We start from the raw sequence: 55,089 nt of genomic DNA, 5'->3' as shown, positions 1-55,089 counted from the left end.
GACGCGCTCGCCGTCCCCTCCGGCCGGCGCGCCTCGGTCCGGGTCTCCGACCTGGCCGTGCCGCCGCTGCTGGTGCCCGCGATGCTCCCGGCCGAACGGCTGCTCGACCAGCTGCGCCGCCTCCAGCCGATGGCCATCGTGGTGGACGAGTACGGCGGCACCGCCGGCGTGGTCACCGTCGAGGACATCGTCGAGGAGATCGTCGGCGAGGTGCAGGACGAGCACGACCCGGCCGACACCCCCGAGCTGCTGCCGCTGCCGCCGGTCGACGGACAGCCCGTCTGGGCCGCCGACGGCCGCGCCCGGCTCGACCAGCTGGAGGCCATCGGCCTGTACGCCCCGGACGGTCCGTACGAGACCCTGGCCGGCCTGGTCACCGACCTGCTCGGCAAGCTGCCCGCCCCGGGCGAGCAGACCGAGCTGCCCGGCTGGCGGTTCACCGTCGAGGCCGTGGACCGCCACCGGACCAGCCGGGTCCGGGTGGAACGCACCGCCGAGCACCACCACTTCTTCGGCGACGACGAGGACGGGACCCGATGACCGCGCTCCAACTGGCCGTCGCCGTCCTGCTGCTCCTCGGCAACGCCTTCTTCGTCGGCGCGGAGTTCGCCGTCGTCTCGGTCCGGCGCAGCCAGATCGAGCCGCTCGCCGAGGCCGGCAACAAGCGTGCCCGCACCGTGCTGCACGCGCTCTCCAACGTCTCCGCGATGCTCGCCGCCGCCCAGCTCGGCATCACCGTCTGCTCGCTGGGCCTCGGTGCCCTCGCCGAGCCGACCATCGCCCACCTGCTGGAGGGGCCGTTCCACGCGATCGGCATCCCGTCCGGCCTGATGCACCCGCTCTCGTACGGCATCGCCCTGGCCGTCGTGGTCTACCTGCACATGGTGCTGGGCGAGATGGTGCCCAAGAACATCGCGCTGGCCGGCCCGGAGAAGGCCGCGCTCTGGCTCGGCCCGCCGCTGGACCGCCTGGCCCGCTGGCTCACCCCGGTGATCTCGTTCCTGAACGCCTTCGCCAACGGCGTGCTGAAGCTGTTCAAGGTCGAGGTCAAGGACGAGGTGGAGTCGGTCTTCACCACCGAGCAGCTGATGTACCTGCTCGTCGACTCCCGGGACGCCGGCCTGCTCGACGAGGGCCGCCAGGAACGTCTGGAGGACGCCCTGGAGCTGGGCCGCCGCCCGGTCACCGAGGTCCTGCTCACCCCTGAGCAGCTGGTCACCGTGGACACCAAGGTGACCGCCGCACAGATCGAGGAGCTGGCGCTGCGCACCGGGTTCTCGCGCTTCCCGGTCGCCGACGGCGACCCGGCCGGCCACGGCTACCTGGGGTACCTGCACCTCAAGGACATCCTGGACGTCGAGGACCCGACCGCGCCGGTCCCGGCCCGCCTCTGGCGGCCGATCACGGTGGTGCGCGGCACGCTCCCGCTGGACGACGCGCTCGGCGCCATGCGCCGGGCCGCCTGCCACCTGGCGGCCGTCCTCGACGCCGACGGGCGGACGCTCGGCGTGGTGATGCTGGAGGACGTCCTGGAGGAGCTGGTCGGCGAGGTCCACGACCCGGACCACCGCTCCGCGGCGTAGCCGGCCCCGGCCTTCGGCCCGGCCCTTTCGCTCAGGGCGATTCCGCTCTGAGCGTGCGACTGTTCCCATGCCGCCCACCCTCTGTGCAGGGTGGGCGGCATGAAGCTTCTACTGCTGGGTGGGACGGAGTTCGTCGGTCGGGCCGTGGCCGAGGACGCGGTGGCGAGAGGGTGGGAGGTGACGGTCTTCCACCGGGGGACGCACGCTCCGCCGGAGGGGGTGGCCGAGGTCCGGCACGGGGACCGGACGGCCGGGGGCGGGCTCGCGGCGCTCGCCGAGGGGGAGTGGGACGCCGTGGTGGACACCTGGTCCGGCGCCCCGTCGGCGGTGCGCGAGAGCGCCCGCCTGCTGGCCGGCCGGGTCGGCCGGTACGCGTACGTGTCCAGCCGCTCGGTGTACGCCTACCCGGCCCCGGCCGGCGCGGACGAGACCGCGCCGGTGGTCGACGGTTCGCCCGACGACGGCGGTGACGTGGCGTACCCGCAGGCCAAGCGGGGCGGCGAGCTGGCGGTGCTGGACGCGTTCGGCGACCGGGCCCTGCTGGTGCGGGCCGGACTGATCCTCGGCCCGTACGAGAACATCGGCCGGCTGCCCTGGTGGCTCGGCCGGATCGCCCGCGGCGGCCCGGTGCTGGCCCCCGGGCCGCGCGACCTCGCCGTGCAGTACATCGACGCCCGCGACCTCGCGGCCTGGACGCTGGACGCCCTGGCGGCCGGCCTCGGCGGTCCGTACGACCTGGTCGGCCCCAGGGGGCACGCGACCATGGGCGAGCTGCTGGAGGCCTGTGTGGCGGCCACCGGCGCGGACGCCGAGCTGCGCTGGACGGAGCCCGCGCCGATCCTGGCGGCCGGCGTCGAGCCGTGGAGCCACCTGCCGGTCTGGATCCCGCCGGGCGAGCTGTACGACACCATGCACGGCTCCGACGTCGCCAAGGCGGTCGCGGCCGGGCTGCGCTGCCGCCCGGTGGCGGAGACCGTCGCCGACACCTGGGCCTGGCTGACCGCGATCGGCGGCACCGCGCCGCAGCGCCCGGACCGGCCGAAGGTGGGGCTGGACCCGGAGCTGGAGGCGAAGGTGCTGGCGGGCTGAGCGGGCCGCCGGTGACCGGACCGGGCGGGGCGGCTCGCCCGGCCGGTCGCCCCGGCCCGGTGCCTGCCCGCAGCCTGCCCGGTACCGGTTCAGCTCCGGCCGTCGATCAGCTCCCCGTACGCCTGGACCAGGTCGGGCAGCCGGAGGGTGGCCAGGTCCTCGCGGCCGGGCGGTTCGCGCAGCATGGTGAGCCGCAGGTCCCGGTAGGCGCAGGACTTCTCGTACAGGGTGCGGATGAACCGGCCGTTGCCCAGCTCGTCAATCCAGCCCTCGCGGACCACGTGGGTGCAGATCGAGGCCAGCTCCTCGGTGGCGTCCTCGTCCCAGCCGTCCCCGTCCCGCCCGGCGAGCGCCGAGCCGATCGCGGTCAGCTCGCCGGGGCGGTAGCTGGGGAAGTCGACCCGGGTGGTGAAGCGGGAGTTGAGGCCGGGGTTGGTGGCGAGCAGCCGGTTCATGCCCTCGGGGTAGCCGGCCAGGATCACCACCAGCCGGTCACGGTTGTCCTCGGCGCGCTTGAGCAGGACCTGGAGCGCCTCGTCGCCGTACGCGTCGCCCTTGCTGTAGCCGGAGTTGGAGAGGCTGTACGCCTCGTCGATGAAGAGCACGCCGTCCAGCGCGGAGTCGATCAGCTCGTTCGCCTTGACCGCGGTCTGTCCGAGGAACTCGCCGACCAGGTCGGCCCGTTGGGCCTCGACCAGGTGGTCGCCGGAGAGCAGCCCGAGGGCGTGGAAGACCCGGCCGAGGATCCGGGCCACGGTGGTCTTGCCGGTGCCGGAGGGGCCGGAGAAGACGAAGTGGCGCTTGGGCGGCTGGACCGGCAGGCCCTGCTCGGCGCGGAGCCGGGCCATCCGCAGCTGTGCGGAGAGCGCCCGGACCTGCCGCTTGACCGGCTCCAGACCGACCATCTGCGACAGTTCGGCCAGGGCCGCGTCCAAGTCGCCCCGGTCGTCCTCGCGTTCGACCGTGGTGAAGGCGTTCGCGGTGCGGGGGAGCGCCTCGCCCCGGGCCGGGGCGGGGGCGGCCGGCGCGGCCGGGGCCGGCTGCGGAGCGGCCGAAGAACCGGAGCGCCCGCCGCCCGCCGTGGAACCGGGCCCGCTGCCGGGTCTGTTGTCGGTGCCGGTCCCCGCGGTGGCGGGCGCGGCCGGCGCCGCGGGGTAGGGCTCGGCGTCCGGGCCGGGAACATCCGCAACCGAACCGCCAGGGCCGTCGGGACCGGTGAGGGCCGGCCCCGGCCCCTCCGCGCCGACACCCGCCGGGTTCGGACTCCCGCCGGCGAGGCCGTCGCCGCCGAGCCCCTCGACGCCGGGACCGCCCGGGCCGGGAGCCTCCGCGCCGACCGGGTCCGGCCCGAAGGCCCCGTAGCCGACGGGGTCGAGCCCCGTCGGGTCCAGCGCGTCCAGCGCCTCCACGGAGCCCGGCGAACCCGGGGGATCCAGGGGATCCAGCCCGTCCTCCGGGCCGCCCGCGCGGCCCGTCTCGCGGCCGAGCCCGCCCGCTGCGCCGGATTCCAGCAGCGCGTCGGCGACGCCGTCCTCCGCCGAGATCGCGGTGAGCCGGGCCGCGGTGTCCATGAACGCGGGATCGGCCCGGTGGACGGCCCGGTAGAGCGGTAACGCGGCCGCGCTGCGCCCGGCGCCCTCGTACGAGCGGGCCAGCCAGTACCGCAGCTCCTTGCGCTGCGGCTGCTCGGAGCGGCAGCGGGCGAGCGAGGCGGCGAGCGGCCCCTGGGCCTGCGCGCACATGTCCAGCCGGACCCGCGCCATGCCGGCGAAGAGTCCGGCCTCGATGCCGAGCAGCGGGTCGTCCAGCAGCCGGTCGGTGTCCCTGATCAGCTGCTCCCAGTCCTTCAGGAGGTAGGACCGGCAGGCGTGCAGGAACCGGGCGCACGGGTCGTCGTCGGGGGCCGGGCACTGTTCCAGGGCCTGGTCCAGCTCGGTGAGGTGACGCCCGTCGAGCCAGTGGGAGGCGTGGGCGAGCGCCAGGTCCCGGGTGTTCTCCAGGACCGGCTGCACCCACCAGCCGAGCCAGTACCAGGAGCTGAGCGGCCGGCCGTGCCGGCGGCGTTGTTCACCGAACCGCTTCTGGTAACGGTACATGGCGAGCAGCGCGCCGGAGGTGTCGCTGCGCAGCGCGTGCAGGCCGAGCCAGGCGTCGGCCATGCCGGGGTCCAGTCGCACGGCGGCGCGGAACTCCTCCTCGGCCCGGGAGTACGCGCCGGCCGTGTAGGCGTCCATGGCACGGAGCCAGGCACGGTCGGCGAGCCGGTCCGGCGCCGTGCCGCCCGCGTTGTTGCTGTCGGAACTCTCCACCGTCGTCACTCACGCCCCCCGCGGTGTGGCTCGGGGCTCGGCCGGCGGGGCGATGTGCGGAGCCGGCCGGTGGTCGTCAACCCCCGGGGCGCCTATGCGCCTGCCAGGAATCGTACCGGCGCGGCGCTGATCCGGAAGGGTGCCGCACGATGTCAAATGCGATCGGGGGTGCGGCCGTTGGACGGTGGCCGGGACCGGGGGAGGAATGACGGACGGCACCCCCGGCTCACGGGGGAACAAGCCGGGGATGCCGGGTCCGAGGTTGCGGATTCAACGAACCCGGCAACGTGGGAGAACCTAATTCCTGGAGATACCGCAGGTCAAGCGCTTGTTGAAGGTTCACCGAACGTGCTCGGCGCGATCCGTCCGGTCACTCCGTCGACCAGGTTTCCGGCGAACGGCCGGCTCGGGTCGTCGGCGAAATGTGCGGTTTCGGCCGATGCCCAGCCCTCCCAGAACTCGGCCAGTCCGGGCCCGTCCCGTTCCTCGCCGCGCCGCCGGGCCGCCGCGGCGTCCAGCTCCATCCAGATCAGCCGGCTCAGCCACGGCCGCACCGCGCGCCGCCCGGCGCCGACCCCCTCGATCAGGACCACCGGCGCGAGCGGCACCGCGGCGGTGCGGGCGAACCGGCGCAGCGTCCAGTCGTAGACCTCGTACGCGGCGTCCCGCCCGGCCGCCAGCGGCTCCAGCACCTGCGTGCGCAGGCGCCCGGTCCAGCCGAACGGTTCGGCGTGGGTGGCCAGGTCGTCCAGGTGGACCACCGGCGCCCCGCCCAGCGCCGCCGCCAGCCGGTCCGTGAACGTGGTCTTGCCCGAACCCGCGTGGCCGTCCACCGAGACCAGCCGCACGGGCCCGCAGGAGGGCGGCAGCGCCCGCAGCCCGGCGGCCAGGCCGGCCAGGTCCGGAGCGGGCGTGCGGGGCCCCTCTACAGGGGGAGCGGGGGTCTCGGAACAAGCCACAACGTCAACCCTACGGGGGGCCGTGCGCCGGTACGGACAGTGAGGGAAGGCAGGTCGTGACGGCAGCGCCGTGATCGGGCATACTCACTTCGCCACGTATGTGAACGGCCGTTCACCGCAATCCGGTGCCGGTCGGGCCGACCTGCCACACCCCGCGCGGGGCCCACCACTCCCGGGGCCCGGTGCCAGATCGAGGAGGCGACCAGCCGCTATGACCCCCTCCCCTGCGAAAGCCGTGGACCGCCAGCTGCCGAGCGAGGAGGCCCGTGAGCTCCTGAGCCTGACCCGGGACCTCGTCCAGCGCGAGCTGCAGCCGCGCGCCGCCGAGGACGAGGCCGTCGGCCGCTTCCCGCGCGAGGTCTTCCGCACGCTCGGCGAGGCCGGCCTGCTCTCGCTCCCGTACGACGAGAGGCACGGCGGCGGCGAGCAGCCCTACGAGGTCTACCTCCAGGTGCTGGAGGAGCTGGCGGCCGGCTGGCTGGCCGTCGGCCTCGGCGTCAGCGTCCACACGCTCTCCTGCCACGCGCTCGCCACCTTCGGCAGTGACGAACAGCGCGACCGCTGGCTCCCGGGCATGCTCTCCGGCGAGCAGCTCGGCGCCTACTGCCTCTCCGAGCCGCAGTCCGGCTCCGACGCCGCCGCCCTGCGCACCCGCGCCGACCTGGACGGTGACGCGTACGTGGTCAGCGGCACCAAGGCGTGGATCACCCACGGCGGCCACGCCGACTTCTACAGCTCGCTGGTCCGGACCGGCGAGGAGGGCGCGCGCGGGATCAGCTGCCTGCTGGTGCCCGGTACCCAGCCCGGGCTGTCGGCGGCCCCGCCGGAGCACAAGATGGGCATGAAGTCCTCGCCGACCGCCCAACTGCACTTCGACGGCGCCCGGGTCCCCCGGGAGCGGCTGATCGGCAGTGAGGGCCAGGGCTTCCAGATCGCGCTCGCCGCGCTCGACTCCGGCCGCCTCGGCATCGCGGCCTGCGCGGTCGGCGTCGCCCAGGCCGCGCTCGACCAGGCCGTCGACTACGCGCGCACCCGCCGCCAGTTCGGCCGCCCGATCGCGGACTTCCAGGGCCTGTCGTTCCTGCTCGCCGACATGGCCACCCAGATCGAGGCCGGCCGGGCGCTCTACCTGGCCGCCGCCCGCAAGCGCGACGCCGGGCTGCCGTTCTCCAAGGAGGCGGCGATGGCCAAGCTGTTCTGCACCGACGCGGCGATGAAGGTGACCACGGACGCCGTGCAGGTGCTCGGCGGCTACGGCTACACGCAGGACTTCCCCACCGAGCGGTACATGCGCGAGGCCAAGGTGCTGCAGATCGTCGAGGGCACCAACCAGATCCAGCGCCTGGTGATCGGCCGCCACCTCACCAAGGGCTGAGCGGGGGCGGCCCGTGAACGGCCTCCGGGCGTCGCTCCAGGGTGCGGAGCGACGCCCGGAGGTGTCTCTTCCTCTGAGGTCCCGTCAACGACGTTCGGACAAGCCGCCGTTCAGGATGCGGTGGTTCGGCGTACGGCCGCCCGGGGCGCGGTCGTTCAGCGCCGGGTCAGTCGGCTGCGCTGTTCGGGGATGGCCGGGGCGGGCTCCACCCGGACCGGGCGGTGCACCATCGCGTGGGAGAACGGCTGGGTGCGCCAGTCGAGTTCGGAGGGCAGGGCGAGCAGCGCCTCCAGACCGGTCGGCTCCGCGTCCTCGGCGGCGTCCACCTCGGCCAGGTCGTCCGACGGCACGCCCGAACCCGGGCAGAGCGCGGGGGAGAAGGGGTGCCAGGCGGTCGGCAGGACGGCGTGCTGCGGGAGCCGCTCCTCGTCGCCCACCAGGGCGATCGGACGCCGGCACTCCGGGCAGTGCACCCGGAAGATCTCCCAGGTGTCGGCCTCGCCCGGGTCCACCCCGGGCGCGGCGTCGTAGGGGACCGCGAGGTCCTCGCGGTCGCTCGTATCGTGGGAGTCGTCCGCGCCCGTCGGGCGGTGGTCGGCTACGCGCATGGTGATCCCCCTCGGATCGGGCCCGGCGTGGTCGCCCGGGGCCACAACCAGCACTTCCCGCCGACGCGGACTCATAATCCTGCGGCCGGGCGCACTGTGATGCACCGGGTGTGTCGTCCGCCACATTCGCCCGGCATGTGCCTGTATGACACCCCGTGGCGCCCCGGGTGACTCCGCGTGCGCCCGCCCCGGCACCGCGTGCGCCCCCGAGGGGGTAGGTTTGCGCCTTGTGGAGGATCTCGACCAACGCATCGTCCAGCTGCTCCTCCAGGACGGCCGGATGAGCTACACGGACCTGGGCAAGGCGACCGGCCTGTCCACCTCGGCGGTGCACCAGCGCGTGCGCCGGCTGGAGCAGCGCGGCGTCATCCGCGGCTACACCGTCATCGTCGACCCGGACGCCGTCGACCTGGCCCTGACCGCGTTCATCTCGGTCAAACCGTTCGACCCCAGCTCCCCGGACGACACGCCCGAACGGCTGGCCGGCCTGCCCGAGATCGAGGCCTGTCACAGCGTCGCCGGCGAGGAGAACTACATCCTCAAGGTCCGGGTCGGCGCCCCCGGTGACCTGGAGGACCTGCTGGCCCGCATCCGCAGCGCCGCCGGCGTCTCCACCCGTACCACCGTCGTGCTCTCGACCCCCTACGAGGCGCGCCCCCCGAAGCTCTGAGCGGGCTCCGGGGAGGTGCAGACTAGGCCGCATGACCGAACGCACCCTCCCTCCTGGCCCGCCCGCGGGCAGGAGGGGCCCACGAACCGTCCTGCTGCGCGGCGGCGCCGTCTACAGCCCCGCCGACCCCTTCGCCACCGCCATGCTCGTCGAGGGCGGGCACGTCGCCTGGGTCGGCAGCGACGGAGCCGCCGAGGCCTACGCGCAGACCGCCGACGAGATCGTCGAGCTGGACGGCGCCCTGGTCACCCCCGCCTTCGTCGACGCCCACGTGCACGCCACGTCCACCGGGCTGGCGCTCACCGGGCTCGACCTCACCGGCAGTGCCTCGCTGGCCGCGGCCCTCGACTCCCTCACCGCCTTCGTGGACGCCCAGGACGTGCCCGGCGGCGTGCTCATCGGCCACGGCTGGGACGAGACCCGCTGGCCCGAGGGCCGCCCGCCCACGCTCGCCGAGCTGGACGCCGCCGCCCGGGGCGCGGCCGTCTACCTCTCCCGCACCGACGTGCACTCCGCCCTCGCCACCAGCGCGCTGCGCGAGCTCACCGAGGACCTCGCCGGCCGCCCCGGCCACCACGCCGACGGCCCGCTGACCCGCGACGCCCACCACGCCGTCCGGCAGACCGCGTTGGCCCGCCTCACCCCCGAGCAGCGCGCCCGTGCCCAGCGCGCCGCCCTGGCCCGCGCGGCCGAACTCGGCATCGGCGCGCTTCACGAGTGCGCCGGTCCGGAGATCTCCTCCGAGGAGGACCTCGCCGCCCTGCTCGCGCTGGCCGCCGGGGGCGAGGGCCCCGAGGTCTTCGGCTACTGGGGGGAGTTGGGGGAGCGCGGCGTGGAGACCGCCCGCCGGCTCGGCGCGGTCGGCGCTGGCGGCGACCTGTTCGTCGACGGCGCGATCGGCTCGCACACCGCCTGCCTGCACGCCAGTTACGCCGACGCCGACCACACCGGGACGGCGTACCTGACCGCCGAGCAGGTCGCCGACCACGTCGCGGCCTGCACCGCGGCCGGGCTCCAGGCCGGCTTCCACGCCATCGGCGACGCCGCGGTCGCCGCCGTGGTCGAGGGCGTCCGGACGGCCGGGGAACGGGTCGGCGCCGGGCGGGTCCGGGCGCTGCGCCACCGGGTCGAGCACGCCGAGGCGCTGGACGACAAGACCGTCGCGGCCTTCGCCGAGCTGGGTCTCACCGCCTCCGTCCAGCCGGCCTTCGACGCCGCCTGGGGCGGCCCGGAGGGCATGTACGTCCAGCGGCTCGGCGCCGAGCGCGCCGCCGCGCTCAACCCCTTCGCGGCCCTGCTGCGGGTCGGCGTGCCGCTCGCCTTCGGCTCGGACGCCCCGGTCACCCCGCTCGACCCCTGGGGGGCGGTCCGGGCCGCCGCCTTCCACCGGACCCCGGAGCACCGGATCTCGGTCCGGGCCGCCTTCACCGCCCACACCCGGGGCGGCTGGCGCGCGATCGGCCGGGACCACGACGGCGTGCTCGTCCCCGGCGCCGTCGCCAGCTACGCGATCTGGGCCGCCGACGACCTGGTCGTCCAGGCGCCGGACTCCCGGGTGGCGGGCTGGTCCACCGACCCGCGCTCCGGCACCCCCGGTCTGCCCGACCTCACCCCGGGCCGTCCGCTGCCGGTCTGCCTGCGCACCGTGGTCCTCGGCCGCACGGTCTACCGCGCCGCCGAGTGAAAAGCGGATGATCGTGGCGCGGTGTGGCCCGTAGCGTGACCGGCATGACCGATCACACCACCGCACCCGCGTTCGTCCCCGCCGGCTTCGCCGTGCCGCGCGAGCTGCGCGCCGAGGGGTTCCGCCTGGAGCCCCTCGGCGAGCAGCACAACGAGGCCGACCACGCCGCCTGGAGCGGCAGCATCGAACACATCCGCGCCACCCCCGGCTTCGGCCACGGCCACTGGCCCCCGGTCGAGGGCATGCCCCTCGACCGCAACCTCGCCGACCTGCGCCGGCACGCCGCCGACTTCGCCGCCCGCAGGGGCTTCACCTACACCGTCCGCGAGGTCCCCGGCGACGCCGTGATCGGCTGCGTCTACGTCTACCCGGACCGCGAGGAGCCGGCCGTGACCAAGGTCAGCTCCTGGGTCCGCGCCGACCGCGCCGAGCTGGACGCCCCGCTGTACCGCGCCGTGTCCGCCTGGCTCGACGCCGACTGGCCGCTGCGCGAGGTCCGCTACGGCCCGCGCTGAAGCGGTACGAAGCGACCCTCACCTCACGGTTCGGTGTCCTGACGGGGTACCTTCTTCGGACAGCGTCCGAACAGCCGTCCGTGCACCTCCGCGGCGGCACCGAGAGAGATGGTGCGACGGTGGCCATGCCCGTCCCCCCGGAGCGGTCCGGGACCGCATCCGAGACCCCAGACGGGACCCCTCGCGAAGGCCGGGCCGTCCGCGGGCTCGCCAAGGTCCGGGCCGGTCTGCCCCGCACCGCACTGGCCGTGCTCGCCGGGCTCCTGCTCGCCCTGGCCTTCCCGCCGTACGACCTCTGGCCGCTCTCGCTGCTCGGCGTCGCCGCGCTCTCCCTGCTCACCCGGGGCCGCACCGTGCGGCAGGGTGCCTGGACCGGCTTCGCCTTCGGACTGCCGTTCTTCCTGATGCTGCTCAGCTGGCTGCGGGTGATCGGCTGGGACGCCACCGTCGGCCTCTCGGTCGTCGAGGCGCTGTTCCTGGCCGCCCTCGGTGCCGGTCTCGCGGTCACCTCCCGGCTGCCCGTCTGGCCGCTCTGGGGCGCCTGCCTCTGGATCACCCAGGAGTGGGCCCGTGACCGGCTGCCGCTCGGCGGCTTCCCCTGGGGCCGGCTCGCCTTCGCCAACACCGCCACGCCCTTCACCCCGCTGGCGGCGCTCGGCGGCGCCCCGCTGGTGACCTTCGCGGTCGCCCTCTCCGGCACCCTGCTCGCCTGGGCCGTCCTGCGGCTGCCCGGCCGGGGCCGCGCCGGGCACCCGCGCCCGGCCGCCGCCGGGCTCCTCGGCGCCGTCGCCGTGATGCTCGCCGGCTTCCTCGTGCCCGTGCCGACCGCGCCCGCCGAGACCGTCAAGGTCGCCGTCATCCAGGGCAACGTGCCCAACCCCGGCATGGACTTCCTCGGCCGCCCGATGATGGTCCTCAACAACCACGCCGCCGCCACCGAGAAGCTCGCCGCCGACATCGCGGCCGGCCGCGCCGAGAAGCCCGACCTCGTGATCTGGCCGGAGAACTCCTCCGACCTCGACCCCTTCAGCGACCCGCTCGCCTACCGGCGGATCGACGAGGCGGTGAAGGCCATCGGCGTGCCCACCCTGGTCGGCACCCTGGTCGACGGCCCGGACGAGCAGCACGTCCAGAACGAGGGCATCGTCTGGGACCCGAGGACCGGCCCCGGCGCCTCCTACACCAAGCAGCACCCGGTGCCGTTCGGCGAGTACGTGCCGTTCCGCGACCAGCTGTCCAAGGTGATCACCCGGCTCCAGCGGGTCGCCCGCGACTTCTACCCCGGTGACCACAACGGCGTGATGCAGCTCGGCCCGGCCCGGATCGGCGACGTCATCTGCTTCGAGGTGGCCTACGACGAGATCGTCCGCGACACCGTCGACCAGGGCGCCCGGGTGCTCGTCGTCCAGACCAACAACGCCACCTACGCGAGGACCGGCCAGCCCGAACAGCAGCTGGCGATGAGCCGACTGCGCGCGGTGGAGCACGGCCGGGCCGTGCTGATCGCCGCCACCAGCGGCATCAGCGCGGTGATCGCCCCGGACGGCACGGTCGTCCAGCGGACCGAGGAGCTGACCGCCGCCGAGCTGTCCGCCACCGTCCCGCTGCGCGACGGCACGACCGTCGCCAACCGCTTGGGCGCCGCGCCCGAGTGGACGCTCGCCCTGGCCGGCCTGCTGGCCTGCGGCGGGGCGGTACTGGTCACCCGTCGCCGGCGTCCGGAGGCCGGCGCGCGGACCGACGGAACACCGGCCGACGGGCGATCGTTGGAGCAGTTGGTGCCGTAGCCGGTCCGGACCTCCCGTGCGGCGCGCAGAGCACCGCTAGGAGTGGATTCGTACCGTGACCCAGCAAGCTACCCCCGCCCGTCCGGCGCCGCGCTCGAAGCTCCGGCGGGTGCTGCCGCTGGTGGTCACCGCCTGGCTGGTCCTGGAGATCTGGCTGCTGGTCCAGGTGGGATCCTGGCTGGGCGGCCTGACCGTCGTCCTGCTGCTGATCGCCGGGGCGGTGATCGGCGGTTCGCTGATCAAGCGGGCCGGACTCAAGGCCCTGTCGGCGGCGATCGAGCAGAGCCGCGACCCGCAGTCGCAGCAGGCGCAGACCGGCACGAGCCTCACGGTGCTGGCGGGCCTGCTGCTCATCGTGCCGGGCTTCCTCTCGGACGCCCTGGCGCTCACCCTGCTGTTCCCGCCGACCCGGGTGCTCTGGCGGGCGGCCGGCCGCCGGCTCGCGGACAAGGCGCTGCGTTCGACCTCCTCGGTCGGCGCCGACCCGTTCGCGGACGCGATGCGGCTCCAGGAGCAGCTGCGCATCCACCGCCCGGACGGCAAGGTGATCCAGGGCGAGGTCGTGGAGCCGGGCAGCGGCCCGCGCGACGCGCAGGGCCCGGACACCGCCTACCGCCCGCCGATCAACGGCTGACCGGCTCGGCCTCGGCCGCACGGCCGCCGGAGGGCTCGCACGCCCCCGGCGGCCGTGGCCCCACCCCGGGGGGCTTCCCGGGGAGCTCCGAGGCGATTCCGGGCAGGATGCGGGCAACGCGAAAGGGACCCTGGAGGCCAGGGTCCCTTTTCGCGTGCTCCCGCCGGGCCGCGGGAGCGGGGTCAGGCGCTCTTGCGGGTGTCCCGCGGGTGCACCGCGAGGTTCATCCCGCCGGAGCGGAGCACGGCCAGCCGCTCGGCCAGCACCTCCTCCAGCTCCTCGCGCGTCCGGCGCTCCATCAGCATGTCCCAATGGGTACGCGTCGGCTTGGTCTTCTTCTCCTCAGGCTCGTCACCGTCGAGGAGTACCGCCTCCTGGCCGCAGAAGCGGCATTCCCACGCCGAGGGGATCTCCGCCTCGACCGAGAAAGGAACCTCGAATCGGTGTCCGTTCTGACATGCATACTCGACGGTCTGGCGCGGAGCCAGATCGATACCGCGGTCGGTCTCGTAGCTAGTGGCCCCGAGTCGCGTGCCGCGGAGAGCTCGCTCGCTCATGAATCGTGCCTCCCGGGCTTATGGCCCACAGGACTAGTGGTCGTTGTTCTTCGTCGTTCGGTCAACGCTCGGCTTCCGACGAAGATTCCCGTCCCGGGACATGCGTCGTCTGTCGTGCCGCCCCTGTTTGTACCCACCGGCGCCCGATTTGTCACATCTGGCCGGTGATATCACCCCAGGTGTCACCTATTTCACATCTGGTGATCGGTCGGCCTTTCCCGGACGAGCGTACCGGGGCGGGAACCGGCGGCATGCGCCGCCCCTCCCGAAGCCCTCACGTTCCGCCCGCCCGGCCGAGTGGGCCGGACCCGCCGGAGGGGCCCGGCGGCCCGGACCGAGCGGGTCAGGCGAGCGGGCGGAAGCGTAGCGCGGACGGCCCCTTGGCGAGGTCCACCCCGGCGCGCGGGTCCGCGTCGAGCTCCACCGGCACGGTCGGCGGACCGTCCGGGCGCGGCGGCGCCTCGACCGGGGCGGCGGCCTCGGTGCGGGTGTCGCGGTGCGGCAGCAGGGCGATCACCGCGTCCCGCAGCTGGGCGGGCGCGTCCTCGTCCAGCGGGTCGACGGTGGCCGGCACCTGGAGGCGGACCGGGGTGCCGGTGCCGATCCGGGCGTAGCCGCGCCCGGCGGGGGCGTGTGCGGCGGGCGCGATGTCCAGCGGGGTGCCGAGCGCGGCGTGGCCCTCGGCGGGGCCGGTCGGGCCGAGCACCACGCGGGCCCGGGTGGTGGCCCGGACGCTCGGGGTGATCCGGTCCCGGGCCTCGACGTCGTCGGCGACGACGACGGTGACCCGGGCGGCCCGGCCGTGCCGCAGCGGCAGTTCCAGCAGGTCCTGCGGGTCGGGGCGGCCCTCGGCGTGGGCCAGCTCGCTCAGCTCGGTCGGGTGGTCGAGCAGCAGCCAGAGCGGGCGGACGACGTCCTCGGGCGGGGCGACGCCGGCGTGCCGGGCCGCGTTCAGGGCGCCGAGCCTGCGCTCGGTCTCCTGGGCCGTCCACTGCAGCGCGGCCAGCGCGCCGTGCAGGCTGGTCTCCACCGTGTGCACGCCGGGGCGGTTGACCAGGCAGGCGTGCTCGCCGGTGCCGGCGCCGTCGATCACCACCAGGTCGGCGTAGGGCAGCGCCTGCAGGGCGACCGAGCGGATCAGGCTGGAGGTGCCGTAGCCGCTCACGCCGAGGGCGAGCAGGTGGGGCTCGGCGGAGCGCGGCCCGGTGCGCCAGATCACCGGCGGCTGCTGGGTGACGGCGCCGCCCTGGTGGACCGGGATGGTCCGGGCGCTGCCGTCCCCGTCGGTGAAGCCGAGCACGATCTCGCCGGGCGCGGTCACGAACCGCTGGGCGGCGATGTCGGTGGGCAGCGGCGCCAGCGCGGCGATCCGCAGCTTGTTGGACTCCTCGTCCCAGTCGAAGCGGTACTCCCGGGCGCGGCCGGCCTTGCCCTGGACGACCTGCTCGACCCGGGCCCGGGCGGCCGGTTCGGTGTCGGTGAAGTAGGCGGGGTAGACCAGTTCCAGCCGGGAGAGCCGGCCCTCGCCGTCGAACTCCCAGCCGCCGAAGGCGTCCTGGTAGCCGCCCTCGTGACGGTAGAGCGGGTTGAGGTCGTCCGGCCCCGACAGGTACGGGGTGAGGGCGGCGTAGAGCGCGCCGAGCTTGACGTCGGCGACGTCCGGCTCGGGCGGGCCGGGGGGCGTCCGGGGGCCCCGGCCGGCCCAGGCGGCGCTGGCCATCAGGGCCACCAGGGCGAACAGCAGGCCGTGCGGCAGTAGGTAGATCCCGAGCAGCATGGCGGCGACCAGGAACGCGGTGGGCCCGCGGCGTTCCTTGGGGGTGGCCTGCCAGCGGGCCTTGGCCCAGGCGACGTGGTGGCGCATGCCACGGCCGATGACGGTGAGCGGCGCGAACATGTCGGAGGCGTGGTCGCCGGCCGTGCGGACGAGGTCGCGGCCCTTGCTGAGCGGTAGGCGGTTGAGCGGCATTCCGGGCTCCCCGGGCGAATGGGACGGTCGGGCGGAACTGGGCTTGATCCAACGACGGGGCCCGGGGGCGGTGGGATCCGCGCCCGGGCCCGTACGGGGGAGTGGCGGGGTCGGACAAGCGCTAGAACTTGAGGCCGCCGAGCAGGCTGGCGAGGCTGGCGCCGCCTGCGGTGATGCTCGGTGCGATCGAGGAGCCGGCGATGTAGAAGCCGAGAAGGGCGCAGACGATGGCGTGGGAGACCTTTAGTCCGTCCCTGCGGAAGAAGAGAAAGGCGATGGTGCCGAACAGGACGATGCCGGAAATCGAGAGGATCACGTTCTGCTCCTCGGGGAGGGGGGACAGGGGCAGTGTTACCGAAAGTGCCTTAATCGTGACAAAAAGTAATAGATGATGGAACGGTGCAAATGGGTGGTTTTCCCTGATTACTCCGATTCGTGACCCGGGTGGCGGTAGGCGGACCGGGCTCCGGGGAGCCGCGGGCCGCGCCGTTCCGGGCGCCGACACATTCCCGTCCGCGGGTCGGGAAGTTTCCGGGGGTCCCCGGAAGTTCGCTCGAACGGGCGCGCAACCTTCCGGCCCGCGTGCGGTACGCGCGGGAGCGGCGGCATCCGGGATCCGGAAGGGTGCTGGATCGCGTACGGGTCCGGCCGCTACGGTGCGACGGGCGCGACCACCGAACCGCAGGACGAGACGAGACCCCGAAAGAGGCCCCAGAGATGACCGACACCCCCGACGCCGACGTGATCGCGCTGGCCGGCAAGCTGTTCGACGCGGCCCGGGCCGGCGACACCGCGACCCTCGCGGCCTACGTCGACGCCGGAGCCCCGGCGGACCTCACCAACGACCGCGGTGACACGCTGCTGATGCTCGCCGCCTACCACGGCCACGCCACCGCCGTCACCGCCCTGCTGGAGCGCGGCGCCGACCCGAACCGGGCCAACGACCGGGGCCAGACCCCGCTCGCCGGCGCCGTCTTCAAGGGGGCCGACGACGTCCTCGCCGTGCTGCTCGGCGGCGGCGCCGACCCCTCCGCCGGCACCCCCTCGGCCGTCGACACCGCCCGGATGTTCGGCAAGGAGGAGCTGGTCGCCCGGTTCGAGGGTCGCTGAGCCGGGGCCGTAGGCTTGTCGACCATGGAGAGCACCACCGGCAGCAGCGCCCTGCGGGACGCCAAGGACGACAGCATCGAGATCCGCGTCACCGGCTACGGCCACCCCGACGCCCAGCGCCTCTCGGCGGAGGTGCAGGAGGAGTACGTCCGCCGCTACGGCGAGGGCGACCTCACCGAGCTGCACCCCGACCACTTCGAGGCGCCGGACGGCCTCTTCCTGATCGCCTACCTCGACGGCGAGCCGGTCGCCTGCGGTGGCTGGCGCGCCAAGGAGGCCGGTCCGCACGGGCTGCGGGCGGGCGACGCCGAGCTGAAGCGGATGTTCGTCCGCCCCGGGGCGCGCGGCCGCGGCCTGGCCCGCACGGTGCTGCGCCGGCTGGAGCTGACCGCGGCCGAGGCCGGGCGGACCAGGTTCGTCCTGGAGACCGGGACCGAGCAGCCCGAGGCCATCGCCCTGTACGCCTCCGAGGGGTACGCGGCGATCCAGAAGTTCGGCATCTACCGCGAGCACCCGCAGTCGGTCTGCATGGGCAAGGAGTTCGGTGCGGCAACGGTCTGACCGGTGCCCGCGCGGGTAGGCTCCCCCCGGGGGAGTCGGCAGACGGGGGCGGCAGTTGATGAGCGGACCGGAAGCACTGCCCGAACTCGCGGCACCCGCAGGTGTGGTGGACCGGCTGGTGACGGCCGGACTGGCCGGCGTCGGGACCGGTGGCGTCTGGTCGGTCGGTGACGCCGGCGGCGTCCGCGGCCGGGGGCGGTCCGGGGTACTGGGCCAGGGCCCCTACGGCGCGCGGGAGATGGACCACGACACGCTCTTCGACGTGGCCAGCATCACCAAGATCGTCGCGCTCTGGCCGTGCGCCGGGGTGCTCCGGCAGTCCGGGCGGCTCCCGCTCGACCGGCCCCTCGGCCACTTCTGGCCGGAGGTCGCCGGCCGGACCGCCGGTGAGGTGACCGTCCGTCAGCTGCTCACCCACACCGCCGGGATGCCCCTGCGCACCCGGTTCGTCGAGCTCTACGGGCGGGACCCGGCGGTGATCCTGGCCGGCGTGCTCGACGCCCCGCTGTACCGCGCGCCCGGGACGGCCGTCGAGTACACCGACCGGGCCGCCGTCCTCCTCGGCCACCTGGTCGGCTCGCTGGCCGGATCGCCGCTCGACGAGCTCGCCGCCCGCCAGGTCTGGCGCCCGCTCGGGATGTCCGACACCCGCTACGGCCCGCTCGGCCCGGAACTCGCCGCCCGCACCGCGCCCACCGAGTACGAGGAGCTGGCCGGCACCGAGCTCTGCGGGGTCGTGCACGACCCCTCGGCCCGGCTGCTCGGGGGCGTCTCCGGCAACGCCGGCGCCTTCTCCACCGCCCGTGACCTGGAACGCTTCCTCACCGCGCTGCTCGACCCGCCGCCCGGCCTGCCCTGGGGCGAGGAGTGGATCACCGAGTCGCTGCGCGAGCAGACCGGCGGCCTGGAGCCCGCGAGGGGCCTCTCCTGGCTCTGCGCCGCCGGCACCGATCCGGCGGAGGGCACCTTCGTCCACTACGGCTTCACCGGCACCGGGATCTGGATCTCCCGACGGCTCGGCCGCTGGGCGCTGCTGCTCACCAACAAGGTCCATTACGACCGGGAGTTCCAGCCGCTCACCGATCTGCGCAACGCCTTCCGGCGGGCCGTCTTCGGCTGACGCCCGAGGGCCCGGCCGCGCGTGTGCGGCCGGGCCCCGGGCCGGCGCGGTCAGACGGACGCCGCCGCCAACGGGCGCTTCGAGATCTGGAGCAGCGGCTTCGGCTCCGGCTCCGACTGGCGCGTGAAGGCCGCGTACGGGCAGGCGTTGAGCTCCGGGTCGCGCGCGGCCCAGCCCTGGAGCCACGGGCGCAGCCGCGGATTGTCGATCTCCACCGAGCCGTCCGGCCGCAGCCGGCCGATGTCGTTGGCCGGGTCGGACAGCGCCACCGTGCACTTGCCCAGCCGGCCGTCCGCGCGCACCAGCAGCGAGTTGGCGCGCGCGGCGTAGCAGACCTCCTCCGGTGCGAACAGCCGCTCCTCGCCGCCGCCCTCGGTCAGCAGCGCCCGCAGCCCGGCGATCTTCCCGTCGTCGGAGTCGAGCACGTCCATGGTGTCGTCGTTGGGGCCGCCCAGACGGACCACGCGCTTCAGGAAGACGGAGAACCGCGGGTCGTCGAGGAAGGTGTCCCGGATCCGGGCGAGGAACTCCGGCATCACCGGCAGGTTCTCCGGGGTGAGGTGGACGCGTAGCAGCATCCGTACGTCGGCGGAGCCGGCCCGGACCTCCTCCAGGTTGCGCCAGACCTGCTCGAACGTCCCCCGGCCGTCGGCCCGCACCCGGGTCAGGTCGTGGAACGCGGCGGGGCCGTCCAGCGACACCTGGTAGGCCCGGACGCCGAGGCCCGCCAGGTGTTCGGCCGTCCGGCCGTCGACCAGGTAGCCGTTGGTGGTCATGTCGCTCTCGTAGCCGAGGCCGGGGTGGCGCCGCTGCGCCGCCCGGGCGTGCGCGGTCACCTCCTCGATGACCGGGCGGGCCAGCATCGGCTCCCCGCCGAACCACGACACCTGGAGGTGCCGCAGTCCGGCGGCGCGCCGGTCGATGAGGTTCTTCACCCCGGCGACCACCTCGGGGGCCATCCGGCCGATCGCGAAGTCCTCGTAGCAGTACGTGCAGCGGAAGTTGCACTGCTCGGTGGGCAGCAGGATCAGCTGGAGCCGGTCGCTGCGCACGGATTCGGCGAACTCCCGGTCGAAGGGCGAGGGTTCGCCGGTGGAGCCGGTCACCTCTCCACCGACTTGCCGCAGCCCTTGGCGCAGTTGCCGCCGTGACAGTTGTTGGTGGTCGCGCGGGCCGACGCGTTCGGCGACGAGGCCATGGCGGCCACGACCGACTCGGCGAGCTCCGGGTTCTGGATGTGCACCCGCCCCTCGTCGTCGAGGGTGAGGTCCGCGGTGCTGATGGCGAAGGTGGGTCCCTGACTGGCCATGGTCTTCTCTCCTCGGGAGGCTTGGGACGGCCGGGGCCACCGGAGCGTCGGGGATCGGCGCCCGGCCGACGGCCGAACGACCCCGCCTCGGGAGAACGACGACTCGGGCGAGGGGTCGCTCTCCATCGTCCGGGCCGGTCCGGCGGGCCGCGCGGGATGTTCGCCCGTGCAGGTGATGGCCGGACCGGGTGCGACCCGGGCGGAGCAGCCGCGCGCGGGAGGCCGGTCGAACCGCTCCGCCGGGGCGGAGACCCTGCCGCCCCGGCGGAGGAGTTGACGCCGCGTCAGCTCGCGGAGGTCCCCGTCAGAGGAGGGTCGACCAGTAGTACCAGAAGCGGTTGAGGATCAGCAGGCCGATCACCGCGGCCCAGAGCACCGGTACCGCCCAGTGGTAGCGGGCGGCCTCCCGCACGACCACCCGGAACCTCGGTCCGACCGGTATCACCCCGGAGCGCAGGTTGTGCAGCGTCGTGTACCAGAACAGCGCCACCACCGCCGCCCAGACCACCATGCAGTACGGGCAGAGCGCGCCGATGTCGTACAGCGCCTGGTCGATCAGCCAGTGCACGAAGCCCAGTCCGAACAGCGTGCCGGCCTGCAGCCCGAGCCAGAACCAGCGCCGGTACGCCGCCCCGGCGAGCAGCCCGGCGCCGATCGCCGCCAGGGCGCCGAACGCGGCCAGCCCGAGCAGCGGGTTCGGGAAGCCGAAGACCTCGGCCTGCTCGGTGCGCATCACCGACCCGCAGCTGATCACCGGGTTGATGTTGCAGCTGGGGATGTAGGAGGGGTCCTCCAGGATGCGGAGCTTGTCGAAGGTCAGGACGGCCGAGGCGGCCAGCCCGATCAGTCCGCCGAGGAGGACGAGCAGTGAGAACGCGCGGCCCGCGCCGATCGGGGCCGGGCCCGGAGGAGCGGGGTCGGCGGGGTCGGCGGGGGCGGGACGGGAGGAGCGGGGCACGGCGGTCGGGGCGGTCATGGCAGAGCACTCCGGGGGTGGGAAGGGGCCGGCCCGGCCGCGAGTCGGCCGGGCCGGTGGTGCTCACGACAAACCCGCGGCCTGCTTCACCTGGGCGGTGAACTGCTCCGGCGTCACCGCGCGGTTCCCGCTGAACAGCGTGAGCGGCTTGCCGTCCACCTTCACCGTCGGCGTGCCCGTCACCCCGCTGTCGTTGAAGGCGTCCGCGACCTTCTTCGCCCACGGCGCGTACGTCCGGTCGGTGACCGCCTTGACGAACGCGTCCGTCTTCAGGCCCGGTACTTTGTCGGCGAGTTCGAGCAGGTGGTTGACGTCGCCGAAGGCGTCGTCGCGCTCCTCCGGCTGGTTGGCGTACAGCACGTCGTGGTAGGCCTTGAACTTGTCGACGCCCTCGTTCGCCGCGGCGCCGATGGCGGCCAGCGCGGTGCGCGAGCCCTTGCCGCCGAGGTTCTTGTCGAGGAACGCGGCCAGGTGGTACTCGACCTTGACGGTGCCGTCGTCCGCCAGCTTCTTGACGGCCTCGCCGTTGGCGGCCTCGAAGCCCTTGCAGACCGGGCAGCGGAAGTCCTCGAACACCTGGAGGGTGTGCGCGGCGTCCGCCTTGCCGTAGGTGATCACCGTTCCGTCCGGGCCGGAGGTGTTGGCCGGGACGACCAGCGCGGTGGGTTCCGCGGCGGCCGTGTCCGCGGAGGACTTGTCGTCGCCGGCCGCGCTGATCGCGAGCGCGGTGCCCCCGGCCAGGGCGAGCACGACGACGATCGACACCCCGACGACGATCCGCTGACGGCGCTGGGCGGACTGCTTCTCCTGGCGCTGGGCCTCCTGGATCCGCTCGCGGGCGCTGATCTTCTGGGACTGCTTGCGGGACGGCTGCTTGGTGCCGGGCTTCTGGTCGGACTGTGCCATGACGGGTCAACTCCGTTGTGGGACGCACCGGGAGGTGCGGAAGGGGCCGCCTCGGCGCGGCGCGGGCGCGGGGCGCCGGCGGGCCGGGAGGGGCGGGGTCGGTGGAACGGCGGAGTCGCGCGCTGCCTGTGCGGAGCTCGCCCGGGGGCCATCGGAGCCCGCGCCGTGGGGCGTCGGGGCGGCCGGGACCGGGCCCTGCGGGGTCGGAGCCGGCGGGCTCGGAACGCGGGGCTAGGGGAGCCGGGGGATCGGGACTTCGGGCTCGGGGCCGTCAGCAGGCAGGCGCGAGGACCGGCGGCCCGCGGCGCGGTGCCGGGCTCAGCACCACGTCCTCGCGGCGCGGTCGGCGGCGGTCCGGGACCGGCAGCGGAACCCGCAGCACCGGCCGGGCCGGCACCGGGGCCAGCAGCAGGAACAGCGCCCGCAGCGGGGCCGCGAGCGACTGGCGCAGCACGCGCAGGGCGCGGGCGAGACCCGACAGGGCGGCGTCGCCCAGCCGCAGCCAGGCGGAGGCGGCCAGCGCGACCAGCAGGTGCACCAGCAGGAGCAGCAGCTGGGTGGCGGCGGGCGCCAGCGGCCCGGAGTGCCCCAACGGCCCGGAGAACAGCGAGCCGTCCACCGAACCGCCGCCGCAGACCAGGAGGTTCATGCCGCGGGCGGGGAGGTGGTCGGGGGCGAGGGCCGGGCCGCAGCCGGCCTGGCCCAGGTTGAAGGTGGTGTTGAGCAGCAGCTCGACCGGAACCATCACGGCCGCGATGTGCAGCAACCGCCGTTCGCCGCCGGCCAGGGCGGCCGCCAGCACGAAGACGACGACCGTCGCGGCCACCACCAGGACGATCGGCAGTGGACGACCGGTGATGACCACCTGGCCCAGTGCGGACAACGGCACGGCGAGCGCGGTGAACACCGCGGCCCGCAGGGCCCTCGTCGCACCGGTGGAAGTCGTCACGTCCCGGAGTATGCCACGACGCTTACACCGGGCACGAGGGTGCGTCGGGGGCGGGGCGGGAATCGGCGCACAGATTGTCCCGCATCGGTCGTTCGTTCGCGGTGCGGGGGCCGCGAGTTCACCGGGGGGATGGGTTTGGCGGCTGTACGGGTGGGTGACGGGCCGTCAGGGGCTGACGTGGGAGCCGGGGCGGTCCGACAATCGGGCGATGGACTCTGCCAGCGGCCCGGAGGCCGCGGTTCCCGTGGGGCCACCGGTTCCCGCGGGGCCCCCGCTGCCGGTGCCGCCGGTGCCACCCCGGTGGCCGTCGTGGCCGCATCCGTCGTGGCCGGCGCACCCGACCTTCCCCGCGACGCACTGCCCTTCGCCGTCGCCGCCCGCTCCTTCTCCGCCCCCTCCTTCGCCGTCGCCGACCGCAGTGCCGTCGCCCACCGCCACGCCGACTCAGACCGCTGCGCCGACGTGGACCCCGACGTCGGTGCCGCCGCCGACCGCTGTGCCGACGCCGGTCACGGTGCCGGCGGTGCCGGCGGTGGTGCCGGCCGCTCCGGTCACGGTCGCGGCGTCGCCGTCGGCCCCGCCGTCACCCTCCCCGGTCCGGAGTGCGGCGCCCGTGGCCTCGCCCGCGCCGACGGGTCCACCCCGCCCGGACCGGCCGCCGGCCGCCCCGGCGGCGGCACCCGCCCGGCCGGTGCTTCCGCCGCCGCCCGCCCCGCCCCCCGCACCCGGCCCGCCCCCCGCACCCGGCCCGCCGTCCGCACCCGGCCCGGCGGTGACCGCCGCGGTCGCCGCAGCGCCACCGCCGCCCGACGCCCCGGCGCCGGGTCTGGACCCGGTCGTGTGGACCGCCGTCCTGGTGCTCACCGTGCTCCTCCCGGCCGCGCTCGCCGCAGCCCTCGGCCATCACGTCACCGTCTCCCGGAGCCGCCGATGAACCCCGTCCCGATGCTCAGCGCCGCCGCGGCCGTGACCCTCGCCGTCACCGCGCTGGCCGTCGCCCACCGGCTGCGTCCGGCCGTCCCCGAGGGCGAGGACCCGCCCGAGCCCCATCCCGTCCTCTACAGCATCGGCTCCGGCCTGCTGTCCGGTTTCCTCCTGATCACCGGCTTCCTGGTCGCCACCGGCTGGGCGGCCCACAGCACCGGCGTGCTGCCGCCGCGGGGCCTCTACGTCGCGGACGCGGCCGCGGGCATCGCCGTGCTCCTCTTCCCGGCGCTGGCCGGTCTCCCCTTCACCGTCCGCTACACCACCGCGGTCTGCTTCTTCGCCGCCCTGGTCGGCTACACGGCGTCGCTGGCGATCCAGCTCCGCCCGTAGCGGGCGGCGGCTCGGTCCGGTGCCCGTCTCCGGTCCGGTGCGCGGCCTCCTGCCGCCCGGAGGTGGCGCGAACGCGTCCTGCCGGGGACGCGAGGGCGGGCTAGCCTGGAAGGCGTTCGGGGCCCCGACGGCGGGACCGGGCGTCGACCCGCCCGACGGGAGCCGTCAGACACGCCCCAGGAGGGGGTGAGGCGGATGGCCGATGCCACCGCGGGAGACGTCGTGCTCGGGCGGATCGGGGCGCAGGCCGCGGTACTGGCCGGGTTGGACGAGGCGGTGCGGGCGGACGAGCCGGACGCGGTGCACCGGATGCGGGTCGCCTGCCGACGGCTCCGCAGTGCGTTCCGGACGTACCGGCGGCTGCTGGCGCCGGGCGCCACCGACGAGCTGGTGGCCGAGTTGCGGTGGCTGGCGGCGGCCCTGGGGCAGGCCCGGGACCGCGAGGTGCTGGGCCTGCGGTTGGCCGAACGGGCCCGCACGCTGCCGCCCGAGTGCGGGCCGGAGCGCGTCGCGGCGGAGCTGGAGCGGTGGGGGCAGGCCGAGTACCGGCGGGTCCGGCCGGAGGTCGTCGCCGCCCTGGACAGCCCGCGTCGGAAGGCCCTGGCGCGCGGGCTGGCGGAGCTGCTCGCCGATCCGCCGCTGCGCCCGCGGGCGGACCGGGCGGCCGGACCGGAGCTGGCCCGGGTGGCCGCGCGGGAGCAGCGCCGGACGGCGGAGCGGGTGCGGTCGGCGCTGGCCGGCGGCGGCCCGGACACGGCGGAGTCCCGGGCCCGGGCGTTGCACGAGGCGCGGAAGGCGGCGAAGCGGGCCCGGTACGCGGGTGAGACGGCGGTCCCGCTGGTCGGGAGGCCGGCGGAGCGGTACGTCGAGCGGATGAAGGTCGTCCAGGAGGTGCTGGGGGAGCACCAGGACGCGGTGGTGGCGGCGACCGCGCTGCGGAGCAGGGCCGGCGAGACGGGCGAGCCGTTCGCCTACGGCGTGCTGTACGGGCAGCAGCTGGCGGCGGCGGAGCGCGCGCGGCGGGCGCTGCCGGAGGTGTGGGCGCGGGCGGCGCGGCCGAAGCTGGCCCGCTTCGGCTGACGGGCGGACGGGCTCACGGGCTCACGGGTCGGTGGGCGGACGAGCGCACGGCGCCGGGAGTGCGGGTGCGGCGCGGGGTCACTCCTCGGCGGGGGCGAGCCCGGCCGTGCGGGCGGCGGTGCGGAGCAGGTCGCGGAGCATGGGCACGGTCAGCCGGCCGGTGTTCGTGTTGCGCGGGCTGACGTGGTAGCACCCGTACAGCTCCAGCGGAGCTCCGCCGTCCCGGGCCGCCAGGGTCACGTGGGCGCCGTGGCCGAAGACCGGCCGGGGGCGCGGGACGCTCCAGCCGGCGGCGGTGAGCGCGGGCAGCAGGGCCTGCCAGGCGAAGCCGCCGAGGGCGACGACGGTGCGCACGGTGGGCCGGAGCAGCTCCAGCTCGCGGGTGATCCAGGGGCGGCAGGTGTCGCGTTCGGCGGTGGTGGGCTTGTTGTCGGGCGGGGCGCAGCGGACCGGGTCGGTGATCCGGACGCCGTTCAGCCGCAGGCCGTCGCCGTGGCGGACGGACTCGGCGCGGTCGGCCAGACCGAGGCGGTGGAGGGCGGCGTACAGCAGGTCGCCGGAGGGGTCGCCGGTGAAGATGCGGCCGGTGCGGTTGGCGCCGTGCGCGGCGGGCGCGAGACCGACCAGCAGGAGCGGGGCGTCGGGCGGGCCGAAGCCGGGGATCGGACGGGCCCAGTAGTCCCAGTCGAGGTAGGCGCGGCGCTTGGTGCGGGCGGTCTCCTCGCGCCACTCGACCAGGCGGGGGCAGGCGCGGCAGCCGGTGACGACGCGGTCGAGGGCGGTGAGCCCGTCGGCGCGGGCGGCGGCCTCGGCGGGATGGCGCGGGTGGTCCGGGTCGGTGGCCGGGTCGTTGCCGGTGGCGGGGCCGGGGACGCTGCCGGGGGACTGGGGCATGGGAACGATCGTAGGCGCGTTCCGGCGGGCGTCCGGCAGGCGTAGCGTGGAGACGAGCCGCTCCGGCGGTGTGTCCCGGCCCGGCCGGGGTCGGCGACCGCCGGAGAGCGCAGGTGCGCGCGAGGAGGCCGCGATGCTGGTTCTCGATGCGGTGTTGGCGGTCGTCCTCCTGCTGGGGCTCTGGGCGGGCCTGAGCGTCCGGGTCGTGCAGCAGTACCAGCGGGGTGTGGTGTTCCGCTTCGGCCGGGTGCGCGCGGAGGTGCGGGAGCCGGGTCTGGTGGTCCTGATGCCGGTGGCGGACCGGCTGCGGAAGGTGAACGTGCAGATCGTGACCCTGCCGATCCCGGCGCAGGAGGGCATCACGCGGGACAACGTCACCGTCCGGGTGGACGCGGTCGTCTACTTCCGGGTGGAGGATCCGGCGAAGGCGATCGTGAACGTGCAGGACTACAACTTCGCGATCTCCCAGGTGGCACAGACCTCGCTCCGGTCGATCATCGGCAAGAGCGAGCTGGACGATCTGCTGGCCAACCGCGAACCGATCAACCAGGGACTGGAGTTGATGATCGACAGCCCGGCGCTCGGCTGGGGGATCGAGATCGACCGGGTGGAGATCAAGGACGTCGCCCTGCCCGAGTCGATGAAGCGCTCGATGTCCCGGCAGGCGGAGGCCGAGCGGGAGCGGCGGGCGAGGATCATCACGGCGGACGGCGAGTTCCAGGCGTCGGCGCGGCTCTCGGAGGCCGCGGCGGTGATGAGCGCGACCCCGGCGGCGCTGCAACTCCGGCTGTTGCAGACGGTGGTGGAGGTGGCGGCGGAGAAGAACTCGACGCTGGTCCTGCCGTTCCCGGTGGAGCTGCTGCGGTTCCTGGACAGTGCGACCGAGACCCGGCACGCGGCCCGGGGCGGGCAGCCGGGGCGGGAACGGCCGGAGGGCGGTGCGGCTCCGACGGCGCAGGTCGACGGCGCGGAGCAGCTCGAACTGCCGCCGCTGGACGAACTCCTGGAGCGCACGCCGCTGGAACCGCCGCCGGAACCGCCGCCGGACCCGGTGCCGGATCCGCCGGCGATCCGGGACGGCGCGGCCGGGGAGGCGTGGCGAGGACCGGGGCGGTCCCGGTGAGGAGCCCGGTGGCGGGGGCACCGAGGCCGGACCACGATGGAGTGGTGGGAGTGCCAGGCACGTCAGGAGGCCGATCATGACCAGCGCGGGCGACATCATGCACCAGGGGGCCGAGTGCGTGCGCGAGCACGAGACGCTCGCCACGGCGGCCCGGATCATGAAGGAACGCGGCGTCGGGGCGTTGCCCATCTGCGGGGAGCGGCAGAAGCTGCTGGGCATCGTGACCGACCGGGACATCGTGCTCAAGTGCGTCGCCGAGGGGCTCGACCCGGCGGCGGTGACGGCGGGCGAGCTGGCCCAGGGGCGGCCCCTGACCGTGGAGGCGGACGAGGACGCCGAACAGGTGCTGCGGGTGATGGAGCAGTACCGGGTCCGCCGGCTGCCGGTGATCAACCACCCGGAGCACGAGCTGGTCGGCATGATCAGCGAGGCGGACATCGCGCGCAGCCTGCCGCAGGCGCGGCTGGCCGAGTTCGTGGCGGCGGTCTGCGCCGAGGAGCCGGCGCGCTCGAAGGAGGTACTGGAGACGCCGCAGGGCGCCTGAGGAGGAGCGTTTTCGGGAAATCTCCGCGACGGGCGGTCCGGAACCCCCTGCCCGGGGCGTGGTGATCGATCGGGTGGCACTCGGCGTACGGGTGCCGCCCGGTTTCACCGTCCGTACCCGTGGCCCGAGGGCCGTGCGGTACCCGTGGAGAGGACCCTCCCGCATGCAGCACTCCGGACTCGCCCGGCGCGCGTTCCTGGGCTCGGCCGCCGTGGCCGGCGCCGGCCTGGTCACGGCGGCCACCACCGGTCCCGCCGCAGCCGCGACCACCACAGCCACGAACACACCAGCCACGAACACACCAGCCACGACCGTCGCCGACGACCGGCCCGTCCCGGAGTCCGCGGCGTCCCCCTCCGCCACAGCCACAGCCACAGCCACAGCCACCGACACCGTGTACCGGTGGCTCGGCACGGCCGGCTGGCGGATCGACCACGGCCGCCGCACCGTCCTCTTCGACCCGTACCTGACGCGCTTCCACACCGGCCTGTACGACGGGACGTTCAGCGAGGCGACCGCGCTGACGGTGAACACCCGGCTGGTCGACGAGCACGCCGGGCGCCCGGAGCTGGTGCTGGTCAGCCACAGCCACTGGGACCACATCAACGACGTCCCGCACATCGCCCTCACCACGGGGGCGACGGTGGTCGGCACCGAGACCACCTACCACCTGCTGCGCGCCTGGGGTGTGCCGGCCGGGCAGCTGGTGGTGGTCCGGGGCGGCGAGGTCCTGGACTTCGGCGACGGCCTGGTCGTGGAGGCGGTCTCCGCCCGGCACAGCCGCAACGGCCGCCGGCAGTACTTCGCTCCGGGCACCCTGCACTCGGCGCCGGCGCAGCCGCCCGCGACCGTCGGCGATCTGCCGGAGGGCGACACGTTGGCCTTCCAACTCTCCTTCGCCGGTGGGCCGTCGGCCTTCCTGACGGGGGCCAGTGACTTCGCCGAGCGGGAGCTGGCCGGCTTGCGGCCGGACATCGCGATGGTGGCGGTGCCGAGCAGTGCCTCGACCCACCGGTACGTGCCCCGGCTGCTGGAGGCGCTGGGACGGCCGCGCACGGTGGTGCCGGTGCACTGGGACAGGTTCGAGACCGAGCTGGTCAACCCCGTCCGGCCGGACGCGGACCTGGGCGCGTTCGTCGCCCAGGTCCGGCAGGCCTCGCCGCGCAGCCGGGTGGTGGTGCCGGACTACCTGACACCGCGCACCTTCCGGTAGCCGCGGGGCCGGGTCGTCGTGGTCAGCCCAGCGCGTACACGGCGGTGGCGTGCGCGGCGGGCTCCTCCTCGCCCTCGGCGGTCAGGGTGACGTCGAGGAACGCGATCCGGCGGCCCAGCTTGGTGATCCGGGCGTGCACCAGGACGTCCCGCCCGGTCACCGCGCGCTGGAAGCCGGTGGACTGCTGGACGGTCGTCGCCGGTCCGAAGCCGCCGCGGGCCGCCGACAGGGCGATCACGCCCGCGGTGTCGGCGGCGGCCATCAGCGCCTGGCCGGAGAGCGCGCCGCCCTCCCGGGCCAGCCGGTCGGACCAGGGCAGCCGGAGGACGGCGTGGCGCTCGCCGGTGTCGGTCACCGAGAGGCCGAGCTCCTGCACCCAGGGGGCGAAGTTGTCGGCGAGGATCCGGTCCGCCTCGGCGGTGGTGATCGTCATCCCGCCATTGTCGGCGGCGGGGGCCGCGCTGTCAGCGCTCCGCGCGCGGTGCCGGGCCGCTCCGGCCGGGGTCAGCCCTGTGCGCGCAGGGCCCGCTGCATCAGCTCCGCCAGGTGCACGGCCTGCCGCCCCTGGGCGAGTTGGGCGATCTGGGTGCGGCAGCTGAAGCCGTCGGCCAGTACCACCGTCTCCGGCGAGGCCGCCCGTACCTCCGGCAGCAGCACCCGTTCGGCGATCGCCACCGACACCTCGTAGTGGCCGCGCTCGAAGCCGAAGTTGCCCGCCAGCCCGCAGCAGCCGGAGTCCAGCACCCGGTTGTCGACGCCCATCCGCGCCTCGATCCGGCGGTCCGCGGCGGTGCCGAGCACCGCGTGCTGGTGGCAGTGGGTCTGGGTGACGGCCTCCACCGGCAGCTGCGGCAGAGGTGCGTCCGGGGCGAACTCGTCGACGAACTCGGCGAAGGTGCGGGTCCGTTCGGCCACCTGGCGGCCGTCGGCGCCGAGCAGGCGGGGCAGGTCCTCGCGCAGCGTCGCGGTGCAGCTCGGATCCATCCCGATCACCGGGGTGTCGGCGGGCAGGCCGGTGGCGGCGAGTGCGGCCAGGCTGCGCCGCATCACCCGCCGGGCGCCGGGGAGTTGGCCGGTGGAGTACCGGGTCAGGCCGCAGCAGACCGGGCCGGCCGGCAGCCGCGCGTCGAAGCCCAGGTGCTCCAGCACCTCGACGGCGGCGCGCAGCACGTCGGGCTGGAGGTGGTTGGAGAAGGTGTCCGGCCAGAGCAGCACCGGCCGCGAGCCCGGCGGGGCGGGGTGCTCGGCCCGGTGCCGCCGGTACCAGCGGGTGAAGGTCTCCGGGGGCAGGACGGGCAGCACCCGACGCCGGTCCACGCCGCCGAGCCGCTTCAGCGGGCCGGCGGCGGGCGAGCGCGCGACCAGGTTGGCCAGGCCGGGGGCCAGCGCGGCGGCCCGCAGCCAGAGCGGCAGCCGCCCCATCGCGTAGTGCGAGGCGGGCCGCAGCCGGTGCCGGTAGTGCTGGTACAGGAACTCGGTCCGGTAGGTCGCCATGTCGACGTGGACCGGGCAGTCGCTCGCACAGCCCTTGCAGCCCAGGCAGAGGTCCAGCGCCTCGCGCACCTCCGCCGACCGCCAGCCGTCCGGGACGGCTTCGCCGCGCAGCATCTCGGCGAGCAGCCGGGCCCGGCCGCGGGTCGAGTGCCGTTCCTCGCCGGTGGCCATGTAGCTCGGGCACATCACCCCGGTGGTCGGGTCCACGCACTTGGCGACGCCGACGCACCGGTGCACCGCCTTGGCCAGGCTGCCGCCGTCCTGCTCGAACGGGAGGGCGAGCGGCAGGGTGCGCAGCGGACCGTCGAACCGCAGGTCGGCGTCGAGCGGGCGCGGGTCGACCAGGGCGCCCGGGTTGAGCAGGTTCTCGGGGTCCCAGATCCGCTTGAACTCGCCGAACAGGGCGATGATCCCGGGCGGGTACATGCGCGGCAGCAGTTCGGCGCGGGCCTGTCCGTCGCCGTGCTCGCCGGAGAGCGAACCGCCGTACGAGACCACCAGGTCGGCCGCCTGCTCCATGAACTCCCGGAAGACCGGCAACCGCCGGGGCTCGGTGAGCGGGAAGTCGATCCGCAGGTGGACGCAGCCCTCGCCGAAGTGCCCGTACGGGATGCCGCGCAGGCCGTGCCGGCGCAGCAGCGCGCGCAGGTCGCGCAGGTAGTCGCCGAGCCGCTCCGGCGGGACGGCCGAGTCCTCCCAGCCGGGCCAGGCCTCGCTCCCCCCGCGCTGCCCGCCCTGCCCGCCGCCGGCACCGTCGGCTGCTTCGCGCGGGAGCCGGGTGACGATCCCGGCGCCGGCCTCGCGCACCCCCCAGAGCTGCTTCCGCTCGGCCGGGTCGGTGACCACGGAGACGGTCGCGGTCCGTTCGCGCCGCACCGCGTCGGCGAGCCCGCGCGCGGCGTCCAGGGCCTCGGCGGGCGTCGTGCCGCCGGCCTCCAGGAAGAGCCAGCAGGCGCCGTCCGGCAGCCGGTCGAGGGCGGGCGGGCGCGGGCCGGCGGCGAGCAGTGCGGCGACCAGGTCGGCGGCCATGCCCTCGACGGTGAGCGGGCGCAGCGGCAGCAGGGCGGGGACGGCGTCGGCGGCGGCGGTCTCGTCCGGGTACCCGGCGACCACCAGCACACGGGCGGGCGGTTCCTCGACCAGCCGGACGGTGGCACCGAGCAGCAGGGCGCAGGTGCCCTCGGTGCCGGTCAGCGCGCGGGCCAGCCGGTGGCCGCGCTCGGGCAGGAGGGCGTCCAGCGGGTAGCCGGAGGTGCGGCGCGGCAGGTCGGGCATGCCCTGGCGGATGGCGGCCAGGTTCCGTTCGGTGAACTCCTGGAGCCGGGTGTGGAGCCGGCCGACCGGGCCGGGCAGGGCACGGAGGGCGGTGCGATCCGCCGTGCCGAGGGCGCCGCCGACGGTGAGTTCGGTGCCGTCGGCGAGCAGCAGGTCCAGCGACTCGACGTTGTCGGCCGTCCGGCCCCAGGTCACCGAGTGCGCGCCGCAGGAGTCGTTGCCGATCATGCCGCCGAGCGTGCACCGGCTGTGGGTGGAGGGGTCCGGGCCGAACCGCAGCCCGTACGGGCGGGCGGCCCGCTGGAGGTCGTCCAGCACCGTGCCCGGTTCGACCCGGGCGGTCCGGCGCTCCGGGTCCACGGCGTGGACGGCGCCGAGGTGGCGGCGGAAGTCGACGACCACGGCGCCCGGGCCGATCGCCTGCCCGCCGACGCCCGTCCCGGCCCCGCGCGGCACCACCGGCACCCCGTGGGCGCGGCAGAGCGCGAGCGCGGTGCGCACGTCGTCCAGGTCGGCGGGCTTGACCACGCCGAGCGGCAGGTGGCGGTAGTTGGAGGCGTCGTGGCTGTAGACGGTCCGTTCGGCCGCACCGAACCGGACCTCGCCGCGCAGGACGGCGGCCAGTTCGCGGGCCAGGTCGGCACCGGGGGTGGGGGACGGGCGGCTCACGGGCGGTCCTCCCGGGCGGAGGTCGGGGGGCGGGGCGGCGGTCCCGCCGATCATCGCAGCCGGGCCCGGCCGTGCGGTACCGCCCACTCCGGTGGACCGCCGCCCCGGCCGCCGACGGCGGCCGGGGCGCACGTCCGGCCCGCGCGCGCCTGGCCCGCGCACGTCCGGGGACGGGACCCGGAGGGCCTGGAGCTTGTCTGACCATTCCCGCCGGGCGCTCGACGCGGGTTGCCAGAAGAGCTCTAGCGCCGGCCGGTGAGGGTGCCGCGGGCGATGTGCGACAGCTTGGCGACCTCGAAGGCCGGGTAGGCTCCGCCGGCCAGCAGCGAGAACTTGACGCCCTCCCGGCCGGCGGGCCGCCGGTGGCCGGGCGGCTGGAACCGGCGGTGGTGCTCGGCCGCCCGGTGGAAGAACTGCGGCCGCTCGGCCCGGGAGACGCAGCCGGCGAGGTCGAAGACGAACAGGTAGTGCCGGATCATCCGGGTGAACAGGGCGTCCCGGACGGCGTCCGGCCCGGGACCGCCGCTCCCCGCGGGCGCGTCAGGACCCTCCTCCAGCAGCTCGTCCAGCAGGGCGAAGGAGCGCTCGTACTGGTCGAAGAGGTCGAACCGGCTGCTGCCCGGCGAGCCGGTCGGGTGGACGGTCTCCCGGCGGCGCAGCTGCACGCAGTCCTGCGGGAGCACGGCGATCCGCGCGGCCGTCAGCATCGCCCGGTGGACCAGCGGGATCTCCTCGTACATGCCGTCGGGGAAGGCCAGGCCCCGCTCCTGCCAGTGCGCGCGGCGCAGCAGCCGGTCCCAGGCCAGGGCGGGCGCGCCCAGCAGTTCCGGGCGGTCCAGCGGGCCGAGGACGTCGGGGCCGGCCGCGGCCAGCTGCGCCTCGGCGCCGCCGGGCCAGTCCCGGCCCGCGTGCCGCCGGGTGTGTCCGAACAGCAGAAGGTCGACCGGGCCGGTCCGGTCGAGGCGGTCGGCGAGGGCCCGGAGGGCGTCCGGGGGGACGTGGTGGTCGGCGTCCAGGAAGAGCAGGTACGCGCCCCGGGCGCGGGCCGCGCCGGCGTTACGGGCGGTCCCGACCCCGACCGCCGCGTCGAGGCGGAGCACGGAGACCTGCGGGTGCCGGGCCGCGTAGGTGTCGGCGAGGACGGTCGCGGACTCGGGGGAGCGGTCCGCGACGACGAGGACCTCGAAGTCGCGGAACGACTGGGCGAGCAGCGAGTCCAGGCAGTCCGCCAACTGTTTCTGCTGGTCGTGGGCGGGGAGCACGACGCTGATCAGGGGTGAGGGCATGGGGCCGGAGCGTAGGAGCGTCTGCGAACGGTGGCAAAGCCCTGACGGCGCATCATTCTGATCAATACCCGTCAAATCGTACGGGCGTGCGCCATATCTTCACCGGCTCCTCCGGGCGCGTCCACGTCAGGACGCGCCCCGGGCCGACTCCCGGGCCGACCCCCGGGCCGACCCCAGGGCCGGGCACCGACCCGCTCGCCAGGTCGCGGAGGTACCAGTCCAGCCGGTGACCGTCCCTCCCGGTCACCGGTGCCTCCCCGGCGCGGCGGAAACCCGCCCGCCGGGCGACGGCGGCCGAGGCGCCGTTCTCCGGGTCGACCCGGATCACGCCCTGCGCGGCCCCCTCGCCCGCCGCGTAGCCGCAGACCAGGTGGACGGCGCGGGTCGCCAGCCCGCGACCGCGCCACTGCGGGTAGAGGCCGTAGGCGATGTTGACCTGGTCCGGACCGAGGTCGGGCAGGGCGAACCGCAGGTCGATCGTGCCGGCGAGGGTCGGCCCGGGCCCGGTGCGGATCCCGAAGGCGCGCGCGGGCCCTCCGGACGCCCACTGCGCGGTGCAGCGCCGTACGTACGCCTCGGTGGCGGCCCTGGTGCTCGGTGCGCCGTTGAGCCAGCGCACCAGCTGCTCGTCCTCCCCGGCCAGATGCGCGTCGATGTCCTCCACGCGGAAGGGCGTGAGGGTGACGACACCGTCCGAGAGCGTCACACGGTCCACACCGTCACTCTTCCGGGCGCCGACCGGGTGCGGCCAGCGAATTTCGGGCGAAAGGGGGCCGGAACCGGTCAGGATGCCGTGCCGGCCCGCTGCCGGCGCGGCAGCAGCGCCACCGCGACCGCGGCCGGCGCGACCACGCCCGCCCCGGTCGGCAGGTGACCCGCATGGCCTCGACGAACGCCGTCCGCGCCTGGTCGGCGACCGGACCACCGAGCCGGGAGGCGGCGGCCAGCGAGGAGCGGGCCGCGTCCGCGAGCTGCGGGGGCAGGGCGGTGACGTCCACCCGGCTCCGGTGGACGGCGCCGAGCACGCTGCCGAGGACGCGGCCGAGCCCGCAGGCGGGACGCCTGCGGGCTCGGGGTGTGCCGGTGTTGCCGGGCCGGCTCAGTACCAGTGGTGCGACTGCCAGAAGGACCAGGCGCCGCACGGGCTGCCGTAGCGGGAGTTCATGTAGTCCAGGCCCCACTTGATCTGGGTGGCCGGGTTGGTGCGCCAGTCGGAGCCGGCCGAGGCCATCTTGGAGGCGGGCAGCGCCTGGACCAGGCCGTAGGCGCCGGAGGACGCGTTGGTGGCGGTGACGTTCCAGCTGCTCTCGCGGGCCACGATGTTGCTGAAGCACTGGAGCTGGCCGGCCGGGACGATCCGGGCGGCGATCTCGCGCGGGCTTCCGGAGGGGACAGGCTTGCTGTTCAGCGCGGCGCGCTCCTGCGAGCGGGAGGCGGCGGCCTCGGCGTCGGCCTTGGCCTTGGCGTCCGCCTGGGCCTGCGCCTGCGCCTGGGCGTCCGCCTGGGCCTGGGCCTCGGCCTGCGCCTGTGCGGCGGCGGCAGCAGCGGCGTCGGACTCGGCCTGTGCCTGTGCCTGTGCGTCCGCTGCGGCCCGGGCCTCGGCGTCGGCCTGCGCCTGGTCGGCGACCGGCTGTCCGTCCACCGAGACGGCGGCCACCGGGGCGGCGGCCTCCGCGACGGCGGTGCCGGTCTGCGGGATGGCGAGGGCGGCGGTGGCCGCACCCGCCACCACGAGGGTGGCGACACCGGTGATCAGCGAGTTGCGGCGGGCATGGCTGAGCTGCAAAGCGAACAATCCTTTTCCGTCGGGGGGCCGTCAGGGCCGTCGGTGGCCGTCGGGTGTGCCGGGCGCCGTTCGGGCGGTGGCACGGGCGCCGGGCGCCGTACGGGCCGGCTCGGGTGAGCGGGGTCCGCGGTGGCGTACCGGACGGCCTGATGCCCCGGCGGAGTGCGGGGCGGGCGGGGTGCGCGGCGGTGGGACCGGTCCGCGCTGCCTGGCGACGGACCATTCTTGGCAGAGCCCGGGACGGGCGGCAATGCCGCGGGCTACTACGCCCGGTCGTGGATGTGCGGGGTGGAAACGCCGAAGCGCCCGACCGGGGGCGGGCGCTTCGTGGCGATTTGTCCGTTTTCGTGAATTCCTGGGCGGGGCTACTGGGTCGCCGACGAACGAACGGCTCCGATCCGGTCACCGCCTGCGTTCTTCCCCCCGGGGGTGGGCGGCCCCGCCCCGCCGGTCCGCCGGAAACGGCGGGTCCGGGGCCCGTCGGACGCGGTCGACCGGGCGGTGTCCACTATCGGCGGCAGTAGACCGGCGAACCCGTGTGGGCGGCCTCACAGCCGGACCGGGCGGCGGTCGACGCAGGGTGACGCCGCGGTCACCGGTCCGGCCCGCCGCCGGGTCTCCCGGGCGGGCGGGTGCGCCCCGCCGGGCCGGACGGCACCGCCCACCGGGCCTTCCCGTCCGGTCAGGTGCTCCGGTAGGGGTTCGGCTCGGGCGGCAGCGGCGGAGCGCTCGCGTACGGGTTGCCGGGCACGGGACCCTGCGCGTCGTACCCCGGCAGGTCGGGGACGTCGGCGGAGGCGTCCTCCTCGCCGTCCTCGTTCGCCGGCTCCTCCTGCTCCTCGACCGGCACCAGGTCACGGGCCAGGAGGGTGGCACCGGCCACCGCCCCCGGCATGGCGATCACCGTCACCAGCGGCACCAGGAACGCCAGGACCAGCGGCACGCCGAAGCCGAAGGCGAGTCCGAGCCGGGCGCGCAGCAGCCGGATCCGCTCGCGCTGCGGCACCCCGCGCCGCTGGAGGCCGACCGAGGTCAGCTCGACCGCGAGGAAGAACCCGGAGACCAGGAAGCCCAGGACGGGGACCACCGTCTGCCCGATCACCGGGATGAACCCGCAGGCGAACAGCACCACGCCGAAGCCGGCCGCCCGGACCAGCACGTAGAGGCTGTCCCGGGCCGAGATCACCAGCTCGCGCCAGAGCGGCGTGTCGGGCGCGGCCGGAGCGCCGCCCTCGGTCTCGTCGACCTTCTCGCAGAGCGCCTCGTAGAAGGGCTGGCCGACCAGCAGTGTGACTGCGGTGAAGGTGAGGACGGAGAGCATCAGGCCGCCGACGAAGACGATCGCGGCGAGCGCGGTGCGCAGCATGCCCTGCCAGGGCGAGCCCCAGTCGTCGGCGAACGGGGTGGCCCAGTCGGCGATGTCGCCGGCCCAGCCGCCGAGGAAGAACAGCGCCACGACGTAACCGACCAGGGTGATCAGCGCCGGGATCATCCCGAACGCCCACCAGCGGCCGTGTCGGCCCACCCACTTCTGGCCCTTGGCCAGGTACCCCATCCCCGCTGCAAGATCTCGCATGAGGGGAAGGGTAGGTGCTGGTACGTCAGCGGGTCATATCCGTCCCGTCACGGAACGGAACGGAGCGCGGGGCCCGGCCGGGGAGCCCGCCCGGGGCCGGCCCGCCGGACGGGGCGGACGGCGAGGGCAGCGGTCCGGCCGGGCGGACCGGCGGGAACGCGACACCGGGCCCGGGAACCTCCGCAACGGCTCCCGGGCCCGGTGGTTCGCGGGCGGCGTGCTCGGCTCAGGAGGCCGAGGTCACCGCCGCGGCCCGCCGCCGGCGGCCCACCACGGCCGACGCCGTCAGCACGATGGCCGCGGCGACCAGCGACAGGTACATCTGCTTCCGGCCGTCGGAATCGGTGAACATGTACGCCATCACGAAGCCGATCATGCCGATCGCGGTCCAGGTGAGGTACGGGTACAGCCACATCCGGACGGTCAGCCGCTCGGGCATCTCGCGCTCGATGATCCGGCGCATCCGCAGCTGGGAGAAGCAGATCACCAGCCAGACGAAGAGCGCCACCGCACCCGAGGAGTTGAGCAGGAAGGAGAAGACGGTGTCGGGGGAGGTGTAGTTGAAGAAGACGGCGACGAAGCCGAACACCACCGAGGACAGGATCGCCACCTGCGGCACGCCGCGCTTGGTCACCGAGGCGAAGGCCTTCGGCGCGTCGCCGCGCTGCCCGAGCGAGAAGGCCATCCGGGAGGCGGTGTACATGCCCGAGTTCAGGCAGGAGAGCACGGCGGTCAGCACGATCACGTCCATCACCCGACCGGCGCCCGGGATGCCGATGTGCTCCAGCACCGCCACGTACGGGCTGCCCTTGACCGAGGCGGAGTCCCACGGCAGCAGGGTCACCACGAGCAGGATCGAGCCCAGGTAGAACACGCCGATGCGCCAGATCACGCTGTTGGTGGCCTTGCTGACCGCCTTCTCCGGGTCCTCGGACTCGCCGGCGGCCAGGGTGACGATCTCGCTGCCCATGAAGGCGAAGACGACGGTGAGCATGCCGGTGAAGACCGCACCCACACCGTGTGGCAGGAAGCCTCCGTGGCCGACCAGGTTCTCGGTGCCGACGGCCCGGGTGCCGGGCAGCAGGCCGAACACCGCCAGCGTGCCGACGACCAGGAAGGCGGCGATCGCCACCACCTTGATCCCGGCGAACCAGAACTCGAACTCGCCGTAGGAGGCGACCGAGGCGAGGTTGGTCGCGGTGAGGACGGCCATGACGATCAGCGCGAACGCCCACTGGGGGACGCCGGGCATCCAGCTGTTGAGGATCTTCGCGCCGGCGGTGGCCTCGACGGCCAGCACCACGACCCAGAAGAACCAGTACAGCCAGCCGATCGAGAACCCGGCCCAGCGGCCGAGCGCCCGGTCCGCGTACGCCGAGAAGGAGCCGCTCTGCGGGTCGGCCGCGGCCATCTCGCCGAGCATCCGCATGACCAGCACGACCAGGACTCCGGCCAGCGCGTAGGAGAGCAGGATGCCGGGGCCGGTGGCGGCGATGCCCGCGCCCGAGCCGACGAAGAGGCCGGCGCCGATGACGCCGCCGATGGCGATCATCGACAGGTGGCGGTTCTTGAGTCCGGCCTTCAGGTGGCCGTCGCCACCGTGACCGGGCTGCTGCTGCGGGGTGGTGCCGTTCGCGGAGGCGTCGACCGGGGGCGATTCGGTCGAGGTGGTGGTTTCCGCACTCATCTGAGGGTGCCCTGTGCCTTTCCAGCGCGGCCTGACCCTCGACTCGTACGCCGGAGGGTGGGGGACGGATCCGCGCATTGCGGTGCAACCTAACTTCTACCTCCGAGTATCGGAACAAGGCCCCGGAAAATGTTCGCTCAGCGGACGTGAAACAGCAGGTCAGAGGGGGTGAAGAGGGGGCGGTGAAAGCTCAAATCTGACACAGTGCCAGGTCGCCGGGGGTGGGGCGGGACTGCCGGCGGCCCGCCTGCGGGGTCCGTCGGGCGGCCGTTCATACTGGCCGCGTGATGATCGTCCTCGTGGTGTTCGGCATCCTCCTCCTGCTGGCCGTCCTGGCCCTCGCGCACTGGTACCTCTGGCGCCGCCTGGTGCGCGACGTCTCCGTGCCGGGCGGGCGGTGGCGCCGGGCCGGCACGGTGCTCGCCGTCGTCCTGCCGCTGCTCGCCCTGGGGGCGGTGATCGGCGGGCGGGCGCTCCCGATGGCCGTGGAGCGGTGGCTGGCCTGGCCCGGGTACCTCTGGCTGGCGGTGCTGCTGTACCTGCTGCTGGCGCTCGGTGTCGGCGAGGCCGTGCGTCCGCTGCTGCTGCGCCTGCCGGCGCGCCGGGCGGAGGCCGGGCGGGTGGCCGAACCGGCACCGGTTGCCGACCCGGCTGATCCGGCGGACCCGGCGGACCGGACGGTTCCGGAAGCGCCCCGGGAGGTTCAGGAGGCCCGGGAGGTCCCGGAGGTTCCGGGGAGCGGGGCCGGCGCGCCGTCGACGTCCTTCGCCCCCTCGCCCGAGCGGCGACTCTTCGTGGCCCGGGCGGTCGCGCTCGGCGCCTCCGGCGCGGCGGCGGCCGTGGTCGGCACCGGCGCCTACGGGGTCCTGCGCGGACCCGGGCTCAAGCACGTGACCGTGCCACTGGCCAAGCTGCCCGCCCGGGCGGACGGCTACCGGATCGCGGTGGTCAGCGACATCCACCTCGGGCCCATCCTCGGCCGCGCCCACACCCAGCGGATCGTGGACACCATCAACGGGGCGCAGCCCGACCTGATCGCGATCGTGGGCGACCTGGTGGACGGCAGCGTCGCCGAACTCGGCCGGGACGCCGAGCCCTTGGCGCAGCTGCGGGCCCGCGACGGCGCGTACTTCGTCACCGGCAACCACGAGTACTTCTCCGGCGCGGCCCCCTGGGTGGACTTCGTCCGCGAGCTGGGTGTCCACCCGCTGCAGAACGCCCGGGTGGAGCTGGGCGGCTTCGACCTGGCGGGGGTCAACGACATCGCCGGCGAGAAGGAGGGCGACGGTCCGGACTTCGGCAAGGCGCTCGGCGACCGCGACCGGGCCCGTACCTCCGTCCTGCTGTCGCACCAGCCGGTCACCATCCACGACGCGGTCCGGCACGGCGTCGACCTCCAGCTCTCCGGGCACACCCACGGCGGGCAGCTCTGGCCGGGCAACTTCCTGGCCGAGCTCGCCAACCCCACGGTCGCCGGGCTGGAGCGGTACGGCGACACCCAGCTCTACGTCACCCGTGGCGCCGGTGCCTGGGGCCCGCCGGTCCGGGTGGGCGCGCCGTCCGACATCACCGTCGTCACCCTCGCCTCGCTCCGGGCCTGAGCGCGGGCCCGGCGCGGCGCGGTCCGACCCGCGCGCTCCGGGTCGCGCCGGTCAGACCCGCTCGCTCTCGCCCTCGGTGTCGATGTGGGGGAGGATCCGGTCGAGGAAGCGGGGCGTCCACCACGCGGCCGGGCCGAGCAGCGTCATGACCGCCGGTACCAGCAGCAGCCGGACGATCGTGGCGTCGATCAGGACGCTCACCGCCAGGCCCAGGCCCATCATCTTGATCACGATGTTGTCGCTGACGATGAACGCGGCGAACACGCTGACCATGATCAGCGCCGCACAGCTGATCACCCGCGCCGTGATCTCCAGCGCGTGCGCCACGCCCGCCCGGCTGTCGCCGGTCCGCAGCCAGGCCTCGTGCACCCGGGAGAGCAGGAAGATCTCGTAGTCCATGCTCAGGCCGAAGACGATCGCGAACATCATCATCGGCACGTAGCTCTCGATCGGCACGGTGCCCGAGACGCCGAGCGCCGGACCGCCCCACCCCCACTGGAAGACGGCCACCAGGACCCCGTACGACGCCGCGATCGAGATCAGGTTGAGCACGGCGGCCTTCACCGCGACCAGCAGCCCGCGGAACACGATCAGGATGATCAGGAACGCGAGCCCCACCACCACCGCGATGATCCACGGCAGCCGGCTCGACACGATGTCCAGGAAGTCCACCTGCGCGGCGGTCGTCCCGGTCACGTACGTCTCGGCGCCGGTGCCGGCCACGGACTGCGGGAGCACCGTGTCGGCGAGCCGGTTGACCAGCTCGGTGGTGCTCTGCTCCTGGGGCGCCTCCGCCGGGATCACGGTGGACACCAGGATCACGCCGTCCGGGCTGGGCTGGAGCGGGCCGACGCTGGCCGCGCCCGGCAGTCCGGTCAGCGCCTGCTGCACGGCGCTCTGCACCCCGGACCGGTTCCCGGCCGGCACCGCGCTCTGGTCCACCACCAGCGTGAGCGGCCCGTTGGAGCCCGGGCCGAAGGCCTCCGACATCAGGTCGAAGGCCCGCCGGTCGGTGAACGAGGTCGGGTCGGCGCCGTCGTCGATGTGCCCCAACTGGATGGAGAACAACGGGATCGCCAGGATCGCGATCACGATCACGCCCCCGGTCAGGAACCACCACGGCCGCCGCTCCACCCGCCGGGCGTAGCGGTGCCAGCTCCCGGTGATCTCCTCGCCCGGCGCGGCCCCGGTCTCGGCGACCGGTCGCCGCACGTGGTAGCGGTCCATCCGCCGCCCGATCAGCCCCATCAGGGCGGGCAGCAGGGTCAGCGCGCCGAGCACCGCCGAAACCACGGTCACCGCAGCCGCGACACCCAGCTTGGCGATGAAGGAGACCCCGGAGACCGAGAGCCCGGTCAGGGCGATGACGACCGTGCAGCCGGAGACCAGGACGGCCCGCCCGCTGGTGGCGACCGCCTGCCCGGCCGAGGCCACCGGATCGTGGCCGTCCATCAGGTTCTGCCGGTGCCGGGTGAGCAGGAACAACGCGTAGTCGATGCCGACGCCCAGCCCGATCATCGTGGCCAGCGTCGGTGCGACCGTCGCGAACGTGGAGAGGGCCGCCAGCAGCCCGAGCACACCCAGGCCGACCACCGCGCCGATCAGCGCCGTGACCAGCGGGAGACCGGCCGCGATGACGCTGCCGAAGCCGATCAGCAGCACCACGATGGCGACCGCGAAGCCGATCGCCTCGCTGGTCCGGTCGTCCGGGGCGGGGCGGGCCAGCTCGCCGAGCGGGCCGCCGTACTCCACCTGCACCCCGGCGGCCCGCAGCGGCGCGACGGCGGTGTCCACCTCGTCGAGGTAACTCTCGCCGAGCGTCGTCGGGTTGGCGTCGAACCGGACGGTGATGTACCCCGTGAGGCCGTCCGTCGACAGCGGTCCGCCCGGCGGCGCGGCCTGTCCGGCCGGGGGCAGCGGGCTCTGCACGGACAGCACGTGCGGCAGCTGCTGGAGCGCGGTGAGCGACTGGGAGAGCGGCGACTCGAAGCCGGCCAGCGGCTGGGCGTCGTGCAGGACGATCTGGGCGGCGGTGCCGGCGGCCGCGGGCTCGTGCGCCTGGAGCACGTTCTTCCCCTGCGCGGCCTGGGTGCCCGGCAGCGAGAAGTCGTCGGAGTAGGTGCCGCCCACGGTCCGGTTGGCGATCTGGACGCACGCGAGGACCGCCAGCCAGAGGACGATCACGAGCACGGAGTGCCGGGCGCACCACTCGCCGGTCCGGCGGAGCAGGCCGCGGCGGGACCGGGAGGGTGGGCTGGGGGTGGCGGCCCGGCTGGGCGGCGTCATGGGCTCTCCCGGGGGTGGGTCCGCCGCGCGGTGGCCGCCGAAGAGCGGCAGCGGGGCGGGCCGGATGCGACAAACCCTAGGTCGCGCGGGTGCGCCGGGCCCGGGGAAGGGCGGCCCGCTGCTCCCTTCGGGCGGTCCGGGTGCCGGTCGGGGTGTCGGTCGGGGCCGGTCCGGGTGCCGGTCCGGGCCGGTCGGGGTCAGTCGGCCCGCAGGGCCAGCACGGTGACGAGCCGGGCGTCGGCGGGGTTCCCGGTGAGGCGCGCGGCCAGCACCGCCGGGATGTCGCTCTCCTGCGAGTACCCGGGCACGACGGTGACCTCCGTCTCCCGTACGCCGTCCGTGCCGGCGACCGCGTAGGTCACCCGGTACCTGGTCGCGTCGGGCGGCGGGACCGCTCCGGTCCTCCGCATCGGGCACCACCTCCGTCCCGCCGTCATTGTCCGCCCGGACGCGGGTGGAGGGGGTGCCGGGCGCGGAGCCGCCCCGGGCGCACGGCCCGCCGGCCCGCGTGCCCGGGCCGCGTGCCCGGGCCGCGACGCGATCCTGTGGCCGATCGGGACGAACCCGGGCAGAGTGGAGATTCCGGGCGCGACGCCCCGGCAGCGGGAACCACCGGGACGGCTCCGGGAAGGAGCGACCCCATGCAGACCACCTGGAAGGGGACGATCAGCTTCGGCCTGGTCTCCATCCCCGTCCACCTGTACTCCGCCACCCAGGAGCACGACGTCCCCCTGCACCAGGTGCACGCGAAGGACGGCGGCCGGGTCCGGATGAAGCGGTACTGCGAGCAGGAGGCGAAGGAGGTCCCGTACGCGGAGATCGCCAAGGGCTACGAGTCCCCGGACGGCCGGACCGTCACCCTCACGGACGAGGACCTCGCGGACCTGCCGCTGCCCAGCAAGAAGATCATCGACGTGCTGGCCTTCGTGGACGCGGCCGAGATCGACCCGCTGATGTTCTCCAAGGCGTACTACGTCGGTGTCGCCGACAAGGCCGCCGCCAAGCCGTACGCGCTGCTCCGGGACGCGCTGGTCGAGTCCGGACAGATCGCCGTCACCAAGATCGCGCTGCGGACCAGGGAGTCCCCGGCCGTGCTGCGCGTGCACGACGGCACGCTGGTCCTCCAGACCTGCATCTGGCCCGACGAGGTCCGCCCGGCCGCCGGCATCGCGCCGGAGGAGGAGGTCACCGTCCGGCCCCAGGAACTGAAGATGGCGCGTTCGCTGATGGAGACCCTCTCCGAGGACTTCGACCTCGGCCAGCTCCACGACGACTACCAGAAGGCGCTCCAGCAGGTCATCGAGGCCCGGCTGCAGGGGGTCGAGGTGCCGCACGAGGAGGAGCCGGGGGAGGCGCCGGACAACGTGATCGACCTGATGGAGGCGCTGCGCAGCAGCCTCCGGCAGGCCAAGGGGGCGCACCCCGGCCGGGCGGGCGGACGGCCGACAGAGGCCGACGTCAGCACCGAGGGGGCCGACAGCACCGATGAGACCTTCGAGGAGAAGCCGGCCCCGCGCAAGCGCGCCGCGGGTACGAAGAAGGCGACTCCCGCCAAGCCCACCGCCGCGGCGGCGCGGAAGGGCACCGCCTCGGCCACGAAGAAGACCGCCGCCAAGAAGACCACGACCCGAAAGTCCACCACCCCACGGAAGGCCTCGTGACCTCCCGCCACCCCGGAGGTGATCCCCGATGGACCTGCTCACCTACAAGGCTCTCGACACCGGCCCGGAAGCTCCGGCCCACCCGAGCCTGGCCCACCGCGCCTGGCACGGCCTGCTCGGCCTCAGCCCGACGGCCGTGGTCCTCCTGGTCGGCCTCTCGCTCGGCCTCGGCGCCGTCGGCGCCCAGGTCACGTCGCTGCCCTGGCTGATCGTCTTCAGCGTCATCTGGGGGGTGACCGTGATCGCCCTGGTCGGCGTGGTGGCCCGCTGGCGGACGCCCGGCCGGGGCCGGCACCGGATGGCCACCTGACGTCCGCCGGGGCGGTCCCCCGCCCGTGATCGCGGGGAACCGCCTCGTGCGGGGGAGTTCCGGACGGGGGAGGCCGGGGCGGGGCCGCCGCGGGTGCGGATCAGCCCTTGAACAGGTTGTGGCCGACGTCCGACGGCACGAGCTCCTTCACCGGCGTGCTGTCCCCGTCGGGCACCCGGGCGCCGGGGACCGGCTCGTCGCTCTCGCGGTGCAGCAGCACCACGCCCTGTTCGGCCCAGACCTGCCGGTAGCCGTGGGCGAGCAGCAGCGCGATCCGCTCGGCCTGCTCCACGTCCGACTGGAACGGGAAGGTCCGGGTGTCGGACCGGATCAGGACGTACTCCCGGCCGCGCGGCACGCCGTCGACGAGGACGGTGTCGGTCCGGCCGACCAGCCGGGGCACCACCTGGTTGTCGGCCTCGACCCGGGCGCCGTCGGGGATCTGCCCGGCGCCGCGGACCAGCGCCGCGTTGCTCGCCGAGGGCCGCCAGCCGGCCGGCGTCAGCAGGCTGATCCCGCCCAGCATCACGCTGCTCGCCAGCGAGACGGCCACCACGGCGAGGCCGAGACCGGTACCGGCCCGCCGCCGCAGGCCGCCCCGGGCGTGCAGGCGGCCGAGCGCCTCCAGGGTGGCGGTGAGCAGCACCGGCCAGAGGAAGGCGTCGTAGTGGTGGGCGATCGACCAGTGGTTGGCGTTGTCGGAGAGGACCCGCTCGGCGAGCAGCGGCAGCAGGCAGAGCGTGGTCGCCGAGCGCAGCGGGAGCAGGAACAGGGTGCCGAACAGCCAGAGCACCAGCAGCGGCTTGAGGGTCGCGTTGGTGGCGACCCGGAGCAGCAGCAGCGGGTCGCCGAGCACGTTGGTCAGCGCCGTCCCGGCGTCCGGGCCGATCGGGCCGTAGACCCAGTAGTAGTCCGGCTGCCCGCCCATCGCGGGGATGAGCCACACGATGGCGAGCGCCGAGGCGAGCGGGCCGCCGACCAGCAGCCCGGCGCCGTACAGCAGGCCCCGCCGGTCGCCGGCCCGCTCGCCCTGCCGGTCGCCGCGCGGGCGGTTGCGCCAGAGCAGGACCAGGCCGTAGACGCCGACCAGCAGGCCGAGGTCCTCCTTGGTGGCGCAGAGCAGCGCGGCGGCGAGGGCCGCGGTCCCGTACCGGCGGGCGAGGCCGCGTTCGAGCATCAGCAGGGTGAGCGGGACGGCGAAGGCGACTTCGTGGAAGCCGCCCCGGCCGGCGGCGAGCAGCGGCCAGCCCAGCCCGTACACCAGACCGGCGAGGTCGGCTGCCAGGCGGGCGGCGCGGGTCGCGCCGGGGTCCTCGTCGCGGGCGGTCGCGGAGGCGTCCCCGCCGGGTCCGGCGGCCGGTGCCGACGCGTCGGCCGGTACGGGGGAGGGGCGCCGGAAGCAGTGCACGGCGATGCGGCGGACCAGCGGGACGCCGGCGGCGAGGAGGAGCGCCTGACCGAGGATCAGGGTGCGAGGGTCCTCCCAGATCCAGTAGAGCGGGGCGAGCGCCGCCAGCACCGGTGAGAAGTGGTCGCCCAGGAGCGAGAACTCGGGCGGGAACTCGTGGTGGTAGCTCTTGACCGGCGCGACCGGGAGACCGAAGTGCGCGTAGGCCGCGACACCCTGGTGGAAGATCCCCAGGTCGAAGCCGCCCAGTTGGACCGCCGACCACTGCTGCAGCCCGCAGGCCGCGGTGACCGCTAAGCAGAGGAACGTCAGGACGGCCGTCCGGCGTCCGGAGAGCGCGGCGGTCCGTGGCGCGGGCGGTCGGGAGGCGCGCGGCAGCAGCGGCCGGATCGTACGGGTGGACGGGGTGAGTCCGGTTTCGACTGGCACGTGATCCCTGAAGTGGTCGGAGTCGGAGGCAGGTGGGCCGGGTCCGGCCGGGCCTGCCCGGTGGGGCCGGCCCGGGGCCGGGCCGGACTGTGCGTCGGGCGGGACCGCGGGCCGGTCCCGTCCGACGGCCGGTCAGCCGGTGGTCCCGGCCTGCTCGGTGGCGGTCCGCCGGAGCAGGGTGATGCCGTGCTCGCTGCGGACGACGTGGTAGCCGCCCTGCTTGGCGAGGGCGACCTCCTCGCGTTCGCGGTCGGGCGACAGCGGCCAGCCCATCGGCCGGCCCTCGTCCACCACGATCCACTCGGCGGTCGACCAGCTCTGCGGCCAGCCGAACACGATGACCTCGCAGCGGTTGGTCAGCTGGGGCACCAGCCGGTTGGACGCGGAGACCCGGGCGCCGTCCGGGACGGCGGCCAGGACCGACCGGGCGGCCTCGACCCGCGCCGGGGTGCGCCAGAGTTCGAGGCCGAAAAGCTGGCTGAACGCGAAACCGGGCAGCAGGACGAGCGTGACCGCGAGGCTGACCGGCAGCGCGGCCCGGGCGGCCCGCCGGTGCAGCACCCCGGGGTTGGCGCGGGCCTTCACCAGGACGTCCACGAGGGCGAGGAACACGATCGGCATCAGGACGGCGCTGTAGTGGTAGCCGGTGCCCCAGTAGGCGGGGTTGTTGGAGAGCAGCCGCCAGCCGAGGGTGGGGAGCGCGACCAGCAACAGCGGGGACCGGACGGCCAGCAGCATGGTCGGGGCGAGCAGCAGCAGCACGGTCCGGACCTTCTCGCCCGGGGTGATGAGGTCGAGCGGGAGGGTGAGCAGGTTGCGGCCGCCCGAGCCGCCGCTCAGGTTGTCCCAGTAGGCGAAGCTGCCGCCGGGGCTCATCGCGGGCAGCAGCACCAGCAGTTCGAGCAGCGAGGCGGCCACGCCGAAGGCGACGGCGGCCGCACCGATCCGGCGGTTGCCGCGCCAGAGGATGTACCCGCCGACGGCGGCGACGGTGATGCCGAGGTCCTCCTTGACCAGGACCAGCGGCGCGGCCCAGGCGAACGCCGCCGCCCACCGCTGCTCGCCGAGCGCCGCCACCGAGAAGGCGACCAGCGGGACGGCGAAGCTGATCTCGTGGAAGTCGAAGCCGAGCGCCGAGGCCAGCCCCCAGGAGGCCCCGTAGCCGAAGCCGGTGATTAGGGCGGCGGCGGGCCCGATGCTGCGCAGCGCCCAGCGACTGATCGGCACGGCGGCGACGGCGAGCAACGCGGACTGACCCAGCAGCAGGACCTTGGCGGAGGGCCAGATCCAGTAGAACGGGGCGAGGACGGCCAGGATCGGCGAGAAGTGGTCGCCGAGGAGGTTGAACCCGGGGCCCTTCAGCTCGACGATCGGTCCGCGTCCCTCGGCGTAGCCGCGGACGCCCTGCTCGAAGATACCGAGGTCGTACCCGCTGGTGAGGAGAAGGTCGTGGCGGCGGACGGTAAAGAAGGAATAGACCAGGAATAGGGCGAGGGCGACCGCCCAGGGGATGAATCGCACCCGCCGATCGGCGGGGGATGGTGCGACCGATGGTTCGTCACCCTCCGTCCTTCGATGGAGTGCTGCGGTGAGTGTACTAATGGTCACTGAACATCCCCGTCGTTCCGGGTCGAGTGGTCTGTGCGGCCGATTCTCGCCAGCTGTTCGAGGCGGCGGGCGGGTTCAGCCACGAGCGAACGCCGCCGGGCGTGTCGGCCCCCGGGCGGGCACCGTAACATGGAGGTGCCCTCCCCGGCGATTGAGGCGTCGGGGAGGGCGTTTCATCGATGACCCGTCGTCAGGCCGTGCCGCCGGTCAGCCGGTGACCGGCTGATGCTGGATCAGTTCCACTTCTGGTACGAGCCGCCGTTGCCGCCCAGGGTGTAGACGTTCCCGTTGACGTTGCTGTCCAGGTAGAGCCCGGTGGCGACGTTCTGGTAGGCGTAACCGTTTCCGGCCCAGCTCTTCACCCACTTCTGGTAGTTGCCGCCGTTGCAGCCGAGGGTGTAGGCGTTTCCGGCGCCGTTGCTGTCGAGGCAGAGCCCCGTGGCGAGGTTCCGCAGGGTGTAGGTCGATCCGCCCAGGTCGTTGGCGTACCAGACCTGGTAGGAGCCGCCGTTGGCGGCCAGGGTGTAGACGTTGCCGGCGCCGTTGCTGTCGAGGACGCGGCTGGTGGCGAGGTTCGTGAGCGTGACGTAGCCGGAGGCGGCGCTGGCCTGGCCGGAGACCAGGACCGTCATCCCTCCGGCCAGGATCGCCGTCGAGGCGACAAGGGCAGCGGTGCGCTTGGCGAGCTTCATCGCATTTCCTTTCGATGCCGACCGGCCCTCCGGCCGGTCGACATCGAACTTATCCAAGGATTCCCCTTCGCAGGTTTTCCGGATCTCCGGAAATGCCCGGGTTCGGCCACTCGGAATTGGGTGGTCCGGATTTCCGGAGTATGAACGGAATAATTCCCGCCGGTTCGCGGGCGGGTGGAAATCGATATTCGGCGGGTCCGTGCTGAACAGGGGGTCCCGGGGGAGGATGTCATGGCAATGCCAGACAAAAGACGTGAAAGCCGCAAACCCGGCGCTGCGGCGCCCCGGGCCGCCGCGCGGGAACTTGGCCGTATCCGGCCGGGGCGGGGCCCCGGCCGGCCGTGCCGGTACCTCAGGCCACCCAGACGGTCGTGACGTTGCAGAACTCCCGGATGCCGTGGCCGGACAGCTCCCGGCCGAAGCCCGAGCGCTTGACCCCGCCGAACGGCAGCGCGGGGTGCGAGGCCGTCATGCCGTTGAAGAACACCCCGCCGGCCTGGATGTCCCGGACGAACCGCTCCTGCTCGGCCGGGTCCTCGGTCCAGACGTTGGAGCTCAGCCCGAACGGGGTGTCGTTGGCCAGGGCCAGCGCCTCGTCCAGGTCGGCGGCCCGGTAGACGGTGGCGACCGGGCCGAAGGTCTCCTCCTGGTGGATCCGCATCGCCGGGGTGATGCCGGTCAGCACCGTCGGCTCGTAGAACCAGCCCGCGTCCAGGCCCTCCGGGCGGCGCCCGCCGCACTCCACCCGCGCACCGTGCGCCCGCGCGTCCTCGACCAGGTCGGCCAGCTCGTCCCGGCCCTGCCGGCTGGCCAGCGGGCCGACCTCGGTGGCCTCGTCCATCGGGTCGCCCACCCGCAGGGCCCGCATCGCCGCGGTGAAGCCGGCGGTGAACCGCTCGTAGACGTCGGCGTGCGCGATGAAGCGCTTGGCGGCGATGCAGGACTGGCCGTTGTTCTGCGCCCGGGCCCGGACGGCGGTGGCGATCGCCGCGTCCAGGTCGGCGCTCGGGAGCACCACGAACGGGTCGCTGCCGCCCAGCTCCAGCACCGCCTTCTTCACCTCGTCGGCCGCGGTGGCCGCGACCGCCCGCCCGGCCGGCTCGCTGCCGGTGAGGGTCACCGCCGCCACCCGGGGGTCGCGGATCACGCCCTCCACCGCACCGGAGCCGATCAGCAGGGTCTGGAAGCAGCCCTCCGGGAACCCGGCCCGGCGGAACAGCTCCTCCAGGGCGACGGCCGTGCGCGGCACGTTGGACGCGTGCTTGAGCAGGCCGACGTTGCCCGCCATCAGGGCCGGTGCGGCGAACCGGACCACCTGCCAGAGCGGGAAGTTCCACGGCATCACCGCCAGCACCGCGCCCAGCGGCCGGTACCGGACGTAGGCGCGGGCGGCGCCGGAGTCGGCCACGTCGGCCGGGTCCGGATGCTCGTCGGCGAGCAGCGCCTCCGCGTGCTCGGCGTACCAGCGCATCGCCTTCGCGCACTTCGAGGCCTCGGCGCGGGCGGCGGTGAGCGGCTTGCCCATCTCCTCCGTCATGGTCCGGGCCACCGCTTCGAGGTCCTGGTCGAGCAGATCGGCGGCCCGCCGGAGCAGGTCGGCCCGGTACGGGAAGGAGCTGGTGCGGTAGCTGCGGAACGCCTCCTCGGCGCGGGCCAGCCGGCGCTCCACGCCGGCGGCGTCCAGCGGCTCGAAGGTCTCCAGGGTCTCGCCGGTCGCGGGGTTCACGCTTGCGATGGGCACGGGGGCACTCCCAGGGGTGCGTGGGCGGGTGGTTCCGGGGTCTGCCCCTCACCCTCGCCGACACCCCCCGTGCGGACGCGCCATGACCGCCCGGCGTGTCCCGCCGGGCGGTCGGCCCGCGGTGGTCGCCGCGGCGTCGGCGGGCTCAGTCCGGCAGCGACTCCACCCGGGCCGCCGCCTCCCGCGCGCGGGCGCCGGCCCTGGTCCGGCCGGCCGTGATCAGGCGGTTCGGGAAGCGGTGCAGGTACTCCGCCTCCAGCTGCCCGGTCCGCAGGGTGTGCCGCTTCAGCGCATCCTCCGAGCCGTACAGGAACGTCTCGTGGCGGGTCCGGTGCAGCTGTTCCAGCTCGTGCAGCAGCGTGTCGTTGCCCAGGGCGTGCGGGGAGATGCCCTCCGGCCTGGGGTGCGGGGTGTCGGGGTGCTGCATGTGGTCAACCTCCTCGGCGGAAGCCCCCCGCCTAGCCGGTGCCCCGCCGCGGGGCCCGGTACACCCGTTGGCGAGGGCGCGGGACGATCGAGGAAAGGACAAGAAGTCTTGCACAAGAGGTGTTGCACAAGAGTTCTTGTGGATAGGCTCGGCCCATGACCGAGCAACCAGACACCACCCCGGCCGACGGCGCCGCCCGCGGCGCCGTCCGGCAGATCTCCGACTCCCGCGTCCTGGCCGCCCTCACCCACCCCGTCCGCCGCCGTCTGCTCGACGTCCTCGCGGTGGACGGCCCCGCCACCGTCGGTCTACTGGCCGAACGCACCGGCCAGGCCGTCGGCAACGTCAGCCACCACCTCAAGGTGCTGGCCGGGGCCGACCTGGTCGAGGAGGCCCCCGAACTGGCCCGCGACCGGCGCGAGCGGTGGTGGCGGCCCACTTCGGGCACTCCGCGCTGGAGCCGCGCCGACTTCGAGTCCGACCCGGTGGACGCGGCCGTCGCCGACGCCGCCGGCTCGCTCCAGCTGGAACGCCAGGCGGCGCTGGTCCGCGGCTGGCTCGCCGCGCGGTCGGAGTACCCGCCCGAGTGGCGCGAGGGCTGCGCCGTCGGAACGGACGCCTGGCTGCGCCTCACCCCCGAGGAGGCCCGCGAGCTGGCGGCCGACCTGGTGGCGGTCCTGGAGAAGTGGGCCTCCCGGCCGGTGCCGGAGGACGGGCGGGTCCGGGAGTCCGTCTTCGCCTTCGCCCACAGCGTCCCGGCCCGGCCGTGACGCCCGCCGGCCCGCAGGCCGCGCGGGAGGCCGGACCCCGGTCCGGTGCGGAGGCCGGGCCGTCGGCACCCCCGGCCGTACCCCCCGCCGGATCGCCGACCGTTCCCGGCTCGCGGTGGGGTCTGCTCGCGCGGCGCGACTTCCGACTGCTCTGGGCGGGGGAGAGCATCAGCAAGCTCGGTTCCGGCGTCACCGCCGTGGCGCTGCCGCTCGTCGCGGTGGTCTCCCTGGGCGCCGGGCCGCTCGCCGCCGGTCTGCTGAGCGCGGCCGTCTGGCTGCCCTGGCTGGTGATCGGCCTGCCGGCCGGGGTCTGGGTCGGCCGGTGGTCCCGGCGGGCGGTGCTGGTCCGGTGCAACCTGGCCTCGGCGCTGCTGTACGCGTCCGTCCCCGCAGCCGGGTGGCTGGGCGTGCTGACGCTGACCCAGCTGTTGGTGGTCGCCCTGCTCGCGGGCACCGCGGCGGTCTTCTTCGGCGCCGCCTACCAGGCCTACCTGCCCGAGCTGGTCCGGCCGGAGGAGCTCACCGAGGGCAACGCCAAGCTCCAGAGCAGCGCCTCGGCCGCCCAGGTCGCCGGCCCGGGGGTGGCCGGGCTCACCGTCCAGGCGTTCGGTGCGGCCGCCGGGTTGCTCGTCGACGCGGTGAGCTTCCTGGCCGCCGCCGCGCTGCTGCTGCTGATCCGGGGCGCACCTGGCCGGCGCCGGGAGCGGGCGGGCGGGCCCGCGCCGGGCGCGTCGCTGGGCGGACAGGTGCGGGAGGGGCTCGCGTTCGTGCGTCGCGACCCCTACCTGAGGGCGCTCCTCCGGTACGGCGCGGCGGCCAACTTCGCGCTGGCCGGCTACCAGGCGGTCGCCGTGCTCTTCCTGCTCGACGAGGTGGGAGCGGATCCGGCGACGATCGGCCGGCTCGCCGCCGCCGCGGCGTTCGGCGGGGTGCTCGGGGCGGCGCTGGCGCGTCCGGTCGGCCGGTGGTTCGGCACGGCGCGCGGTGTGCGGTTCGTCCTGTCGGCCGCGACGCCCTTCGGCCTGCTGCTGCCGGCCGCCGGCTCGGGGCCGGGGGTCCTGCTGTACGCGCTCGGCTCGGCGGTCATGGTGGCCGCGGTGGTGCTGGCCAACGTGGTCTTCGGCAGTTTCCGGCAGGCGTACGCCCCGCCGGCGCTGCTCTCCCGGGTGCTGGCGACCGCGTCGGTGGCCAACCACGCGACCATCCCGCTGGGCGCGCTGGCCGGCGGGGTGCTCGGTGCGGCGCTCGGGCTGCGGGAGACGATGTGGACCATGACCTCGCTGCTGGTGCTCTGCGGCGGCGTCCTGCTCGCGTCGCCGATCCGGACGGTCCGGGACCTCCCCGCCGGGGCGGCCGGCCAGGGGGGACCGGCTGCCCGAAGAGGGGTGGGCGGATCGTAGGATGAAACCTTCGCATGCTTACCACTCACCCTGAACAGGCACTGATGTCACTCCCCAAGGCCGAACTCCACCTGCACATCGAAGGCACCCTGGAGCCCGAGCTCGCCTTCGCGCTCGCGGCCCGCAACGGCGTCACCCTGCCGTACGCGGACACCGAGGAGCTGCGCCGTGCCTACGCGTTCAGCGACCTGCAGTCCTTCCTCGACCTCTACTACGCGCTGATGGCCGTGCTGCGGACCGAGGAGGACTTCGGCGACCTCGCCGAGGCCTACCTGGCCCGGGCCGCGGCCCAGGGCGTCCGGCACGCGGAGATCTTCTTCGACCCGCAGGCGCACACCGCCCGGGGCGTCCCGCTCGCCGTGGTGGTGGACGGCCTCGGACGGGCGCTGGACCGGAGTGCCGAGCGCCACGGCATCAGCACCAGGCTGATCATGTGCTTCCTGCGGGACGAGTCCGCCGAGTCCGCGCTGGAGACCTTCGAAGCCGCCCGCCCCTGGTTCGGCGGGCGGATCACCGGCATCGGGCTGGACTCCGCCGAGGTCGGCCACCCGCCCGCCAAGTTCCGCGAGGTCTACCGGCTCGCGGCCGAGGCCGGACTGCACCGGGTCGCGCACGCCGGGGAGGAGGGCCCCGCCGCCTACATCACCGAGGCCCTGGACGTGCTCGGCGTCGAGCGGATCGACCACGGCCTGCGCTGCCTGGAGGACCCGGAGCTGGTCGACCGCCTGGTGCGCGAGCGGATCCCGCTCACCCTCTGCCCGCTCTCCAACGTCCGCCTCCGCTGCGTCGACACCCTCGCCGACCACCCGCTCCCGGCGATCCTCGACGCCGGATTGCTGGCCACGGTCAACTCCGACGACCCCGCCTACTTCGGCGGCTACGTCGGCGACACCTACGAGGCCCTGGCCGAGGCCCTGCGCCTCGACCGGGAGACCCTGCGGCTGCTCGCCGCCAACTCCTTCCGGGCGGCCTTCCTGACGGAGGAGCGGCGGGCGGAGCTGCTGGCCGAGGTGGCGGCGTACGAGTTCCCGGACGGCGACGCCTGACCCGACCTCCCGGGGAAGTCCGGGGCGGCGCCGCCCGGGAGACGGGCTCAGTGCCCGGCCGCGCCGCCCGGTCCGGCGACCCGGGCGCGCAGCGCGTCCAGGTGGTGGAGGGACTTCAGGACCTCTTGCTGGTCCACGCCGAAGTCGATGAGGCAGGCGATCTCGTCGACGCCCATCGCCGAGAGCCGGCGCACCACGTCCGCGCCGTCGTCGACGGTGCCGAACAGGCCGACGTCGGAGAAGAGGCGGTCGAAGGACCGGGTGAGCAGGAAGTCCCGGTCCCGGGTCGGTATCCGGTCCACCGAGAAGCCGTCCGCCCCCGGGGCGGCCGGGCCCGAGGACTGGAGGTCCATCGAGCTGCGGAGGAAGTCGGTGAGCGGCTCGCGGACCAGCTCGCGGATGCGCTCGCGGTCCTCGCCGAGCATGGTGTGCAGCATCAGTACGACGTGGCCGCTCGCCGGGTCGTGGCCCTCCTCGGCCAGGGCCTCCCGGTAGGTGGCGATGTTGCGCTCCAGCGCGTCGTGCTCCTGGCCGAGCTGGTGGGTCAGCACGCCCGCGCCCAGCCGCCCCGCGATCCGGAAGGTCTGCGGGGAGCCGGCGGCCGTGATCCAGATCGGCAGCTCGGGCTGCACCGGGCGCGGGAAGAGCCGGACGGCGCGCCGCTCGCCCTCGGCGCCGTCGAACTCGACCTCCTCGCCGCGCCACAGCCGCTGCACCGTGCGGGCCGTCTCGACCATGATGTTCTTGCGGTCCTGGAAGTTCTCCGGCTGGAGCACGAAGTCCCGGACGTGCCAGCCGGAGGCGAACGAGACGCCCACCCGGCCGCCGGAGAGGTTGTCGACGGCGGACCACTCCTCGGCGATCCGGATCGGGTGGTGCAGGGGGGCGACCACGCTGCCGGCCCTGATCCCCACCCGCTCGGTCACCGCGGCCAGCGCGGCGCTCGTCAGTGAGGGGTTGGGGAACTGCCCGCCCAGGCGGTGGAAGTGCCGCTCGGGGGTCCACACCGCACGGAAGCCGTGGGTGTCGGCGAAGCGGGCGCTCTCCAGCAGCAGCTGGTACCGGTCCCCGTCGGTGGCGGTGTCGGCGAAGAAGA

General features: G+C 74.7%; 51 protein-coding genes (1 of these 51 only partly in view). 24 read left to right on the top strand and 27 right to left on the bottom strand.

Going from position 1 to position 55,089, the window contains the following annotated elements:
• From ACFWOG_RS07795 to ACFWOG_RS07785, 3 genes are all read left to right on the top strand, one after another.
• Window positions 1-540 carry the final stretch of a hemolysin family protein gene (locus ACFWOG_RS07795; protein ID WP_380355835.1) on the top strand. The gene continues 807 nt to the left of window position 1, outside the view, so the window shows 540 of its 1,347 coding nt (coding positions 808-1,347); its start codon lies off the left edge, out of view; it ends in the stop codon at window positions 538-540.
• A complete protein-coding gene (locus ACFWOG_RS07790) occupies window positions 537-1,583 on the top strand; it encodes a hemolysin family protein (RefSeq protein ID WP_380355832.1) in 1,047 nt (348 codons plus the stop codon). Before ACFWOG_RS07795 ends, ACFWOG_RS07790 begins: the two co-directional genes overlap by 4 nt.
• A 99-nt stretch (window positions 1,584-1,682) precedes the next feature.
• Window positions 1,683-2,672: an NAD-dependent epimerase/dehydratase family protein gene (locus tag ACFWOG_RS07785; protein ID WP_329884211.1), complete on the top strand. Its 990-nt coding sequence runs from the start codon at window positions 1,683-1,685 to the stop codon at window positions 2,670-2,672.
• An 89-nt stretch (window positions 2,673-2,761) separates the two neighbouring features.
• Here ACFWOG_RS07785 and ACFWOG_RS07780 read toward each other — a convergent pair whose 3' ends face one another.
• Both ACFWOG_RS07780 and ACFWOG_RS07775 read right to left on the bottom strand, forming a co-directional pair.
• A complete protein-coding gene (locus tag ACFWOG_RS07780; RefSeq protein ID WP_380355840.1) occupies window positions 2,762-4,906 on the bottom strand; it encodes an AAA family ATPase in 2,145 nt (714 codons plus the stop codon).
• Between the two features lie 395 nt (window positions 4,907-5,301).
• The gene (locus tag ACFWOG_RS07775) at window positions 5,302-5,940 is read right to left on the bottom strand and encodes a uridine kinase (protein ID WP_380355829.1); all 639 of its coding nucleotides are present in this window, start codon (window positions 5,938-5,940) and stop codon (window positions 5,302-5,304) included.
• Window positions 5,941-6,151: 211 nt separating this feature from the next.
• On the opposite strand from ACFWOG_RS07775, the gene ACFWOG_RS07770 reads away from it, so the two are divergent.
• On the top strand, window positions 6,152-7,315 hold the full coding sequence (locus ACFWOG_RS07770; RefSeq protein ID WP_355405854.1) for an acyl-CoA dehydrogenase family protein: 1,164 nt from the start codon (window positions 6,152-6,154) through the stop codon (window positions 7,313-7,315).
• 155 nt (window positions 7,316-7,470) lie between these two features.
• Here the strand turns inward: ACFWOG_RS07770 and ACFWOG_RS07765 are convergent, their stop codons facing one another.
• The gene (locus tag ACFWOG_RS07765; protein WP_329884217.1) at window positions 7,471-7,923 is read right to left on the bottom strand and encodes a hypothetical protein; all 453 of its coding nucleotides are present in this window, start codon (window positions 7,921-7,923) and stop codon (window positions 7,471-7,473) included.
• Between the two features lie 229 nt (window positions 7,924-8,152).
• Here ACFWOG_RS07765 and ACFWOG_RS07760 point away from each other — a divergent pair, with 229 nt between their 5' ends.
• The 5 genes from ACFWOG_RS07760 (at window position 8,153) to fxsA (ending at window position 13,213) form a co-directional block, all read left to right on the top strand.
• Window positions 8,153-8,593 (top strand): Lrp/AsnC family transcriptional regulator, encoded by a 441-nt coding sequence (locus ACFWOG_RS07760; protein ID WP_329884219.1) that lies wholly within the window; start codon window positions 8,153-8,155, stop codon window positions 8,591-8,593.
• A gap of 31 nt (window positions 8,594-8,624) precedes the next feature.
• Window positions 8,625-10,277, top strand: a complete 1,653-nt coding sequence (locus ACFWOG_RS07755; RefSeq protein ID WP_380355825.1) for an amidohydrolase — start codon at window positions 8,625-8,627, stop codon at window positions 10,275-10,277.
• Between the two features lie 44 nt (window positions 10,278-10,321).
• Window positions 10,322-10,792: an N-acetyltransferase gene (locus tag ACFWOG_RS07750; protein ID WP_380355822.1), complete on the top strand. Its 471-nt coding sequence runs from the start codon at window positions 10,322-10,324 to the stop codon at window positions 10,790-10,792.
• Between the two features lie 125 nt (window positions 10,793-10,917).
• On the top strand, window positions 10,918-12,579 hold the full coding sequence (lnt, locus tag ACFWOG_RS07745; RefSeq protein WP_380355820.1) for an apolipoprotein N-acyltransferase: 1,662 nt from the start codon (window positions 10,918-10,920) through the stop codon (window positions 12,577-12,579).
• 55 nt (window positions 12,580-12,634) lie between these two features.
• The gene (gene fxsA, locus ACFWOG_RS07740; protein WP_329952587.1) at window positions 12,635-13,213 is read left to right on the top strand and encodes an FxsA family membrane protein; all 579 of its coding nucleotides are present in this window, start codon (window positions 12,635-12,637) and stop codon (window positions 13,211-13,213) included.
• A 182-nt stretch (window positions 13,214-13,395) separates the two neighbouring features.
• On the opposite strand, the gene ACFWOG_RS07735 is transcribed toward fxsA, so the two are convergent.
• The 3 genes from ACFWOG_RS07735 to ACFWOG_RS07725 form a co-directional block, all read right to left on the bottom strand.
• Window positions 13,396-13,770, bottom strand: coding sequence for an RNA polymerase-binding protein RbpA (locus ACFWOG_RS07735; RefSeq protein ID WP_030396357.1), 375 nt, complete (start codon window positions 13,768-13,770; stop codon window positions 13,396-13,398).
• A 343-nt stretch (window positions 13,771-14,113) separates the two neighbouring features.
• Window positions 14,114-15,739 carry a hypothetical protein gene (locus ACFWOG_RS07730; RefSeq protein ID WP_380355818.1) on the bottom strand — a complete coding sequence of 542 codons (1,626 nt, stop codon included), beginning with the start codon at window positions 15,737-15,739 and terminating at the stop codon, window positions 14,114-14,116.
• Window positions 15,740-15,860: 121 nt separating this feature from the next.
• Window positions 15,861-16,055 (bottom strand): hypothetical protein, encoded by a 195-nt coding sequence (locus tag ACFWOG_RS07725; protein ID WP_327674940.1) that lies wholly within the window; start codon window positions 16,053-16,055, stop codon window positions 15,861-15,863.
• 401 nt (window positions 16,056-16,456) lie between these two features.
• Between ACFWOG_RS07725 and ACFWOG_RS07720 the strand changes: the two genes are divergently transcribed.
• From ACFWOG_RS07720 to ACFWOG_RS07710, 3 genes are read left to right on the top strand one after another with little or no spacing between them, the layout of a single operon-like run.
• A complete protein-coding gene (locus ACFWOG_RS07720; protein ID WP_329884239.1) occupies window positions 16,457-16,849 on the top strand; it encodes an ankyrin repeat domain-containing protein in 393 nt (130 codons plus the stop codon).
• 24 nt (window positions 16,850-16,873) lie between these two features.
• Window positions 16,874-17,410 carry a GNAT family N-acetyltransferase gene (locus ACFWOG_RS07715; protein WP_380355815.1) on the top strand — a complete coding sequence of 179 codons (537 nt, stop codon included), beginning with the start codon at window positions 16,874-16,876 and terminating at the stop codon, window positions 17,408-17,410.
• A gap of 58 nt (window positions 17,411-17,468) precedes the next feature.
• Window positions 17,469-18,530 carry a serine hydrolase domain-containing protein gene (locus tag ACFWOG_RS07710; RefSeq protein WP_329952591.1) on the top strand — a complete coding sequence of 354 codons (1,062 nt, stop codon included), beginning with the start codon at window positions 17,469-17,471 and terminating at the stop codon, window positions 18,528-18,530.
• A 50-nt stretch (window positions 18,531-18,580) separates the two neighbouring features.
• Here ACFWOG_RS07710 and ACFWOG_RS07705 read toward each other — a convergent pair whose 3' ends face one another.
• The 5 genes from ACFWOG_RS07705 to ACFWOG_RS07685 all read right to left on the bottom strand — a co-directional run bounded on the left by ACFWOG_RS07705 (window position 18,581) and on the right by ACFWOG_RS07685 (window position 22,670).
• Complete coding sequence (locus ACFWOG_RS07705; protein WP_329952592.1) at window positions 18,581-19,636, bottom strand: radical SAM protein; 1,056 nt, start codon at window positions 19,634-19,636, stop codon at window positions 18,581-18,583.
• Window positions 19,633-19,839: a hypothetical protein gene (locus tag ACFWOG_RS07700; RefSeq protein ID WP_329884248.1), complete on the bottom strand. Its 207-nt coding sequence runs from the start codon at window positions 19,837-19,839 to the stop codon at window positions 19,633-19,635. The genes ACFWOG_RS07705 and ACFWOG_RS07700 overlap by 4 nt, the downstream gene beginning before the upstream one ends.
• A gap of 304 nt (window positions 19,840-20,143) precedes the next feature.
• A complete protein-coding gene (locus ACFWOG_RS07695) occupies window positions 20,144-20,815 on the bottom strand; it encodes a vitamin K epoxide reductase family protein (protein WP_329952593.1) in 672 nt (223 codons plus the stop codon).
• Between the two features lie 63 nt (window positions 20,816-20,878).
• Window positions 20,879-21,721, bottom strand: coding sequence for a thioredoxin domain-containing protein (locus ACFWOG_RS07690; RefSeq protein ID WP_329952594.1), 843 nt, complete (start codon window positions 21,719-21,721; stop codon window positions 20,879-20,881).
• 271 nt (window positions 21,722-21,992) lie between these two features.
• Window positions 21,993-22,670 carry a hypothetical protein gene (locus ACFWOG_RS07685; protein ID WP_355408985.1) on the bottom strand — a complete coding sequence of 226 codons (678 nt, stop codon included), beginning with the start codon at window positions 22,668-22,670 and terminating at the stop codon, window positions 21,993-21,995.
• A gap of 772 nt (window positions 22,671-23,442) precedes the next feature.
• Between ACFWOG_RS07685 and ACFWOG_RS07680 the strand changes: the two genes are divergently transcribed.
• The 3 genes from ACFWOG_RS07680 to ACFWOG_RS07670 all read left to right on the top strand — a co-directional run bounded on the left by ACFWOG_RS07680 (window position 23,443) and on the right by ACFWOG_RS07670 (window position 25,067).
• Window positions 23,443-23,604, top strand: coding sequence for a hypothetical protein (locus tag ACFWOG_RS07680; protein ID WP_380355809.1), 162 nt, complete (start codon window positions 23,443-23,445; stop codon window positions 23,602-23,604).
• Window positions 23,601-23,987: a hypothetical protein gene (locus ACFWOG_RS07675; RefSeq protein WP_329952597.1), complete on the top strand. Its 387-nt coding sequence runs from the start codon at window positions 23,601-23,603 to the stop codon at window positions 23,985-23,987. Before ACFWOG_RS07680 ends, ACFWOG_RS07675 begins: the two co-directional genes overlap by 4 nt.
• Before the next feature lie 195 nt (window positions 23,988-24,182).
• Complete coding sequence (locus ACFWOG_RS07670) at window positions 24,183-25,067, top strand: CHAD domain-containing protein (protein WP_380355806.1); 885 nt, start codon at window positions 24,183-24,185, stop codon at window positions 25,065-25,067.
• A gap of 78 nt (window positions 25,068-25,145) precedes the next feature.
• On the opposite strand, the gene ACFWOG_RS07665 is transcribed toward ACFWOG_RS07670, so the two are convergent.
• Window positions 25,146-25,961 (bottom strand): uracil-DNA glycosylase, encoded by an 816-nt coding sequence (locus tag ACFWOG_RS07665; protein ID WP_329952599.1) that lies wholly within the window; start codon window positions 25,959-25,961, stop codon window positions 25,146-25,148.
• A gap of 133 nt (window positions 25,962-26,094) precedes the next feature.
• Between ACFWOG_RS07665 and ACFWOG_RS07660 the strand changes: the two genes are divergently transcribed.
• From ACFWOG_RS07660 to ACFWOG_RS07650, 3 genes are all read left to right on the top strand, one after another.
• Window positions 26,095-27,084 (top strand): slipin family protein, encoded by a 990-nt coding sequence (locus tag ACFWOG_RS07660; RefSeq protein ID WP_380355803.1) that lies wholly within the window; start codon window positions 26,095-26,097, stop codon window positions 27,082-27,084.
• Window positions 27,085-27,160: 76 nt separating this feature from the next.
• Window positions 27,161-27,628: a CBS domain-containing protein gene (locus tag ACFWOG_RS07655; RefSeq protein WP_355405472.1), complete on the top strand. Its 468-nt coding sequence runs from the start codon at window positions 27,161-27,163 to the stop codon at window positions 27,626-27,628.
• A 163-nt stretch (window positions 27,629-27,791) separates the two neighbouring features.
• A complete protein-coding gene (locus ACFWOG_RS07650) occupies window positions 27,792-28,841 on the top strand; it encodes an MBL fold metallo-hydrolase (RefSeq protein ID WP_380355800.1) in 1,050 nt (349 codons plus the stop codon).
• Between the two features lie 22 nt (window positions 28,842-28,863).
• On the opposite strand, the gene ACFWOG_RS07645 is transcribed toward ACFWOG_RS07650, so the two are convergent.
• The 7 genes from ACFWOG_RS07645 to ACFWOG_RS07615 all read right to left on the bottom strand — a co-directional run bounded on the left by ACFWOG_RS07645 (window position 28,864) and on the right by ACFWOG_RS07615 (window position 38,614).
• A complete protein-coding gene (locus tag ACFWOG_RS07645; RefSeq protein ID WP_355405474.1) occupies window positions 28,864-29,274 on the bottom strand; it encodes a PaaI family thioesterase in 411 nt (136 codons plus the stop codon).
• Window positions 29,275-29,345: 71 nt separating this feature from the next.
• On the bottom strand, window positions 29,346-32,333 hold the full coding sequence (locus tag ACFWOG_RS07640) for an FAD-binding and (Fe-S)-binding domain-containing protein (protein ID WP_380355797.1): 2,988 nt from the start codon (window positions 32,331-32,333) through the stop codon (window positions 29,346-29,348).
• A 188-nt stretch (window positions 32,334-32,521) separates the two neighbouring features.
• Complete coding sequence (locus ACFWOG_RS07635) at window positions 32,522-33,565, bottom strand: glycosyltransferase family 2 protein (protein WP_380355794.1); 1,044 nt, start codon at window positions 33,563-33,565, stop codon at window positions 32,522-32,524.
• Window positions 33,566-33,626: 61 nt separating this feature from the next.
• Complete coding sequence (locus tag ACFWOG_RS07630; RefSeq protein ID WP_380355791.1) at window positions 33,627-34,280, bottom strand: GNAT family N-acetyltransferase; 654 nt, start codon at window positions 34,278-34,280, stop codon at window positions 33,627-33,629.
• Between the two features lie 384 nt (window positions 34,281-34,664).
• A complete protein-coding gene (locus tag ACFWOG_RS07625; RefSeq protein WP_355405480.1) occupies window positions 34,665-35,351 on the bottom strand; it encodes a transglycosylase SLT domain-containing protein in 687 nt (228 codons plus the stop codon).
• Window positions 35,352-36,033: 682 nt separating this feature from the next.
• Entirely contained in the window at window positions 36,034-36,927 is an 894-nt protein-coding gene (locus tag ACFWOG_RS07620) for an EI24 domain-containing protein (protein WP_380355787.1), read from the bottom strand.
• 226 nt (window positions 36,928-37,153) lie between these two features.
• Window positions 37,154-38,614 (bottom strand): amino acid permease, encoded by a 1,461-nt coding sequence (locus ACFWOG_RS07615; RefSeq protein WP_380355784.1) that lies wholly within the window; start codon window positions 38,612-38,614, stop codon window positions 37,154-37,156.
• A 287-nt stretch (window positions 38,615-38,901) separates the two neighbouring features.
• On the opposite strand from ACFWOG_RS07615, the gene ACFWOG_RS07610 reads away from it, so the two are divergent.
• The gene (locus tag ACFWOG_RS07610; RefSeq protein ID WP_329952664.1) at window positions 38,902-40,215 is read left to right on the top strand and encodes a metallophosphoesterase; all 1,314 of its coding nucleotides are present in this window, start codon (window positions 38,902-38,904) and stop codon (window positions 40,213-40,215) included.
• Window positions 40,216-40,266: 51 nt separating this feature from the next.
• On the opposite strand, the gene ACFWOG_RS07605 is transcribed toward ACFWOG_RS07610, so the two are convergent.
• Together ACFWOG_RS07605 and ACFWOG_RS07600 are read right to left on the bottom strand one after the other, a co-directional pair.
• A complete protein-coding gene (locus tag ACFWOG_RS07605) occupies window positions 40,267-42,501 on the bottom strand; it encodes an MMPL family transporter (RefSeq protein ID WP_380355782.1) in 2,235 nt (744 codons plus the stop codon).
• Between the two features lie 197 nt (window positions 42,502-42,698).
• Window positions 42,699-42,911, bottom strand: coding sequence for a hypothetical protein (locus ACFWOG_RS07600; protein ID WP_380355779.1), 213 nt, complete (start codon window positions 42,909-42,911; stop codon window positions 42,699-42,701).
• 231 nt (window positions 42,912-43,142) lie between these two features.
• On the opposite strand from ACFWOG_RS07600, the gene ACFWOG_RS07595 reads away from it, so the two are divergent.
• Together ACFWOG_RS07595 and ACFWOG_RS07590 are read left to right on the top strand one after the other, a co-directional pair.
• A complete protein-coding gene (locus ACFWOG_RS07595) occupies window positions 43,143-44,162 on the top strand; it encodes a Ku protein (RefSeq protein WP_380355776.1) in 1,020 nt (339 codons plus the stop codon).
• 28 nt (window positions 44,163-44,190) lie between these two features.
• On the top strand, window positions 44,191-44,472 hold the full coding sequence (locus ACFWOG_RS07590; protein WP_329884291.1) for a hypothetical protein: 282 nt from the start codon (window positions 44,191-44,193) through the stop codon (window positions 44,470-44,472).
• A gap of 100 nt (window positions 44,473-44,572) precedes the next feature.
• Here the strand turns inward: ACFWOG_RS07590 and ACFWOG_RS07585 are convergent, their stop codons facing one another.
• The 5 genes from ACFWOG_RS07585 to ACFWOG_RS07565 all read right to left on the bottom strand — a co-directional run bounded on the left by ACFWOG_RS07585 (window position 44,573) and on the right by ACFWOG_RS07565 (window position 50,777).
• Window positions 44,573-46,309, bottom strand: a complete 1,737-nt coding sequence (locus ACFWOG_RS07585) for a DUF2079 domain-containing protein (protein ID WP_380355772.1) — start codon at window positions 46,307-46,309, stop codon at window positions 44,573-44,575.
• A gap of 132 nt (window positions 46,310-46,441) precedes the next feature.
• Window positions 46,442-47,830 (bottom strand): DUF2079 domain-containing protein, encoded by a 1,389-nt coding sequence (locus ACFWOG_RS07580; RefSeq protein WP_380355769.1) that lies wholly within the window; start codon window positions 47,828-47,830, stop codon window positions 46,442-46,444.
• 320 nt (window positions 47,831-48,150) lie between these two features.
• On the bottom strand, window positions 48,151-48,609 hold the full coding sequence (locus ACFWOG_RS07575; protein ID WP_329884297.1) for an RICIN domain-containing protein: 459 nt from the start codon (window positions 48,607-48,609) through the stop codon (window positions 48,151-48,153).
• A 352-nt stretch (window positions 48,610-48,961) separates the two neighbouring features.
• Entirely contained in the window at window positions 48,962-50,350 is a 1,389-nt protein-coding gene (locus ACFWOG_RS07570; RefSeq protein WP_329884299.1) for an NADP-dependent succinic semialdehyde dehydrogenase, read from the bottom strand.
• Window positions 50,351-50,495: 145 nt separating this feature from the next.
• Window positions 50,496-50,777 carry a DUF6158 family protein gene (locus ACFWOG_RS07565; RefSeq protein WP_329884301.1) on the bottom strand — a complete coding sequence of 94 codons (282 nt, stop codon included), beginning with the start codon at window positions 50,775-50,777 and terminating at the stop codon, window positions 50,496-50,498.
• Window positions 50,778-50,932: 155 nt separating this feature from the next.
• Here ACFWOG_RS07565 and ACFWOG_RS07560 point away from each other — a divergent pair, with 155 nt between their 5' ends.
• Genes ACFWOG_RS07560 through ACFWOG_RS07550 form a run of 3 tightly spaced genes read left to right on the top strand, consistent with a single transcriptional unit; the run spans window position 50,933 to window position 53,993 of the window.
• Window positions 50,933-51,547 carry an ArsR/SmtB family transcription factor gene (locus ACFWOG_RS07560; RefSeq protein WP_380355763.1) on the top strand — a complete coding sequence of 205 codons (615 nt, stop codon included), beginning with the start codon at window positions 50,933-50,935 and terminating at the stop codon, window positions 51,545-51,547.
• On the top strand, window positions 51,544-52,947 hold the full coding sequence (locus tag ACFWOG_RS07555; protein WP_380355760.1) for an MFS transporter: 1,404 nt from the start codon (window positions 51,544-51,546) through the stop codon (window positions 52,945-52,947). The genes ACFWOG_RS07560 and ACFWOG_RS07555 overlap by 4 nt, the downstream gene beginning before the upstream one ends.
• A 44-nt stretch (window positions 52,948-52,991) precedes the next feature.
• On the top strand, window positions 52,992-53,993 hold the full coding sequence (locus tag ACFWOG_RS07550; RefSeq protein WP_380355757.1) for an adenosine deaminase: 1,002 nt from the start codon (window positions 52,992-52,994) through the stop codon (window positions 53,991-53,993).
• A gap of 47 nt (window positions 53,994-54,040) precedes the next feature.
• Here ACFWOG_RS07550 and ACFWOG_RS07545 read toward each other — a convergent pair.
• On the bottom strand, window positions 54,041-55,089 hold a 1,049-nt coding region (locus ACFWOG_RS07545), incomplete at its 5' end, for a MupA/Atu3671 family FMN-dependent luciferase-like monooxygenase (protein ID WP_380355754.1).

This window comes from Kitasatospora sp. NPDC058406 (assembly GCF_042722765.1).
Classification (GTDB): domain Bacteria; phylum Actinomycetota; class Actinomycetes; order Streptomycetales; family Streptomycetaceae; genus Kitasatospora.
Note: the sequence above shows the minus strand (reverse complement) of the source record. Positions and strands in the feature narration are given on the sequence as shown.

Bases quoted from the DNA above. Each gene is read 5' to 3' on its own strand.
- ACFWOG_RS07650 (WP_380355800.1), top strand. From the start codon at position 27,792: ATGCAGCACTCCGGACTCGCCCGGCGCGCGTTCCTGGGCTCGGCCGCC.
- lnt (WP_380355820.1), top strand. From the start codon at position 10,918: ATGCCCGTCCCCCCGGAGCGGTCCGGGACCGCATCCGAGACCCCAGAC.
- ACFWOG_RS07765 (WP_329884217.1), bottom strand. From the start codon at position 7,923: ATGCGCGTAGCCGACCACCGCCCGACGGGCGCGGACGACTCCCACGAT.
- ACFWOG_RS07675 (WP_329952597.1), top strand. From the start codon at position 23,601: ATGAACCCCGTCCCGATGCTCAGCGCCGCCGCGGCCGTGACCCTCGCC.
- ACFWOG_RS07640 (WP_380355797.1), bottom strand. From the start codon at position 32,333: ATGATCGGCGGGACCGCCGCCCCGCCCCCCGACCTCCGCCCGGGAGGA.
- ACFWOG_RS07770 (WP_355405854.1), top strand. From the start codon at position 6,152: ATGACCCCCTCCCCTGCGAAAGCCGTGGACCGCCAGCTGCCGAGCGAG.
- ACFWOG_RS07695 (WP_329952593.1), bottom strand. From the start codon at position 20,815: ATGACCGCCCCGACCGCCGTGCCCCGCTCCTCCCGTCCCGCCCCCGCC.
- ACFWOG_RS07735 (WP_030396357.1), bottom strand. From the start codon at position 13,770: ATGAGCGAGCGAGCTCTCCGCGGCACGCGACTCGGGGCCACTAGCTAC.
- ACFWOG_RS07610 (WP_329952664.1), top strand. From the start codon at position 38,902: ATGATCGTCCTCGTGGTGTTCGGCATCCTCCTCCTGCTGGCCGTCCTG.
- ACFWOG_RS07660 (WP_380355803.1), top strand. From the start codon at position 26,095: ATGCTGGTTCTCGATGCGGTGTTGGCGGTCGTCCTCCTGCTGGGGCTC.
- ACFWOG_RS07710 (WP_329952591.1), top strand. From the start codon at position 17,469: ATGAGCGGACCGGAAGCACTGCCCGAACTCGCGGCACCCGCAGGTGTG.
- ACFWOG_RS07550 (WP_380355757.1), top strand. From the start codon at position 52,992: ATGTCACTCCCCAAGGCCGAACTCCACCTGCACATCGAAGGCACCCTG.
- ACFWOG_RS07560 (WP_380355763.1), top strand. From the start codon at position 50,933: ATGACCGAGCAACCAGACACCACCCCGGCCGACGGCGCCGCCCGCGGC.
- ACFWOG_RS07690 (WP_329952594.1), bottom strand. From the start codon at position 21,721: ATGGCACAGTCCGACCAGAAGCCCGGCACCAAGCAGCCGTCCCGCAAG.
- ACFWOG_RS07730 (WP_380355818.1), bottom strand. From the start codon at position 15,739: ATGCCGCTCAACCGCCTACCGCTCAGCAAGGGCCGCGACCTCGTCCGC.
- ACFWOG_RS07620 (WP_380355787.1), bottom strand. From the start codon at position 36,927: ATGCGAGATCTTGCAGCGGGGATGGGGTACCTGGCCAAGGGCCAGAAG.
- ACFWOG_RS07750 (WP_380355822.1), top strand. From the start codon at position 10,322: ATGACCGATCACACCACCGCACCCGCGTTCGTCCCCGCCGGCTTCGCC.
- ACFWOG_RS07785 (WP_329884211.1), top strand. From the start codon at position 1,683: ATGAAGCTTCTACTGCTGGGTGGGACGGAGTTCGTCGGTCGGGCCGTG.
- ACFWOG_RS07665 (WP_329952599.1), bottom strand. From the start codon at position 25,961: ATGCCCCAGTCCCCCGGCAGCGTCCCCGGCCCCGCCACCGGCAACGAC.
- ACFWOG_RS07590 (WP_329884291.1), top strand. From the start codon at position 44,191: ATGGACCTGCTCACCTACAAGGCTCTCGACACCGGCCCGGAAGCTCCG.
- ACFWOG_RS07790 (WP_380355832.1), top strand. From the start codon at position 537: ATGACCGCGCTCCAACTGGCCGTCGCCGTCCTGCTGCTCCTCGGCAAC.
- ACFWOG_RS07700 (WP_329884248.1), bottom strand. From the start codon at position 19,839: ATGGCCAGTCAGGGACCCACCTTCGCCATCAGCACCGCGGACCTCACC.
- ACFWOG_RS07720 (WP_329884239.1), top strand. From the start codon at position 16,457: ATGACCGACACCCCCGACGCCGACGTGATCGCGCTGGCCGGCAAGCTG.
- ACFWOG_RS07780 (WP_380355840.1), bottom strand. From the start codon at position 4,906: ATGGACGCCTACACGGCCGGCGCGTACTCCCGGGCCGAGGAGGAGTTC.
- ACFWOG_RS07655 (WP_355405472.1), top strand. From the start codon at position 27,161: ATGACCAGCGCGGGCGACATCATGCACCAGGGGGCCGAGTGCGTGCGC.
- ACFWOG_RS07575 (WP_329884297.1), bottom strand. From the start codon at position 48,609: ATGAAGCTCGCCAAGCGCACCGCTGCCCTTGTCGCCTCGACGGCGATC.
- ACFWOG_RS07600 (WP_380355779.1), bottom strand. From the start codon at position 42,911: ATGCGGAGGACCGGAGCGGTCCCGCCGCCCGACGCGACCAGGTACCGG.
- ACFWOG_RS07565 (WP_329884301.1), bottom strand. From the start codon at position 50,777: ATGCAGCACCCCGACACCCCGCACCCCAGGCCGGAGGGCATCTCCCCG.
- ACFWOG_RS07715 (WP_380355815.1), top strand. From the start codon at position 16,874: ATGGAGAGCACCACCGGCAGCAGCGCCCTGCGGGACGCCAAGGACGAC.
- ACFWOG_RS07635 (WP_380355794.1), bottom strand. From the start codon at position 33,565: ATGCCCTCACCCCTGATCAGCGTCGTGCTCCCCGCCCACGACCAGCAG.
- ACFWOG_RS07670 (WP_380355806.1), top strand. From the start codon at position 24,183: ATGGCCGATGCCACCGCGGGAGACGTCGTGCTCGGGCGGATCGGGGCG.
- ACFWOG_RS07605 (WP_380355782.1), bottom strand. From the start codon at position 42,501: ATGACGCCGCCCAGCCGGGCCGCCACCCCCAGCCCACCCTCCCGGTCC.
- ACFWOG_RS07595 (WP_380355776.1), top strand. From the start codon at position 43,143: ATGCAGACCACCTGGAAGGGGACGATCAGCTTCGGCCTGGTCTCCATC.
- ACFWOG_RS07615 (WP_380355784.1), bottom strand. From the start codon at position 38,614: ATGAGTGCGGAAACCACCACCTCGACCGAATCGCCCCCGGTCGACGCC.
- ACFWOG_RS07645 (WP_355405474.1), bottom strand. From the start codon at position 29,274: ATGACGATCACCACCGCCGAGGCGGACCGGATCCTCGCCGACAACTTC.
- ACFWOG_RS07755 (WP_380355825.1), top strand. From the start codon at position 8,625: ATGACCGAACGCACCCTCCCTCCTGGCCCGCCCGCGGGCAGGAGGGGC.